This is a genomic window from Nocardioides immobilis (assembly GCF_003515065.1).
Lineage (GTDB): Bacteria > Actinomycetota > Actinomycetes > Propionibacteriales > Nocardioidaceae > Nocardioides > Nocardioides immobilis.
The window spans coordinates 1-41,527 of the sequence record NZ_QXGH01000049.1 but is presented as its reverse complement, the minus strand read 5'-3'; the positions used below and the strand labels follow the sequence as shown (position 1 = coordinate 41,527).

At 69.7% G+C, this 41,527-nt stretch carries 30 protein-coding genes; 1 reads left to right on the top strand and 29 read right to left on the bottom strand.

Annotated features, from left to right (window positions below):
* Positions 1-1,152: 1,152 nt before the first annotated feature.
* The 28 genes from D0Z08_RS30220 to D0Z08_RS33270 all read right to left on the bottom strand — a co-directional run bounded on the left by D0Z08_RS30220 (position 1,153) and on the right by D0Z08_RS33270 (position 37,867).
* Positions 1,153-1,524, bottom strand: a complete 372-nt coding sequence (locus D0Z08_RS30220) for a hypothetical protein (RefSeq protein WP_118929002.1) — start codon at positions 1,522-1,524, stop codon at positions 1,153-1,155.
* Between the two features lie 348 nt (positions 1,525-1,872).
* Positions 1,873-2,124 carry a hypothetical protein gene (locus tag D0Z08_RS30215; RefSeq protein WP_118929001.1) on the bottom strand — a complete coding sequence of 84 codons (252 nt, stop codon included), beginning with the start codon at positions 2,122-2,124 and terminating at the stop codon, positions 1,873-1,875.
* On the bottom strand, positions 2,121-7,223 hold the full coding sequence (locus D0Z08_RS30210; protein ID WP_118929000.1) for a phage tail protein: 5,103 nt from the start codon (positions 7,221-7,223) through the stop codon (positions 2,121-2,123). The genes D0Z08_RS30215 and D0Z08_RS30210 overlap by 4 nt, the downstream gene beginning before the upstream one ends.
* On the bottom strand, positions 7,220-8,548 hold the full coding sequence (locus tag D0Z08_RS30205; RefSeq protein ID WP_118928999.1) for an ATP-binding protein: 1,329 nt from the start codon (positions 8,546-8,548) through the stop codon (positions 7,220-7,222). Before D0Z08_RS30205 ends, D0Z08_RS30210 begins: the two co-directional genes overlap by 4 nt.
* Entirely contained in the window at positions 8,545-9,804 is a 1,260-nt protein-coding gene (locus D0Z08_RS30200) for a contractile injection system tape measure protein (protein ID WP_118928998.1), read from the bottom strand. Before D0Z08_RS30200 ends, D0Z08_RS30205 begins: the two co-directional genes overlap by 4 nt.
* On the bottom strand, positions 9,801-11,765 hold the full coding sequence (locus tag D0Z08_RS30195) for a hypothetical protein (protein WP_118928997.1): 1,965 nt from the start codon (positions 11,763-11,765) through the stop codon (positions 9,801-9,803). The genes D0Z08_RS30200 and D0Z08_RS30195 overlap by 4 nt, the downstream gene beginning before the upstream one ends.
* A 28-nt stretch (positions 11,766-11,793) precedes the next feature.
* Complete coding sequence (locus D0Z08_RS30190) at positions 11,794-12,642, bottom strand: hypothetical protein (RefSeq protein WP_118928996.1); 849 nt, start codon at positions 12,640-12,642, stop codon at positions 11,794-11,796.
* The gene (locus tag D0Z08_RS30185; protein WP_118928995.1) at positions 12,635-14,296 is read right to left on the bottom strand and encodes a hypothetical protein; all 1,662 of its coding nucleotides are present in this window, start codon (positions 14,294-14,296) and stop codon (positions 12,635-12,637) included. Before D0Z08_RS30185 ends, D0Z08_RS30190 begins: the two co-directional genes overlap by 8 nt.
* Positions 14,293-16,980, bottom strand: coding sequence for a baseplate J/gp47 family protein (locus tag D0Z08_RS30180; RefSeq protein WP_118928994.1), 2,688 nt, complete (start codon positions 16,978-16,980; stop codon positions 14,293-14,295). The genes D0Z08_RS30185 and D0Z08_RS30180 overlap by 4 nt, the downstream gene beginning before the upstream one ends.
* Complete coding sequence (locus tag D0Z08_RS30175) at positions 16,977-17,387, bottom strand: GPW/gp25 family protein (protein WP_118928993.1); 411 nt, start codon at positions 17,385-17,387, stop codon at positions 16,977-16,979. The genes D0Z08_RS30180 and D0Z08_RS30175 overlap by 4 nt, the downstream gene beginning before the upstream one ends.
* Entirely contained in the window at positions 17,384-17,662 is a 279-nt protein-coding gene (locus tag D0Z08_RS30170; RefSeq protein WP_118928992.1) for a PAAR domain-containing protein, read from the bottom strand. Before D0Z08_RS30170 ends, D0Z08_RS30175 begins: the two co-directional genes overlap by 4 nt.
* A gap of 11 nt (positions 17,663-17,673) precedes the next feature.
* Positions 17,674-19,392, bottom strand: coding sequence for a phage baseplate assembly protein V (locus D0Z08_RS30165; protein WP_118928991.1), 1,719 nt, complete (start codon positions 19,390-19,392; stop codon positions 17,674-17,676).
* Positions 19,392-20,063: a CIS tube protein gene (locus D0Z08_RS30160; RefSeq protein WP_118928990.1), complete on the bottom strand. Its 672-nt coding sequence runs from the start codon at positions 20,061-20,063 to the stop codon at positions 19,392-19,394. Before D0Z08_RS30160 ends, D0Z08_RS30165 begins: the two co-directional genes overlap by 1 nt.
* Positions 20,060-20,218 carry a hypothetical protein gene (locus D0Z08_RS32490; RefSeq protein ID WP_182481587.1) on the bottom strand — a complete coding sequence of 53 codons (159 nt, stop codon included), beginning with the start codon at positions 20,216-20,218 and terminating at the stop codon, positions 20,060-20,062. The genes D0Z08_RS30160 and D0Z08_RS32490 overlap by 4 nt, the downstream gene beginning before the upstream one ends.
* Before the next feature lies 1 nt (position 20,219).
* Entirely contained in the window at positions 20,220-20,684 is a 465-nt protein-coding gene (locus D0Z08_RS30155; protein ID WP_118928989.1) for a phage tail protein, read from the bottom strand.
* Positions 20,685-20,688: 4 nt separating this feature from the next.
* The gene (locus D0Z08_RS30150; protein ID WP_118928988.1) at positions 20,689-21,126 is read right to left on the bottom strand and encodes a phage tail protein; all 438 of its coding nucleotides are present in this window, start codon (positions 21,124-21,126) and stop codon (positions 20,689-20,691) included.
* 36 nt (positions 21,127-21,162) lie between these two features.
* Positions 21,163-23,742: a phage tail sheath family protein gene (locus tag D0Z08_RS30145; protein WP_118928987.1), complete on the bottom strand. Its 2,580-nt coding sequence runs from the start codon at positions 23,740-23,742 to the stop codon at positions 21,163-21,165.
* Between the two features lie 42 nt (positions 23,743-23,784).
* Entirely contained in the window at positions 23,785-24,372 is a 588-nt protein-coding gene (locus D0Z08_RS30140) for a hypothetical protein (RefSeq protein WP_118928986.1), read from the bottom strand.
* The gene (locus tag D0Z08_RS30135; protein WP_118928985.1) at positions 24,369-24,926 is read right to left on the bottom strand and encodes a Pvc16 family protein; all 558 of its coding nucleotides are present in this window, start codon (positions 24,924-24,926) and stop codon (positions 24,369-24,371) included. The genes D0Z08_RS30140 and D0Z08_RS30135 overlap by 4 nt, the downstream gene beginning before the upstream one ends.
* The gene (locus tag D0Z08_RS30130) at positions 24,908-25,123 is read right to left on the bottom strand and encodes a hypothetical protein (RefSeq protein WP_118928984.1); all 216 of its coding nucleotides are present in this window, start codon (positions 25,121-25,123) and stop codon (positions 24,908-24,910) included. The genes D0Z08_RS30135 and D0Z08_RS30130 overlap by 19 nt, the downstream gene beginning before the upstream one ends.
* Positions 25,124-25,234: 111 nt before the next feature.
* A complete protein-coding gene (locus D0Z08_RS30125) occupies positions 25,235-26,089 on the bottom strand; it encodes an AfsR/SARP family transcriptional regulator (protein WP_245994655.1) in 855 nt (284 codons plus the stop codon).
* A 1,398-nt stretch (positions 26,090-27,487) separates the two neighbouring features.
* Positions 27,488-27,679, bottom strand: coding sequence for a hypothetical protein (locus tag D0Z08_RS32485; protein ID WP_182481586.1), 192 nt, complete (start codon positions 27,677-27,679; stop codon positions 27,488-27,490).
* Positions 27,680-28,026: 347 nt separating this feature from the next.
* On the bottom strand, positions 28,027-28,272 hold the full coding sequence (locus tag D0Z08_RS30115) for a hypothetical protein (RefSeq protein ID WP_118928983.1): 246 nt from the start codon (positions 28,270-28,272) through the stop codon (positions 28,027-28,029).
* A gap of 1,216 nt (positions 28,273-29,488) precedes the next feature.
* On the bottom strand, positions 29,489-30,595 hold the full coding sequence (locus tag D0Z08_RS30110; protein WP_147381592.1) for an esterase/lipase family protein: 1,107 nt from the start codon (positions 30,593-30,595) through the stop codon (positions 29,489-29,491).
* A 395-nt stretch (positions 30,596-30,990) separates the two neighbouring features.
* Positions 30,991-33,780: a CHAT domain-containing protein gene (locus tag D0Z08_RS30105; protein ID WP_118928981.1), complete on the bottom strand. Its 2,790-nt coding sequence runs from the start codon at positions 33,778-33,780 to the stop codon at positions 30,991-30,993.
* A 77-nt stretch (positions 33,781-33,857) separates the two neighbouring features.
* Positions 33,858-35,264, bottom strand: coding sequence for an ATP-binding protein (locus D0Z08_RS30100; RefSeq protein WP_147381591.1), 1,407 nt, complete (start codon positions 35,262-35,264; stop codon positions 33,858-33,860).
* An 83-nt stretch (positions 35,265-35,347) separates the two neighbouring features.
* Positions 35,348-37,444 carry a CHAT domain-containing protein gene (locus D0Z08_RS30095; RefSeq protein WP_245994654.1) on the bottom strand — a complete coding sequence of 699 codons (2,097 nt, stop codon included), beginning with the start codon at positions 37,442-37,444 and terminating at the stop codon, positions 35,348-35,350.
* A 171-nt stretch (positions 37,445-37,615) separates the two neighbouring features.
* Complete coding sequence (locus D0Z08_RS33270) at positions 37,616-37,867, bottom strand: recombinase family protein (RefSeq protein ID WP_245994653.1); 252 nt, start codon at positions 37,865-37,867, stop codon at positions 37,616-37,618.
* A 250-nt stretch (positions 37,868-38,117) separates the two neighbouring features.
* Between D0Z08_RS33270 and D0Z08_RS31790 the strand changes: the two genes are divergently transcribed.
* Positions 38,118-40,022, top strand: coding sequence for a hypothetical protein (locus tag D0Z08_RS31790; RefSeq protein WP_147381589.1), 1,905 nt, complete (start codon positions 38,118-38,120; stop codon positions 40,020-40,022).
* 272 nt (positions 40,023-40,294) lie between these two features.
* On the opposite strand, the gene D0Z08_RS30080 is transcribed toward D0Z08_RS31790, so the two are convergent.
* Complete coding sequence (locus tag D0Z08_RS30080; protein WP_147381588.1) at positions 40,295-41,251, bottom strand: hypothetical protein; 957 nt, start codon at positions 41,249-41,251, stop codon at positions 40,295-40,297.
* Between the last annotated feature and the right edge of the window lie 276 nt (positions 41,252-41,527).

Here is a 41,527-nt window from a genome sequence, read left to right as displayed (position 1 = left end):
CCGCCACCGTCACCACGCAGGGCCCTCCGTCGGTTACGACACGACGCGAAGGGTGGGGACTTCTATCTGGCCACCAGTGGGGACCTCGACTTGGCCACCAGTGGGGACTTTTTCATGGCCACGGACAAGGCCCGATCACGAGGGTCCAGCCCGCTGACCCCACTTTCGCTCAGAATCACTCTGAGAGAACTCCACGCGCCTGCCGCGCGAAAACAACGCCCGAATCGGGTCCGAAGTGGCGTCAGGAAGCCTTCTGAGTGCCTCTTACGACGACTCGGCCCGATCCGAGGCCTACCGGGCCGAGCTTCGGCGACCTGCCGGGTTGTCGAGATGCAAGGAAGATTGACGACGCGCCCGCGGGACAGTTTGGCGAGATCGGTCGATCAGTGGCTCGTCGTCACGGTAGGCGATGGGCCCCGCCTCGCGGCCACGGCGGCCCGTCCGAATAGGGCCCCTTCACCGGAACACATCACCGGACGGGCTAAACGGACACCGGCCAGAGGCGCAGGCACGCTGGCCTGCGTCGTTCCCGTGGGAGGTTCCCTGACCGGAACTGCTGCGCCCATTCCAGCCCAGAATGATGCGCCGCCGCCGAGCGGAACTGCCGACCCGACACTACTGTTCGCCCGTGAGCCGACGGCGGCCGGCCCGGGCCGTACGTCTAGCGCCGCTCGACCATGACGAGTACTTGGAGGTTGGGTCAGATTGTGTGTGCCGGTCTGGTGCTGGTCCCTGGCCGTGATGGACGACTGACCCTCGAGCCGGCCTCGTCGACCCCGCGGCGGTAGCAGCGCGTGGAGCGACCCGCGCCAGAACTATGAGCAGCCTCACCCCTTCGCGGTGGCGACGCTCGCCCCTAGACACGCGGTCCGCTCCTGCCGAACGCACCGTCCTGTGGTACCCAACCCGCGCATATCAGTCTGACCGCACGTCGCCAACGACACGCTGACCACCGACCAGGTCGACAAGGCCAGAGGCGCCCGCCCCGGGGGAAGAGCAATCCCCCGGACGGGCGCCTCACCCTGCCCTTGACAAGGGGTCACTCCATATCAGTTCTCCAGACCGACTGCAGCAGCGACCAGGACCACGCCGTGGGCCAAGAGAAAGGCGCTGGATAACGCGAAGAAGACCTTGAGGATCGGTGCCAGTGCCTTACCCGGCAAGCGTGGCGGCGACCAGGCAAATGGCTCTCTTGTTCAGGAAGCCGGTGATCTGCGGGTCGGGATAGTCCGGGAGGAGGTCGCGCCACCGGTTGTTTTCCGCGATCGAGTCCGCGCGGTGCCAGTTCTGGTTTGCATAGCCGGCGTAGAGCAACGCTACGTATCCCGCGGTCGCTGAGACGACCATGCCCACCGAGGCGGTGACCAGGGCACGCTCCGGCTCGTCCAGGCGCACACCGCGGTCGCCGATCGACCGCGAGATCACGTACCAGAGCAGTGCGGAGGAAAGGCCGAGGAGCCATGAGGTCACGGTTACCATGCGGTTCTTGCCCTCCCCGCCGAACGCCGCGAAGTGACGCCACAACTCCAAGTCCTAGTTGGAGGTCCGACCGAACGGCGAGGCGTGCCGCACGGCGCGGACGGCACGTTTAGGTCCCTGGACGGACTGGTCACGGTCTTCGTCCACCTGCCCACTGTATGCCGGCGGCGTAGGACATCCCCTCAGCCCCAACCAGGATTCGCTGGTCGCCTGCCTGCACCGTGGCGCGAGATAGCTCTGGCGAGCCAACGGACCAAGTACCTACGTCGCCGGGAGCGAAGCGGTGGGTCGAGCGGGCCGACGGTGGTTTGAGCGACGACGTCGTGGTTTGTGGATTCGGGTATGCACTCTCCCCCCGGGGCGCTCGCCATAAAGTGGGGGTGAAGGTCCCGGTCAATCGGGCGGGCGGCGGAGCCGCTCTGCCTGGCCTCGCAGTGCTCGGGCCACCGTCGCCTCGAACCGCTGAGCCGGGGTGGGTTCCTCCGACAGCCGCGACCGCAGCTCGGCGGCGGCGTCCGGGTCCTGAGCCGCCTCGGCGAGGGCGCGCGCGAGGAGACCCGGGTTGGCGACGAGCTCGTGCGGCGGTACGCCGGCCCGCTCAGCCAGCCACCGGGTCGCGGGTCCGGCGTCGTCGTGAGTGGTCATTGGGGCAGTCCGTTCTTTGCCTGGTTGAATTCCCTCTGGATCTCGACCCAGCGGGCACGCGCGAACTCGATGAACTCACCGACGGTCATTTTGGCTTCCCGCGCTCCGCTCGGGAGGGTGACGTACAGGCCGAGAGGCGTCTCCAAGGCCGCCTGGTCGAGCTCCGGCGCCTCGCCGATGTACATGATGTCGGGCAGGTAGGCGAGCAACGCGTCGACCCACGCAGCCGGCGTCATCGACGGTGCGTTGTCGCGCCAGAAGGCCCGCAAGTTTTCGTGGAAGTCACCGGTCCCGACGGTCAGTCCGCCACCGCGAAGCGACTGGGGCCGGCCCTTCCGGCTCCGGCTCGCCGAGGCGATGGGCTGGATCCGGTCGCCCGCCTTGTCGTACGAGAGGTCGCTCGCATGCGCCTCGACGTGGGGGATGACGCGAGTCTCCACCTTGCCCGGGCCACGAATCGTGGTCACCTCGGTGAACCTGAGGGTGAAGATCACCGCGTTCGTCGGGCTCCGCAAGCTGCCCAGCAGGCGCACCCAGCCGACTGCCTGGGCCGTCTCTTTACGGCTGTGCAGCTCTGCCGCGAGCTCGAGGACCTTCATCAGCATGCTGCGCGGGATCCACTCGTGCTGCCCCAGGTGCACCTGTCGCAATTTCTCCTTCAACCACTTCTTGGTGGACTTGTTCGCGGCAGTGGCTGCGGCGACCTCCTCCAGGGAGACTCCGGCAAGAGGGCCCTGGATGATCTGTTCGAGCTGGGCCATGAAGTCGGCGCTGGAGAAGACTCCCTTGACCAGCACCTCGACCGGCTGCTTGAACGGGGAGTCGAAGGAGCCCAGGTCCACGCCCGCGGTGTAGGAGAGTGCGCGGATCCGAGCCAGGGTTTCGTCGGAGGCAGTGCTGCCCAGTGCGGCGATCGCGTCTCCGCGCATCTTGGCTGCCACCCGCGTGCCGAGGCTCCGCAGGAACGCCGCCCGGACCTGGTGACCCGGGGCGGTGTCCTCCAGGGCGTACGCCCTGAACCCTGGGGACGGCACCGGTGGGTGCTGGGGTCGCTCGTAGAAGGGCAGCAACGCCATCTGGTGGGCGTTGGACGCCAGCACCTCGGTGGGCACCATCCCGGTGAACGACGCGACGTCCCACACCGGGGCCTCGGCCCCGTTGAGGGGTTTGGCCCGCGCTACCCCGATCACGTCCTGCTTCCAGCGTTCCAGCACGGCTGCGGCGCGCTCGGCGCCTGCGGCCGGGAAGGCTGCCCGGATCTCCTGGAGGTGCTTCTTGGCGTCGTCCTCGCCGAACAGCGTGAACAGGCGGTCGAGCTTGGACGCGATCGAGTGCTCGGCCGACTCGACGCCGGAGTCGTCGGGGGGTGCCTTGTAGTTCGGGTCCGTGGCCGGGACCCGCTCCGCGGCCTCGAACCCGGCCACGAGCGCGGTGGCTGCGGCGTTCGCAGCCGCGGCCTCGGAGTCGACCTGGGCCAACAAAGTCTCGGCTTCGGCGCGCTCCGGCGTACCCTCTGCCGGCTTGCCGGCCTTGAGCGCCCCCTGCCACCGGAAGATCCAGCCGGGGATCGTGGTCGGTGTCGAGGCGACCATCAGCTCGGCCTGCGAGCCCTCTCGCTGAACGAACAGGCGGTGGGTTTCGCCCGCGGCGCTGAACCGGACATCGGTCCCGAGCTCGTCGTCCCCCTTGCCCTTCTCCTTGTCGTCGCCGCCGAGGCCCATCTTCTTCAGCAGCGCCTTGCCCCGCTCGGCGAGGAAGCCGATCACCCGGTCCAGGACCTTGAGCACCGTGGCCTGGAGCTTGGTGATGACCTCGGCGATCTCGTTGGGCAGCTCGCCCAGGTGCAGCAGGCCGGCCAGGAAGTCGATGACCGGCGGGATGAGCATCGCCAGGCCCTGCTCGACCTTCTTCGCGAGCCCGCCGACGTTGCCGGCGACCACGTCGGCTAGCCCGTTGACCACGGCCTCGATGAACCGGAAGATCCGGGCCGCGTTGTTGAAGATCCACTTGCACACCTGGTAGATCAGGTCGATCGCCTGCGCGATGGCGCCGACCGGGTTCAGCATCCCGATGACCCGGACGATGACCTGCTTGATCAGCGTCTCGACGAGGTACTGCACCGCGGCCTCGAGGATGGTCTGCACGATGTTCTCGGGGGTGAGCTGCTCCTTGACCAGCTCGACCAGCCCCTCGGGACCGCGCTCGATCAGCACCGAGATCAGCTGCCAGGCCGCCTCGATCACCTCGACGGCGGTCGGCCCGATGTGCTTGACCAGGATCTCCCGGACCTTCGGCCAGGTGATCCCCATCAGCTGGAGCGCGAAGGAGAACAGCGAGGACGCCGACATGTCCTTGGGCATCGGGATCGGCGTCTCGAGCCCCGAGAACAGCCAGTCCCAGAACCCCTTGAGGACGTGCTGGCCGAAGTTGTCGAAGAACGCCTGGAAGCCCTGCTTGAGGCCCTCGACGAGGTTGTTGACGAAGCTCTCGGGGTCGTCGGCGATGTCCGAGATGACCTGGCCGATCTTCTCGATGAGCGCCCAGAACGCCGAGGGTGGGATCCCCACCAGCCGGAGCAGGCCGTTGATGATCGCCCGCACCGGGTCGTCGATGAACTCCTCGATGGCCGCCACGACCCGGCCGATGAGACCGCCGGCCTCCTGGCGCTTGGCCTCAACCTCGGCGTGCGCCTCGTTGACCGCGGTGACCGCGCGGTTCGAGATGTCCTTGACGAAGCTGGTCTGGGCCTGCGTCACCTTGGCGCCGAGGCCGTCGAGCAGGCCGCTGAAGCGCGCCTTCTCCTGGACCGCCCACTCCGGGAAATCCGCCGCCATCTCCGTGAAGGCCGCGTCGATGTCCCGGCGCGCTCCCTCCACCATGGCCTGCGCGGCTGCGATGACCCCGTTGACGTCGCTGGAGATGGAAAGCAGCAGCTCACCGACGCCGTCGCCGAACTCGCGCTCGGCCCGGTTGTACTCGTCGGTGACCCAGTCCGGCAGCCCGCCGATGTAGTCGCCGATCGCGAGAATGGTGCCGCCGACCCCCTCGTGGCGCTCGTCGATCCACTTCTTGACCCGGTCCAGGGAGTCGTGGAAGGACTGCGACAGCTTGGTGAGCCCCGCCTCCCAGCGCGCGATCGCCGTCTTGGGCAACGGCTGCAACAACTGGTCGACGGCCTTCTGCGCGGTGTCGAAGATGCCCTGCGCCCGTTTCGACACCGACTCGCGAGTGTTCTGCTCGTGGTCGACCATGCCGGTCTGCTTCTCGCCGACCTTCCCGACCGTGTCCGCCCGGGAGGCCTGGAGGGCCGCGACCGCCTGCAGCTGTAGCTGGGCCATGTCGGCCTGGGCGCTGTCGATGGCCTGCTGCTGCTGGGTTGCGAGCTCGGCCGGCGTCTGCTGCGCGACCTCGCCGAGCTCACCGCGCGCCGCCCGGGCCTCGGCGAACGGACCGTCGGGTATCTCCTTGGTGACCCGGGTGTCGATGCCGGACTCGGCGATCCGCTGGTCCGTGGCGGCGACATCGGCGTCCAGGGAGAGGTTCTCCGGCGGGATGGGGTCCGGCGCTGCCTGCGCCGCCGGTGCGGTCATGCCCGGGGAGGACGGGCTCGGCGGGACCACCGGGGTGGGGGTGAGCGCCGGCGACCCGCTCGGGGGGGAGTTCATGGCCTGGTAGGAGCCGGCCACCTGGTCGGCCTGGCCCTGCACCGACCCGGTGACGGTGGCCCCGGCCTGCTGGGCCTCCTGCGTCGGGTCGGTCTCGAGAAGCTTGTCCTCGTCCTCGGGGCGGTTTTCGCGGATCGCGGTCCGGATCCGGTCGACCAGCGCGACGATCTCCGGGCTCGGCGGGGTCCGTTCCCCGAGCTGCGTGGCCAGGGCGTGCTGCGCGCGGGCAGCAGTCTCGGCCGCGGGCTCGGCCACCGCACCACGGGCCTCGCCGACGTTCTCGTCGGCGGTCGGAAGGTCGCGGGCAGCCTGCGCCGCGCCACGCGCACTGCGCGCGACCCCACCGCCCCGTGCCTCCGCAGCGGGTGTCAGCTGGGTGGGCGCCTCAGGCATCAGCACCTCGACCGGTGGGGGTGCCTCACCTTCGGCCTCACCCTCGGCCTCACCTTCGGTCCCGCCGTCGGGCGCGCCCTCGACTGCGACAGCGTCTGCCGGTGCTTCGGTCGCGGCGGGCGGGGCCGCCGCCGGTCCGCCCTCCGGTGTCCCGGGCACGGGCGGGGCCGGTGTCGGGGGCATCGGGCCAGCAGGGGTGGCCGGTACGTCTGTTGTCTCGGCCTTCGGGCCCGCCTCGCCGGCAGGCGGGACGCTCGGAGGAGGCGGCTCGACCGTGCCCACCGACCCGACCAGCCCGGCCAGCGCGGCCCGGATCGCCTGGTCGAGCAAACCGAGCGCCGCGGGGTCGTCGGTGCCGTAGATCCTCGGGGCGAAGAACAGGTCCCGGTTGGACACGAACGCCGGTGCGCCACCGAGCTCGGCGTTCGGATGGACGACGAGGCCGGTGAGGTCGACGCCGAGCAGCCCGCGGAACGCCTCCCGCAGGCGCGGGCTCAGGGGCTGGCCGGGCGGCAGCGCATCGCCAGGGAGGGTGACGGTCACGATTGCGCCGTCCGAGCGGGCGGCCAACCCTTCCACCGGCGCACACGCCGCGCCGTCCGGGAGCCCCGCCAGGTCCACCGAGACCGTGGAACCGCGCAGCTCCACGTGGGGAACGGGGATCGCCTGCTCGGGACGCCACCCCGAGACCTGCCACGCGCAGTCGGCCACGCGCAGGCCGAGCACCGCGGCCCGCGCGGTCAGGTCGACCGCCCCGTCGAGAGACCCGTCCTCGCGGAACCCCGCCCTCCCCGTGACGTCGAGGAACGGCGCCCGCCCACTGAGCAGGACGGTGCCGCCCGCGGCATCCCACTCGGCCTGGACGGCCGCCAGCCCGCCGTACACCTCACCGGACAGCGCCGCCACGACCTCCCCGGCTGGCGGCTTGGGGGCGTGCGTGAGTACGGGTGGTGCCTCGGCTACGTCGGCCGGGGAGCGGGGGGTCGGGGTCACCGCGTTGCGTCGCTCCGCGGTGGGCTCGGCGACCGGCGTCGCGGTCACGCCGGGACCGTCTTCCCCGCCTTGTCGTACTGCCGCCGGACGCCCGCCACCAGCTCCTCCGCCCGCACGACCCGATCGCCCGCGGCCGCGAGGTAGGCGGCCTCGAGGACAGCGTCGCGGATCTGCGCGCCACTCAACGAGTAGCGCTCGGCCAGGTCGACCAGGTCGACGCCCTCGGCCAGCGGGAGCTCGGGGGGCAGTGCCCCGAGCCAGAGGCGCTCGCGCTCGGCCGGGCCCGGCATCGGGAACTCGACGACGACGTGGATGCGGCGGCGGAACGCCGCATCGATGTTGCCGAGCAGGTTGGTGGTGAGGATGACCATCCCTGGGTGCTCCTCGATCCGGGACAGCAGGTAGGAGACCTCCTGGTTCGCATAGCGGTCGTGTGCGTCGGAGACTTCGGTCCGGGTCCCGAAGACGGCATCCGCCTCGTCGAAGACCAGGATGCTGCGCTCGCGGGCCGCGCGGTCGAAGATGCGGGCCAGGGACTTCTCGGTCTCGCCGATGTATTTGGAGACCAGCGCGGACAGGTCTACGACGTACGCCGGCCGCCCGGTCGCGGCGGCGATCACGGCCGCCGTCATCGTCTTGCCGGTGCCCGGAGGGCCGTGGAAAAGCGCCACCAGCCCGGCGGTGTTGTCGTGGTGCCGACCGAAACCCCACTCCTCGACCACGAGGTCGCGGTGTGCGATCCGGGCCCTGAGGTCGGCCACCCGCGCGCGGGCCCGGGCGGGGAGGACGACGTCGTCCAGGGTGTGCACGGTGCGCAGCGGCGTGGCCGGGAAGTCGGCCGAGACCGCCGGCTCGGCCGGCGGCAGGCCAAGGAGCCAGGCGGCCAGCCCCGGCTCGACGCGAAGCACGGACGTCGGATCGTCACCGGGCGGGTCGAGCACCAGCAGCCCGGCAGCTCGGAGGGTCCCGTGTGCCGACAAGGTGAGGTTCGCGTCGAGCCGGCCGCCGAGTGAGCGGGCCACCAGGGTCCGCGCCACCTCGCAAGTAAGCCCGGTGACCCCCGGACGGTCGGTGAGCGCGGTGTAGCGGGCGGCGAACCGCTCGTCGACCTCTGGGGCGAGCGCGGCGACGAGCACCAGCGCCTCCGCGGCGGTCAGGCCGGCGGCGGCGATGGTGGCGGCCAGCGGGCCGAGGCCGTCGTACCGGTCCAGGTCGGGTAGCTGCTCCCCGAAGCCCTCGACGGTCAACCGGTGGCCGCCCGGGCTGGCACAGCGCTCCTCGGCGCGCAGGCACAGCATCGCGTCGAGGGTCTCGAGCGCGGCCCGGAGCTCGTCGACCGGGGTGCGGGTGGGGGCCTCGGTGGTCGCGGTCACGGCCGGAACCTCACGCTGACCGGCGGCGACCACGGCAGCTTGAAGAGGGCCACCGGATAGGGCAGCTTCGGCAGGAGGACGTCGAGCGGGTGGGTGGCGGCGGCCAGCCGGGCCGGTGTCGTGGTGGCGTCGAGGAGCCCGAGCCGGCGCACCCACTGGTCGCGCACGAAGCGTGGGCTCGAGCTCGCGAACCCGGGCAGCAGCCCCGCGAACGCCGCCAGTGCCCGCTCGGCGCACTCGTCCACCGTGGGCAGACATGGGTCCAGTGCCGGCACCGTGACCTGGTCGCCGTCCGGTACGCCGGCCAGTAGACGTACCAGGGGATCCTCGAGCAGGCCGCCGTCCTCGGGATCGGCGAGCCGGGCCAGGATGTGCGCGCGCAGCCGGTGGGGCTCCCCGGCCGGCGCCGACCGGAGGGCCTCACGACAGACGTCGGCCAGCCACGGCCACAGCAGCGCCAGGCCCGCCGCCCGGGTCACCGTGGTCAGGTCGACCTGGCCGGCGTTCTCGTCCACCAAGTCGCCGAGCGTGTCGAGGTGTCCGCGGAGGCCGGCGAGGTCCGGGGCAGGCGCGCCGCCGGGCGCGCTCGGCTCGGCCGCCGGGTCGAAGGTCGGCACCGGTGGCAGCGCCGGATCGGACGGACCCCGCGGAGTCGGAAGCTCGCCGCGCGCGTCTTCGCTCGACGTCGGCGGCCTGCGGGTGGACTCGACGGATCCGTCGACAGGCGTGCCGGCCGGGGGTGCCGACCGGGCCGGGGCCGAGAGCGTGGCGCGCAAGCGTGTCACCAGCCGCGACCAGCTGGCGTCACCCAGGAGGAGTGCGACGGCCGCGACGTCTGGCCGGGCCAGCAACAGAAGCGCCCGGGGGACGAGGTGCTCGACGGCTCGGGGCCGGGCCAGCCAGTCGGCCGCCGCCGCCGCGACGTCCTCGGGCGACCCAGTGGGTGACGGGAACCACGAGGTGGGGCCAGCCGGGGTCCGGGCGCCCGGCGTCCCGCCGGCGGGTGAGCCCGAAGTCCGGCCGGCAGCACCAAGGACCTGCACGCGGATCGCGTCCGCCCACAGGACCGCGAGCGTTGCGTCGTCGTACTCATCGGGGTCGAGGTCGAGCCGGACGGTGATCGTCTCGAGCCGGAGGTCGGCCACGTCGCCGAGGGCGCGTTCGAGCGCAGCCGGGAGCTCCCGGCCAGCCACCGCGGCCAGCCGTCGCGCACCGGGGCCACGGATGCGGAGCCGATCGACGGCCACGTCGGTCACCGGACCATGCCCCGCAACCCGCGCAGCTTGGCGTCGAGGGCCCGGCCGGTCGAGGGGTCAACTCCGGCGGCCTTGACCATCGTGCGCATGGTGTCGAGGACCTCGAGCGTCGCCACGGTCAGTGCGGCCGGTTCTCCGGTGGCCACGGACAGGTCGAGCTCCGCCTGCGCGTGCGCGGCCGCTGCGGTGTAGCGCTCGAAGTTGCGGTTGCCGACCTGGCCCAGCGAGCGCATCGCCTCCACCGTGGTGCCGGCGAACTCCGCGATCCCCCGCGCGAAGTCGACATCGAAGCCCGCTGTCAGCCCGGGCTCACGAGTCCGGGTGATCACCTGAAAGCCGCCCTCGAGCTTGATGACCCGCTCGTTCAGCGTGGTGATGCCCTTGAACTGCTCGTCCAGCGACTTCACGTCCCCGCTGAGGGTCTTCATCTGGTTGTCGAACTCGCCGACCTGTGCCTCGAACCCCTTGACCGTCTGGGCGATGCCAGCGGCTGCCGTCGTTGCCGTGTCCGCGGCCTCGACGGCCCGGGGCAGCGCTGCGCCCATCTCCCGAGTGGTGTGCAGGGCGGAGATCCGGCCGGTGCCGATCACGTGCCCGGCACCGTCGACGGTGAGCACCATGACGTCCGACGGGCTGAACCCGGTCGAGGGCAGGTACCCGTCGAGCTTGCTCAGCTCGGCGTCCTTGACCACCTTGATGGTCGCCTTTCCGCCGAGCTCCTTGACGGAATCGGTCAGGACCTTGGAGACCTCGTCGGCCGGGTGACCGAGCAGGTCACCCCCATGGAGGAACCCGTCCTCGAGGGTGTCGATGGGGTCGATCTCGTAGATGACCTGTGGGTCGTACTTGATCGGTGGATTCCAGATCGGCCCGCGCGGGTCGAAGTCCTTGGGCCTGACCCAGTACTTCTTCCAGTCCGGGTCGATCTTCTTCGGGGGGAAGGTGACGACGAGGCAGTCCTTCCAGAGCAGCTTGTGGTGCTTGCAGTAGTGCGGCGGATGGACCGTGCCCCCGCCACCGGCCGGCGGCGGGTCCGGTGGCGCATAGGAACCGAGCAGTCCCTCGACCTCCTCGCGATACAGCGCGCACGGGTCGGAGCAGGTCCCGCCCAGGAACGCCTCGGTGAAACCGCGCGGGGGTTCCCAGTGGTGGCGGTAGGAGCAGTCGAACACCCAGCCCGCCGTCTCCTGGTGCAGCCACCCCAGAACGACGCCGTTCCGCTTGGTCGTCTTGTCGTCGAGCAGCGCGCACAGCGCCTCGCAGCGGAGCAGGTCGAGGGTCGCGAACAGCACCATGTTGAGCCAGCCGCACTTGTAGCCCTTGACTCCGGGGAGGTCACCGGCGGCCATGTCCGTGGCCTGAAGCTTGGCGATCAGAGTGGCGCTGACAAGCGGGTCGCCGCCGTTGGTGAGCCGCTGGACGATCGCGTCGCGCAGCTTGGCGTAGGTCCACCCGGTGGGGTTCGCGCTCGCGTCGACGAGGATCGGCCGGACTCCGAGCAGCTCCTCCTGCTCGAACTTCATCCAGCTGCCAGTCAGTCGGCCCCGGACGACTCGGACGTCGACCACCGGAGTGTGCAGCTCCGGGTGACCGCCGCAGCCGGCCTCCCCACACGCGGGAGGAGGGGCGATGTCGTCCCGAGCCTCGATCACGATGCTGAACCCGGTGGCGTTGGAGTTGATGAAGTCGTACGACGGCGTCACCGGCGTCGGCGGCAGGGTGATGTCGTGGGCCGCGATCAGGGCCAGCGGCGTGCCGGCCTGGTCGACGGCCCGGCCGGGCGCAATCGTCAGCTTGTTGCCGGCGACTGTCCCGCCCAGCCCAGCGTTGATGCCGAACCCGACCAGCTTGCCCAGCAGCCGGTCGCGCGCCAAGAGGAACGCGGTCGTCGTGTTGAGCTGGTCGGCCGTCAGGGTCTGACCCGGTTCGTAGATCGGGTATTCGGTTTCCTTGATCGCCATGGTCAGCCTTTCGTCGGTGCGAGCTGGGTCAGTGGCCGTCGTGCGGGAGCAGCCCCGCGTCCAGCCGATCGAGGCCGCGGCCCTCGTCGATGCACTTGTAGATGTGCACGCCGTTCGCGTGGCTCACCACCGAGACCACGGAGCAGAGCAGGGCGTTGAGGTCCTTCTGGTGGGTCGCGACCGCCTCGGCGTACGCCTTGAGGTCCTGTTCGGTCGGCTTCTGCGAGAGGACCGGAGGGGAGGCAAGGATACCGATCTCCTCGAACAGCTTGGGCGAGACGAAGCAGACCCGGATCCAGACATGGGCGGGCGCGTACCAGTTGACGAACTCGACGGCCTCGCGCCGGCGTCGAAACTCCTCGAAGTCCGCGGTGCTCGGCACGAACAGGGTCGCCGTGTAGGGCTCGGCGACCAGCTGGGCGCCGGGCGCCTTGAAGTGCTCCACCAGCAGGGGGCGAGCAGCCGCCGGCATGTCGAAGTACCGGCAGAACCAGTCGAGGAAACCCCGAGGGGTCCCGCGGCGACGCCAGAGCCGGGTCATCGCGGCCAGCACGGTGCGCCGCTTGGCCAGTCCCGGCTCGGTTGCCGTCCATCCGGGCGGGAAAGCGAAGCCCAGCCACTCGGCCACCACGTCGTAGGCCTCGGCGTACGACGCCAGGACGGCGTCCTTGCCGGCGTCGAGCGGGAGCTCGGCCGGCCACCGGAGCATGGCGTCAGGACCGGCGGTCAGGGCCAGGTCCTCCAGCCGCTCGAGGTACGCGTGGTCGAGCTCGTCGGCCAGGCCAAGGAACGCGTCGACCTGGGCGAAGGACGTGGCGTCCTCCTGGTAGAGCGCCGGCAGCTGCTGCGCGAGGCGGGTGTAGTCCGGGCTACGCATCGGAGCACTCCCCCGTGAGAGCGAAGCTGACGGTGAGGCAGTCGAAGCTCGCGATCCGCGGCACGGCATTGGCCGGGATCGGCAGCGCGCCGTCGGCGAGGCGGAGGAAGTCGGCATCGCCGAGGACCTGCATCGCCAGGTCCTCGACCCCGAGCACCGTCGGGTCGGCAACGATCGCCTCGATCACCTCGGTGAAGCGGATCGGGTCGCCGGGCAGCCAGCCTCCCGGTGGCTGCTCGTGCAGCGGCCACGGACCGGACACGTCCGGGGGTCGCGGCGGCGCAACCGGTCCTCGACCGCTGAGGAAGAACGCGTCTATCCGGTCCCGAACCCCCTGCAGGGTGACCGCGGGGTCGACACCGACGCCGGTGACGACCGTGCCCTGGACGACGATCTGTGCGGTCCGTAGCAGACCGGCGCCCACCTCGTCGCAGATGACCCGGCGCGGGTCGTTGGGGTTCAACGTGTCCAGCCAGGACGGGTACGGCGCGTCGCACTCCGTGCCGATGGCCTGCCTCAGGACCGCCCGCAGGAACAGCTGCTCCTCGGCGGGAGTGAGCTCCGTGTGGTCCTCGGGATCACGCTCCACGACGAGCGTGAGGGCCGCGGCCGCCGGGTCGACGCCGATGTCGGGCAGGGACCCCGTCGGCAGGCCGTTCCAGGCGACACCGTCGAGTCGTCCGGGCACCGCCCAGGCCCGATTGACCCGACTGTCCGCGCGGGCGCGGCGCGCGTAGTCCTCGGCGGTCACCGGCTCGCAGGTCAGGGCCTGGATCGGGTGCGGCGGCCAGATCCGGGTGGCGCCGTCGGCGGACTCGAGCTGCTCGGGCAGCACGCCGACAGGCATACGGGCCGCAGCCAGGGCGATGTCGGCCTCACTGGTCGTGAGGTCTTCGCGGAGGAGTGCGGTCCGGTTCGCCGCCACCGCGGCCGTCGACGTGGCGGCGCGGACGTCGGCGAGGCGGGCGACGAGCGCCTCCTGCCCGAGCCGACGTCGTTCACGTCGAACCAGGGCCGCGAGCTCGGTCGGCCACAGCGGCAGGTGCGGCGCCAGGCGGAGGGCCGCGCGCGCGTCCGTGTCGTCCAGGGCGTCGTCTGACTTGCGTTCGGCCTCGACTGTGGACGCGACCAGGTCGGCGTACTCGTGGGCGGCGGCCCGCACCAGCCGGGTGCGGAGCAGGGCGATGACGTGCGGACGCTGGCCGGGGGTCCACACGACGTCCCACGGTGGTCGGCCGAGCAGCTCGACCGCGTCGGACGGCTGGTCGCACGCCCGCACGAGGGGCTCCAGGACGGCGGCGTTGGTGGGCTGGCCGGCCGCGGGCCTGGCCGCCAGATTGGTCGCGATCGCGCCCACCTGGCCCGCGGGCAGAGTGGCGTGCCAGTGCCGACCCGCGGGCGGGTCGTAGGCCCGGACCTCCAGCGGCCAGCTGTCGAAGCTGCGCTCCTCAGTCCGGTAGTGCAGGTCGGCCAGACCGAACGCCGCTACCTCGGCCAGGGTCACCCCGGGGTCGGCCAGGTTGTGGTCGGACCAGGAGGTGGGGGCAGCGTCGGTGAGCGCGCGCATCAGCCGGTTCAGGATGGTGGCCCAGTCGGCGTCCGGCGCGGAGGGCGGAGCGGGCAGCTCGAGGGTCGGGGGTTGCTGGCTGGTCACAGCTGCTCCTCGACGGTGAGCGTGTGGGCGCCAGAGGAGCAGTAGAGGCCGCGGCAGGGGTCCACCTCGACGACCTCGACCGCGTCGCCGGCCTCGTTGCGCAGCTCGAAGCTGGTCACCACCTCGACGACCTCCATTCGCTCCATGGCGGCGACCAGGGACGACGCGTAGAGGGTGACCCCCCATCGGGCCGGACCCGGTGTGACCGGGTGCAGGAGGGCGTCGAGGCGGGTGGTGATGGTCTCCAGTCCGATGAGGGCGGCGACCCCGCGATTGAGGGTGATGGTGGCGACGACGCTGACCGGCGCGTACAGCGGGCAGACCACCGCGACGTCAGCGCCCACCGGCATCAACGGCCGCAGCAGGTCGGTGATCCGACCGGTCAGGCTGACCGAGGGTCGGGGGGTCGGCTCGTCGGGCCGGTCCGGCAGCACCAGGACCCCGACGCTGCCGGCCCGGCGGGTGCCGTCGGACCGGGTGTGCGGCAGACACCGGACCGCAGCGATCTCCGGGAAGCCCAGGGCCACGTGCTGCTCGTAGTCCCAGGCCGCCACCGCCCGGCCGCGGTGCCGAGCGAGGGCCGAAGCGCGCCGGCGGTAGCCCCGGTCGTCCTCGGGCCCGCGGCCGCGCACGGACGACAGGTTGGTCACCTTCTTGACGCCGGGGACCGGTGAGACGGTGCCCTTGATGGTCCCGGGCGGGAGCAGGGCGTCGTGGCTCGGGTCAGTCTCGGGGTCGGCCTCGGCGGAAACGAACGACGCCACGACGGCGTCCGTGGTGACCCCGCGGATCACGCCGAGCATCCCCGGCGCCTCGGTGACCAGGCGGATCCAGCGCCCGCTCACGGCGTCCACGCCGGCGCAGCCGCTCGGCCACCCTTGCGGCGCGACGAACCTGACCAGGCCACTCTCGCGCAGGCCGCGGCTCCCGTCGGCGACGGGGAGGGGCTGCCACGCCGTACCGGTCCACGACTCCCAGCGGGCCGGGACATCGTCGGCGACCCCGCAGGGTGACGCCGAGTCGATGTCGAACCACACCGAGACCGTCGACCCCAGCGCCCGGTCCGGGAGCTCCAGACCGAGGGCGACCATCCCGGTCGCGCCACTGTCGTCGACAGCGCGCCGGAACGGGTGGAACGATCCGGTCGGCGGCTGCTCCGCGCGGCGCCAGCCGCTCACGGACTCCACGCGGGTCGCGGCCACCGGCAGTGTCGTGTAGCGGACGGTGATGGCCGAAGCGATCGGCGGGACCGGCGGGACCGGCATCGTCGGTTTCGGGGTGGTCCCGGCGACCGCCTTGGTGGCGAACGCGGCGACCTTCTCCTGGTAGTCGGTCCATCCGAAGTCGCCCTTGGACAGGAAGGCCCGCAGGTAGTGGCCCGGCTGGCCACTGATGCTCACCGGCTCCGACGCGATGTCGTCCGCGATCGTGGCCTGGACGCCGGTGAAGGCGGAGGACGGGTCCCCCACGCCCTGCCATCCGCCTTTCACCCGGCGCTGCCACACGACCTGGGCATCGCCGCGATCGCCCAGGTAGCCGTCGATGAGGTCGAGCTTGTCCAGGACGTTCTGTGAGGAGAGGCCGAGCAGCTTCTTGAGCTGGACGATCTGTTGGGACACCTCGTTGTACACGTAGGTCGGGACGCCGCTGCCGCCGACGGACAGGAACAGCGGCGCTCCCTCCTCGGCCATCACGGACACGGTCACCGTCACCTCGTCGACGGCCTTGCCGAACGCCTCGTCGCAGCGGAGGTAGAACGCGTCGCCGCGCTTGGCCACCGCTCCGAAGGGCTGGAACTCCTTGCTGACGTCGACCGCGCCGTCGTTGTAGAACCCCGCTTGCGGCACCACCTCGGAGCGGGAGGTGACGGCGATGTCGACGCCGGTGAAGCTGAGGGTCTCGGGGACGTCGACGTGCGCAGGCACGACCGCCTCGATCCAGGCGACCTCGCCGTCTGGGGCTCCACACTTTTCCTTCAGGGCCAGGGACACCGTGTCGCCGGACACGATGCCGACGGTGGGGTCGCCGGGCGACCCGTCCGGGAGCGAGCAGCGCCACATCACGCCGGTCAGCGCGGCCACGCCGGACGCGTCCTTGAACGAGATGTCCACCCCCATCGTCCCGCCGGAGAACACCAGCGCCGGAGACCAGATCCGGAGGGTGTGCGGCGCGTTGGGCCCTAGCCTCGGCTCGAGCGGGAACTCCGGCGCGGACGCCGCGGCTCCGGGCCGCCCGGCGGGGTTGCCGCCGGGGACCAGGCTGCGGAGCCCGGCCAGGGCGGCGCCGTGGGCAGTGAGCACGTCGAGGGTCGCGTAGCGACGCTCCCGCTTGGCGAGGTCCTTGCCGCCGCGCAGCAGGGTGCCGACCGGGAGCACGGCCGGGGCAACCTTGGGGTCGATGGTGGCGTGCGCGACGACCCGGTCCGGCACCACGGGCAGCCGGGGGATCCCGAGGATCCGCTCGAGCCAGTCCTGGTGGGCGCGGTCGACGACCGTCGCGGCGTGCTCGTCGAGCTGGGCGTACTCCTCGGCGAGGGCAGCCAGCAGCACCCGGTCCGGCTCGTCCGGCAGCCGCAGCGCCTCGCCGTCGAAGAGCGCGTCCTGCCACGTGCTCGTCTCGTCGAACGGCGCCAGCCCGGCCACCGCGGCGAGGGCGCCGACCACCTCTTCGGGAGTGCGGGTCACGGCTCACCACCGACGGTGAAGGGCACCACCAGGCTGTTGGGCCGCCGGTGCCGGTCGATGCGGTACTCGATCGTCACGTCGATCCGGTCCTCCGCCGTGCCGGCCGGTACGGCGGTCACCGAGTCCACGGTCACCCGCGGCTCGCCGAGCACCAGCGCCCGGCGTACGTCGTCGGCGAGCCGGTGGCAGACGTCCCCGGTGCGGGCCTCGAAGACGTACCGGTCGACCCCGGCCCCGAGGCTCGGCCTCATCACCCTGCTTCCCAGCCCGGTCCGCAGCAGGATCACCATGGCCTCGCCGACGTGGTCGATGCCGTCGTTCATCGCCACCCGCACGGCGTCGGTGCGGGCCCAGCGCGGGGGGAATGCCCAGCCGCGCCCGACCTGGGGGTAGTCCTGGTCGGTCATGCGATCACCACCGTGGGGGCGCCGACGGCGACCGAGGCGCCACAGACGCACGAGTCACCCGCACGAAGTGCCGGGCGGCCCTGGATGAGCACGGTCGCCGAGCCGGCCACGAACGGCGTCGACGGCGGGTGGGGTGGGGGAGACGGGATGACGCACGCGTGCATGTCGCCCAGCACCGCGGCCGGCATGCCGCCGATCAGCACCGTGGAGACGCCCGGCCCGACGACGGTGCCGCCGTGCACCGTCGTGTCGCCCACCCGAGCCGCCGCTGGCATCGCCTGCTCCTCTAGTTGATCTTCACCAGGGCCCCCTTGAGCCCGAGCGGGCCGGAGGCGGTGAGGTCGAAGGTGGCCGAGCTCTCGAGCTTGGACGGGCCGCTGGCCTTGCCCTCGATCGACGTGGCGTCGAGCTTGACCGCGCCCGAGGCGGCCTTGAGGACGATGTCGCCCTTGGCGGCGTTGAGCTCGATGCCGTCGTCGGACAGCGTGACCGCGTTGGCCGAGGAGTGGGTCAGCACGATCTTGGAGTCGTCGTCGTTGATCACCACGCTGTTGCCCTTGCTGGTCTCGAGCGTGATCTTGGGGCTGTCGTCGTCCAGGGTGATCGTGTGCCCGCCCGGCGTGACGATCGCGCGGATGGCGTTCTTGTCCGGGTCGATCGTGACCGGCGGCGCCTGCGTGCCGTTGTGCAGCGAGCCGAGGACGACCGGGTGGTCAGTGGCGCCGTCGACGAACCCGACGAGCACCTCCTGGCCGGTGTTCGGCACGAAGACGGTGCCGAAGCCGTCCCCGGCATCGAGGGTGGCCACGCGGGCCCAGACGCCCTCGCCGTCGTCCTTGCGCCACGGCAGCCGGACCCGGACCCGGTTGGCCGAGTCGGGGTCGTCGAGCGACTCCACGGTGGCCAGGACCAGAGGACCACCCCGGACGCCGGACTCCGCGGCGGGCGCCAGCCTCGGGGGAATGCCGACCTGGAACTCGGTGCGGTAGCCCGCGCTGGACAACCGGTGCCGCGCGGCGCTCACATAGTGCGGGCCCGAGAGCCGGGTGCCGACCCCGGTGACAGTGAGCCACTGGTCGCAGCGGATGGCGGCGTTCCCATGGGTGACCCCGGTGCCCGAGTAGTGCGCGAGCGCGGCGCGGCGCTGCCGACCGATCGCGATCGCGTCCGCGGCGTCGCTGGCCGGTACGGCGGGCGATTCGGCCCGCTCGGTACGCAACGGCCAGCCGGCATCGCCCACGGCGGTGTCGTGCGCCACCCGGTCGCCGAGCTTGACGTCCGCGGCGGACGCGCCCTCCTCGGACTCCGTCGCCTCGAGGGCGACGGTGTCCCAGGCGGTGCCGACCACCGAGTCGACCGCGCGAGTGATGTCCTGGGTCAGGTGCAGCTCCACGAGGGACTTCGTGTAGACGAGCTCCAGCTCCGGCTCGGCGGTGCTCGGCGGCCGCAGCACCAGCGAGTCGCCGCGGACATAGGTCACCCAGCCGAGCTCGCGGGCCCGGGCCTTGAGCAGCTCCCAGTCGCTGACCCGGTCGCCCACGACCGCGGGACGGGTCACTCCGTCGGCGGCATCGGCGGTCAGCGAGTAGTCGGCCGCGACCGCGTTGGCGAGGTCGGCGTCGGAGCTCTCGGTCAGCTGGCGCGACCGCGGCGGGTGCTCCATCAGGATCGACTTTGACCGGGCCTCGACGCGGAGCGCGGGCGTCCCGTTGTGCGGGAACTGTGCGGTCAGCGAGCAGATCACGCCCTCGAACACGCTGGCCAGGTCGGAGTGGTAGCCGAGGGCCACCGCGATGTCGGCACCGGGAGCGAAGGGTCCGTCGTCGCTGTACCGGACCTTCTGCTGGTCCGGGTCCCAGTTGTGGACGAGCAGGGTCAGCCGGCCGTGCCGGTTGACCTCCTCGTGCACGTCCAGCTCGATCACGTCGGCGGCGACGAGTGGCTCGAGCTTCGTCCCGCCCACGGTCACCTCGAAGGCGGGCAGGTCGGTCGCGGCCTCGGCCATCAGCGCGCCGCCACCGGTGGGAGCACCAGCACCTGGCCGGTGACCAGACCGCGGGGGTTGGCCAGCCGGTTGGCCCGCGCCAGCGGTCGCCAGTACGCCGCGTCGCCGTACACCTGGGCCGCGATCGCGTCGAGCCGCTCACCGTCCCGCACCAGCCAGGTCTGGAACAGGTCGGGCGAGGACCGCTTCTCGATGGCCGCGATCTCCTCGCGGGAGAGGACCTCCTTGAGGCTCAGCTTGACCGTGGCCCGGAGGGGCTCCCCTCCCCGGTCGAAGAGCTTGTAGGTCACGTCCGCGGAGGTGATGACGCCACGGAAGGTGAACGGGCCCCAGTGGGCGTGGACGTAGTAGGGCTGGTGCTCCTCGCCGTGGTAGCTCGCGAACTTGAGCAGCCCGTCGAGCCGTCCCTTGATGCTGCCCGGCTCGTCGACCACCCCGGTGCCATCGAGCAGGAGCTCGAGGCTCGCCTCGTCCGGCTCGCCGCCGGTGTAGGCCGACTCGGGCTTGTCGGCGCCCGCCGCCTTCGTCTCCGGGTAGGTGTTCTTGCGGGAGAAGGTGAGCTCGGTCGGGTTGAGCTGCGTGGCCCAGACCAGGCCGACGGGCTTGGTCTGCTGGACGTCCTCGTAGGCCTCGAGGGTCAGCTTCGTGAGCTGGCTGGTGAGCAGGTTCATTGGTCCCACTCCCGGCGCAGCACCTCGAGGACCCGTTCGACCGCGCGGCGTACGACGAGGTCGAGGTCGGGCACCGACGAGATGGTCGCAGAGGCGCTGGGGTCGGTGGGGGCGACGGTGGTCTCGGTGATGATCTCGGAGATCACGACGGGCATCTCAGATCCCCAGCTTCTTGAGGGCCAGGCCGTGGTGGGCGATTTCGACCGATTCCACAGCGACCGCGCTCGCCTGGGCATCGAGGTCGGGCCCGGTGAGCTTGACCGGCCAGCCGCGGGTGAACGACCAGACCCGCACCGGCTCCATCACGCCCTCGACCGCGCTGGTCAGGGTGATCGTGCCGTTGCGGGGCGCGACGTGCCCGGAGACCTGGTACTCGCCGTACCAGTCCCAGAGCTCTTGCAGCGGGCCCGCCCCCTGGGTGAGCACGAGGTTGGGGAACGACGACCGGATCGGGAAGCGGTGGGTGTACCGGTTCTCCCCGCCCTCCTGGTAGTCCTCCGTGCTGACCTCGCTGGCCAGGCCGGTGCACTTGTTGAAGCTCACCGAGATCAGTCCGTCGATGGCCAGCACGAAGTGCGCCGTCGTGAACGGCACGAGGAGCGGGGCGGCGAGGGGGAGCATGAGGTCAGGCGACCTCGATCTCGATGCCCTCGCACGCGAATTCCACGGTCTCCAGAGAGACGTCGGTTCCGGTCGACTTCAGGCCCGGGCCCTCGACCTTGACCGGCCAGGCGTCGCGGATCTTCCACGTCATCACCGGCGCGCGCTCCTCGTTGAGGAGGCTCACCGTGACGTTGCGCCGTTGCACGCTGCCAGCGAGGATCGTGTTGTACCACTCGAAGAGGCCGTTGCCCGCGTCCGCCGGTGCGATGCCTCGCTTGAGCGTGACGTTGCCGAACTTCTTCAGCCCGGGCTGCTTCCGCGTCGACAGCTGCAGGTCGGCGCCGCCGCGGTACTCGACGATCTCGGCCTCCATGGTGAGGCCGCTGACCTCGGAGAAGCTGGAGGTGTTCTGCGAGTCCTGCCAGCTCACCGCGAAGTGCAGCGTGGTCAAGGGATACATGGGGTGCTCCTAGGTCTGGGCGCAGTGATGGGAGGGCTACTCGGACAGCCGCTTGTGGCTGAACCTGAACACGACAAATTCCGCCGGCTTGGCCGGGGCTATCGCCACCTCGGTGATGACCAAGCCGAGGTCGATATCTGTTTCCGACATGGTCTGGCCGAGGCCGACCCGCACCCGGTAGGCCTCCTCGGGCTTTGCGCCCGCGAGGGCGCCGGCCCGCCACTGCTGGTCGAGGAAGTTCTCCAGCGAGGCCTTGATCCGGATCCAGGTCTGGGCGGTGTTGGGCTCGAAGACGACCCACTGGGTCCCGTCCTCGACCGACTTCTCGATCATGTTGAAGAGGCGACGGACGTTGACGTAGCGCCAGACCGTGTCGTCGGTGGCGTTGCGCGCGCCCCAGATCCGGGATCCTCGACCGGGGAAGGCCCGGATCAGGTTGACCGAGCCGGGGTTGAGCAGGTCCTGGCGGCGCTGGGTGTAGGTCTGGCGCAGCCCGACGATGCCCTTGACCGCCTCGTTCGCCGGCGCCTTGAACACGCCTCGCTCCTGGTCGGTGCGGGCGAAGACCCCGGCGACGAACCCCGACGGTGGCACCGTGGTGAACCGGTCGATGGAGTCGGGGTCGATCGTGAGGATCTGCAGGTGCGGCGCGTACATCGCGGCGTACGTGCTGGCCAGGTTCGTGTTGCGCCAGGCGAGGAGGGCGACGTCGTCGTCCTCGTCCGGCCCGTCCACGACGGCGAACCGCCGGAAGTTCTCGCAGTGCGTGACCACCTGGCCGACCAGGTCGGCTTGCAGTAGGGGGTCGGCGAGCGTCACCGAGTCAGGACAGATCACCATCGCCGGTTCCGGCGTGGTCTCCAGGGTCGTGAGCCCCATGCGGAAGTCCGCGTTGGTGGCGGCCTTGTCCGCTCCGGCCGCAGCCGGTTGGGCGAACGCCGGCATGCTCGTCAGGCTGATTGCCGGTGCGCCCGCGGCCCGCGGCGCCAGCGTCACGTACGCCGAGACGCCGTTCACCACGTCGTCCTTGGCGTAGTACTGCGGATGTGCCGGATCGAGGGCGAGCCCCTTGAACGTCTCCACGAGGCTGCCCTGGTCGGTGACCGTGAGGGTGAACCGCTGGGGCACGAACTTCGTCGACGCCATGGTCCGCACCGCGAACCGGCCAGTGTCGGGGTTGGTCGAGCCGGAGATGTCGGCGGTGGCGTCGAAGTCCAGGACGTAGATGTTGCCGCCCGGGTTCTTGACGTCGGTGATGCGCAGCACGTTGGTGTTGCTGAACTGGATGTGGTCACCGACCGTCGGGGGCACCGCACACCGCACGACGACGCCGTTGCTCGCGTTCGCGGGGAGCACGAACTCCGCGCGGTCGAAGGTGTTGGTGAGCGGGTCCCCGGTGGCGGTCCCGTCGGCGTCGGTGGTCCCGGTCCCGGTGCGGGTGACGGTCGCGGTCTTGGCAGGCGTCGTGTTGGTCAGCTTGATCGCGGTGCCGACGGGCAGGTAGCCGAACGCGTTGAGCACCGCGCCGATGCTCCCCGGTGTCAGGTTGATGGCCTCGGTGAGGACCTGCACGCGGAGCTGCGCCTCGACCCTGATCCGGCCGGCCGCGGCGTCGGCGCCACCGGGCACCTCGAAGTTCGGGGTCGCGAACGTGGCCTCGGCGCCGTCGGCGAGGGTCGCCCGGGCGTTGGTCAGCTGGTTGTCCGTGGCGTGGGGGACCACGGCGTCGGGGAGGTCCCACGTGATGTCGGCCAGCGCGAAGGTGGGCGCACCCCCCGTGATCCGGCCGTTGAAGGTCGCGAACCGCGGGGCGAAGGTGACTCCGTCCACGTCGGGGGCGTTCGCCGCGAGCGTGAGCTCGAGGGCGGCACCGGCGGAGCGGACCGAGACGACGGTTGCGGCGGTGCGGGTGCCGTCGCCGGTCTGGATGACCAGCAGGTCTCCGGCCCGGATGCCGGTCCCCGCGGCCAGGGTGATCTTCGGCGACGCAGGGTCGGTGCGGACCGCGATGGCGTCGCCAGGGACGAGCTCGATGTCGTTGGCGGTGGTCTTGGTGACGTTGATGGTGCCGTCGCCGACGCTGTTCACCTTGGCCTGCTTGGTCTTGCTCGCGGAGACGAGGGTGACCAGCGCGCCCGTGGTGATGCCTCCGGTGCCCTCGACCGCGATGTCGATCGCGGCGTTCTTCACCACGACCGCGGTCTTGACCGTGGCGCGGGCCAGGCTGCCCGCTCCGCCCGTCGTGTCCGGCGCGATGCCCAGGGTGACCCCGCTGGTCCACTCACCTGGCGACGTGGCATTCGCGACGAAGGAGAGCGCCGGCGTCGAGTCCTGGATGTTCCAGCTTGCGGCGGTCGACGGGTCGACCCGCACCACCCAGGCCGCGGGACCGCCGTTCTCGAAGAAGCCGAACACGGACTCGGCCACGAAGCCCCGGCCGTGGGCCGCCCCGAAGAGGCGCACGAAGTCCGACCAGCCGGTCACTCGCGTGGGCGTGAGCAGCGGGCCCTTGCGGGTGGTGCCGAGGACGGCCATCACGCTGGTCGATGCGGCGGCGATCGGCTGCGGTCCCGACGGGACCTCCTCGACGTACACGCCCGGGGATTGATAGGTCACGACGACCTCCTTGCTGGATGGACTTCTGGGTGGCTGGTCAGGTCAGGTGGGGTCGATCACGTGGACACGGGTGTCGGTGCGGCGTACGTCGACGCCGACCTTGCGCACCGATGTGGTCCCGACGCGCAGGTCGCCGGGCGTGTGCTTCCGGTCCCAGACGATCGCGGCGCTGCGGTACGTGCCGGGCTCGACGGTCTCGGGCAGGGGGATGGCCGGCCCCGGGGTCCCGCGTACGGTGACCATCCGGCCCGTGCTCGGGTCCCCGGTGCCGGCGGCGGTGAGGACGACGGTCAAGGTCATCTTGACCGGCGGGACTGGGACCTCGATCTCGGCGGCGGTGAGCGGGACCCGGACCGAACGCGGCTCCTGGTCGGGATCGAGTGGCGGGAGGTCGAGCAGGTCGGCGAGCACGCCGTCGGCCACGACCATCTGCAGCCGGGGCGCGGGGGTCACCGCCGGCTGACCGGTCGGGACGACCACCACGGCCTCGTCCCCGGCGACGCGGACCCGCCAGCCGAAGGGGGTGGACAGCAGCGCCGGCGCCGTGATCGGGATCCGCTGGCCGGTGGCGGTGTGCACCAGCCGGACCTGGTGGGCGAGGGTCGTCTCGATCGAGGCGATGACGGTCACGGAGCGGCCCCCACGAAGTCGACGCGGTGGGTCCGGACCCGGCCGGCGCCCTCACGCTCGAGGACCGGCACGGGGGCGACGTCCACCTCGTAGAACAAGGCGACGCGGCCCGGCCGACCGAGCAACCCCCAGATGTTGTTGCGCTCGTCGGCGCTGGGGCTGCACAGGCGCACGGTGATCGACTCGACGGTGTCCGACAGCGGGGGCTGCAGCGTGGGGCGCCGAAGGATCGGCGTGGTGTGGAAGGCCTGGACGATCCGGTCGAGCCTGACCTGGGTCTCGTCGTGGTCGCCGTAGTAGGTGACCAGGTAGTGCAGCTTGAGGGCGAGCGGCGCGCGTACCAGGCCGGCGATGCCCTCGACCATCGGCTCGTTGACCGTGTGCGGGTGGGGCTCCAGGGCGATCAGCGCCAAGGCCGCCTTGGAGTCGGTGGGGGCACCGTCGACGGAGGACAGCGAGTGCAGCTCGACCCAGTCGTCGAGGTCGGGCGTAGCCTGGTGGATCACGTCGCGGAGCGCGGTGGAGACCTCGACGATCACGGCTGGTTCTCCCACCGGCGCGGCACCAGCCCGGCGTCGTCAAGCCGCTCGTTGATGATCTCCTCGATCTCGGACACCGAGCCCGCGTACCTCTCTTTGCCGTGCTCCACGTCGCGCATCCGAGCCCGCACCTGCAGTGGGAGACCGGGGATCTCGCGGTGTTCGACCCACACCTCCAGCAGGAAGCGGTACGTCTTGAGGGGGTTGTCCACGCTCGATCGGCGACCTTTCTATTCGCACTCGAGCCTGTCCGCAGCACGTCACCGAGGTCTCACGGCACGGTCACCGGGCGATCACGGGCCGGCACTGCCCCTGGGTGGTGGTCAGTGCAGCCGCAGGACCGCGTCGAGAGCGCGCTCGACGATCGTTGCGAGCTCGCGGACCTCGCGGCGGGCGCGCTCCAGGTCTGCGACGAGCGACGCGAGGTCCCCCGCCGTCGCCGAGCCGTCACCGATCATGATCCGGGTGTGCAGGGCGATTGTCTCGGGCATCGGATCGGCTCCCAGCTCACGGAGCAGGGCAAGCCGGCACAGCTCGAACTGCCGTGAGGCCAGGTCCGCTCGGCCAGCGCGGTGGTAGGCCACCATCACGTGCCGGTGCAGGTCCTCGCGCAGCGGCTCCAGTTCGACCGCCTTCTCCGCGTACGTCGCCACCTTCGCGGCATCGTGGCGCTGCCCGTGGTACTGCACAAGGTGGTCGACGACAGCCAGGTAGAGGTTGGCGAGGCTGTCTCGCTCGAAGACCACCCAATCGTCGTAGTTCGTCTCCAGCAGCGAGCCCGTGTACGACTCTGCGGCGGACTCGAGGACTGCGGCCATGTCCGGGGTCATCGCGTCCGCGGGTTGGCGCAGCACCGGCGTGACCCGATCCCGGAACTCCCGGGCGTCGACGCGCACGTCGACGTCCGGCAGCAGGGCGACCCGGGACGGGCTGGCGGAGTCCACTACGTCGCGGCCGACGGTGTCACGGAGCTCCGTCCGCAGCCGCCACAGCGCCGTGGAGAGCCGGCGCCGGGCCACGGGCTCCGGGCAGTCGGCGAACATCTGAGTCGCCATCCGGGTCCGGCTGACGCCGTCGTCGGGCGCCATCGCCAGGAGCGCCAGCGTGGTGGCGGCGGACGGCGAGAGGCGAAGCCGGGCGCCACCGGCGCCGACCCAGGGGGTACCGAGAAGATGCACTTGGAGCTCTAGACGACGCTGATCTGCGGGCGCAGTCATCGGTAGGGGCATCGCGACTCCGTGGGTCGGTGGCATGCGTTCCTCAGCGCCTCATGTCCTAGTTGCCACGCTCCTCGGGGCTTAGGCCACTGCTTGTGGTCTTGAGTGTCCAGTCACCGATTGCTACATCGAAAGAGGTCGCTCCGCCCAGCCCGGCAATAGGCGTGATCAGACCAACGATGGCCAAGAAGGTGAAGGTGATTGATCGGCGTGACTCTGTCATGTCCATCGCCCGTCGCCTATCGCGGAAATCGAGCCGAGCGATGTGAGTGAGCGCTAGGAGCGCACCTCAACGACGCCCAAGTCTCTGGGCGTGGCCGCCGCCCGAGAATCCAGCCTTGATCGTGCTCTCACTCTCCCGGTCACTGTCCAGATCCCGCAATCGCTCGCATTGACTATGTCGCCTGACCCAAAGGGGCCACTTGACGTTTGCCGCCGCGGCTGGTAGCTGTCACTCGGAGTGGTGGTGCTGGCTGCCGCCTCGGCCGACATCTTTGTCGATGCGCTCGTCGCAGAACTTGGGGAGGATGACCGGTCGAGCAGCATGCGGTATCGCCGCCGCGTGGTGGGGCGCGCAGTTCGCGGCCCTTCGTCTTCCGGGTGTCGAGCTAGACGTCGGCGTACGCCCGGTGGAGATCAGTACCGACGCCCGGAAGCGTCCGGTGCCCCGCCGGTGATCATCCACCGGCTGGTGGGCGCGCTTCACGGCGGACGAGCTCCACGGGGCCTACCGACAGTCGGGTCAGCCGTCGAGGACTCGTAGAGCCTCCCTGACAACGCAGAACACTGCGAGACTGGCAAGCAACCTACAAAGTGTCCGGCTCTGGCTACGACACCCAGCAGGTCCGGGCCTCTGACGAGAGCGACTGGCGGAGCGGCGCCAGCGCCGACAAGAACAGAGGCGCGCCTGCAGGGTTACGCTGCGCCAGAGAGGACTGCCCATGACGGCAACCGTGCAACACAAGCCCAAGACCAGCAAGCGGTTCAGCTGGTCCGCGGTGAGTCCCGCAGTGACCCGTTCCCTTCTGATCGCGCTGTACGAGAGGAATGGGCGTGAGCAAGACGTCGTCGCGATCAGAAGGCTCGAGGACGTGGCCGTTGCTAAGCAGGCCGGCCATACATTCGGCAGACCGCCGAAACAACTGCAGCTGGACAAGGTGGCGGACGTGCTGCGAGACCGTTGGCTCCCCACCCTCAACCGCGCCCAACTGGATTATCTCGCGTGGGACGCGCAGGCCACCTTGAGCGGCCCGGAAAAGAGTGCAACCTTCGCCAGCAAGGCTGCCCTACTGGAGTTCTTCCAACGTCGCGCTCTGACGCGAACTTCAAGACGAACCTACGCAGCGCTTTCGTCCGCGCTCACAAGATCGAATCAGCCATCACTACGACGAGGCCATCGGGCGCAGCGCGGCGCAACAGCGCGATAACTCTGACGGGAGAGTCGGCGGTTGACCACCCGGCCAGCGCCTTGGTCTGGGTCAAATGGCCGGCCGCAGCGGCGAGGAAGAGCGCGCCGAACAGGATCCGGCCTATCAGCAAGACAACGTCCATCGAGGCCTCCTGTGCCGAAGCGAACGCTCGGTGGCGGCACACCGGGCAGCCTTCAGTTTACGGCTCAACCAACGCGCTGGGTCGTTGTCGGCGACGTTTGCGCTCGGCGGGCCCTGCCGCTGGTGCGTGGCTCGTCGCGGTGTTCTGGCCTCTGCCTCGCGGATCTCCCAGGACCGTGCGGTTGTCACGCCAAGCCGCCCGGCACAACCTGGAACCCAGACCCGATGGAACCCACCCGCGATCTCGCCGTCGGCCTGCACAAGCTCCCGACCGCGCCCACGAACCTAACCGCTCACGTGATCAGCCACGGCACCCCTGAAAATGGGGAGGCGTCACCTCGGTGGAACTCAGAGGCGCACAGCTGTCGCTGCTGCCTCCCGACTCGTTCGATCGGTACCGGGATGCTCGGGAGTCACGCCTAGATCGGCGAAGAACTCCTCGACCTCGCGCAGCTCGGCACGACGTTGGGCGAGAGCGGTGGAGGCGATCATGGCGTTGCGCCGCGAGCCGAGCTGCGACGCTACGGCGAGGGCCTCGACGACACGGCGTGGTTGTTCGCTGATGACACGAAACGGGGAGGGGAAGAGAATCATCGGCTCGCTCCGTTGGGGGATCTCGGATCGAAGGTTCGAACCTAGTGGCTGATTCATCGCGGTGCAACGAAGCCCAACCACGACCAACCGCAGCACCGTGATCCTCGGCCGCCCGCGTCGATCCGTATGCCGCGGCTGGAACAGCCTGCGGACCGGGCACCCCGTCCGCGTGGCCCACTCGCGGGCTCAGGGAAGTCGGGCCGCCGGCGGATCGGCAACGGCCGTTATCGGGGTTGCTCCCCGGGTCTGCTAAGCGGCGTGCTTGCAGGTGGCGCAGGTGCAGTCCTGACATGTGCAGCTGTCGAGCCTCCCCCGGCCGCACCTTCCCCTGCGGCTGTCGTGCGCCTTCGGTTGCCGCGTCTCGTCGAAAGGGAGACACCGGTTCAGTGGTACATGACCAGGATTCCACGGAGCGTTGGGCTGGCGGGTGTCGGGTTCGTCGTCGCCTACGTGCCCGCCTTCGCGATGGCATTGAAGCGTTCACCGGCCAGCTACAGGTGATCGCGAAGGGCTCGGGGCGAGTGGACAACGTCAAGGTGACCGAGCACATCACCTTTGTGAACGGCAACGTCAAGGAGTTCGACTTCGGTACTTGCGTCGCGCCGTAGTCGTTGGCCGCTCGGCGGCGAGAGGAGGGCCGGAATCAGCGCTAAAGCCATCCCCCGGGCGTCGACGCATTCGCACCGTTTCCCCTGACGGTTTGGCGGTGTCCGGTCACGGATCGGTGGAAGGTGCTCGGGGTTTGCCGGCTCGGCGGCTCAGGTGGCGACGCTTAGCGGCGTGTCGAGGTGTGCCCCCCAGTCGAGAACCGGGCCGAGCAGGGGTGGGTCGGCCTGGGCTGGGCTGGCGATGAACTGCCGTTGTCCGCCGTCGTGGTGACCGGGGAAGACCAGCCTGTCACTGACCTTTGCGGGCGATGCCGGACCGTGGTCGCGTTTGTACGACGTACAGGCACAGGTCAAGGGCGGCGGCGCTACCCGCTGGGTCGAGGACGTCCCCGTCGTTCGACGTACAGCACTCCGGGGCGTACTTAGACGCGCGGGAAGTGGCGCTGCAGTTCCTCGGTCCACATCCAATGAGTCGTGGCGGCGCGTCCGTCATCGAGCCGCCGGGCCAGGTCGAGCACGACCAGGCTGACTAGACACGTCCACTGGGTCGCCACCACCGTCGTGGGCCGACATTCAGCTGGGCGCGATGACCCGACGTTGAATGCGCCTCACGGCTGGGTCAGCCAGGTCACCAGCCTGCTGCTCGCCTCGGCATTGCCGAAGAAGCCCGTATGGTCCACGGCGGCGGAGGTCTCGAACACGTGTCGGTCGGCCAAGTCCAGGGCCCGGCCTCCGCCGAGGTCCCAGCATGATGAGGTGGGGACGACGAGGTCGTTGGACGCGCTCCCGAAAACCCTGTCCATCAGCCCGTCCCGGGCGTAGGCGGCAAGCGCCCGGCGGCCTGCGCTTGCCGGTTCGTAGTCTGCGGCAAGGCCGAACGCCCTGGTCTCCGCAGCAAACGGGGTGTCGCGCAGCCCGGAGAGGATGTCCCCATCCCGGCGCATGGCCGACAGCCCCGGCATTGCGTCCAGCGCGCCGACGGCCAGATGCTTGATGACGTCGACGATCGTCGCCAGTACGTCGAGCACTGCCGTGTCCGGAAGCAGAGACAACAGGTTGGTGTAGCGGTCGACAAAGCTCCGCATGTGTTCGGCATCGGCCAGGGCAGTGCCACCGTTGGGGCACGCGACGAACACGACGTTGCGCAGTCGCACGCGCTTCGCACCGGCGGAGAGGTCGCCGTGGCGCGCTCCGAGCGAGCGTGCAACCAGGCCACCGCGACTGTGAGCCACGACGTCCAACTCGAGGTCGACCTCCGCAGGGACTCGAGCGAGGAACGCATCGACGTTGGCGTCAGGGGTCTCCGAGAGCGTGTAGTGGTCGAAGGCGAACACCCGACCCGCGTAGGCCTGGTGCATTTCTTGGAGTGCATCGGGCTGCAGGGCGGCAAAGCCGGAATGGGCCCGGCTGAACGTCCCGTGCAGCATCAACAGTGCGGGTCCGGAGCCCAGGCGGTCCCAGGCGGCAGCGTCGATCGGCGTCGTTTCCTCGAGTTGGAAAGAGTCCGGCTCGAAGCCCCTGAGTCGGTAGGGTCGCTTCTCCTCCTCCCACCGGCCGCTCGCCCAGCGCGCAACCCGCCCACCGACCTCTTCCACAGCCCTGAACACCAGCACCTGCAACACCTTGCGGCCCAGGGCGCCGACGATCCCGCGCGTGGCCGGCTGCTCGGCAGGTTCCGCAGGGGGCACGGTGCGTCGCAGCACGAACGTCTGCATGCCGCCGCCTCTAGACGCCGAAGCCCCCCGGGTTGGCCCGGGCGGCCTCTCTGCGAGATGCCACGAGACGACTCCGGCCTCGTCGGATGCGAGGATCACCTGGGACCAGCCCTCGGCAGGTGCCGGCAGCTCCACGGCCAGCCCTGGCTCGCCCGTCGATGCCCGGGACGGCGCGGACCCGAGGCGGACCTCGCGGGTGCGCGAGATCGTATAGCTCTCACGTGCCTCGACGTCCTCGCGAGCGAGCACCGTGCGCAGCTGCTCGCTGAAGGTGGCACTGCCCCTGAAGCCGTCGGCATCATGGGGACGTGACACCGCGACGTCCCCATCGAGGCCAGGCGCCCGGAAAACCGCACGACCGACGAGCACCGGTCGGCCGCGGACGTCGAGTCGAGTCATCTGGTTCCTCCTGTCGTCGGCCCCTTGTCGAGCCGTATCAGTGGATGCCCGAAGAACTGGTAGGCGAGGGCGGTCGGCACCGTCACACCCGTGCCGGAGCCTGCTCCGGACGGCGGGTCGAGCCGTCCTCGCAGGTCGCGGACCACATCCGCTGGGCGCTCGTCGTTGACCAGCACCCGTCGGTAGTACTCGAGCACGAGCACCTTGGCCGTCGCGTCGTCCACGTCCCACAACGGAGCCACCACTACCGCGGCCCCGGCGTTGAGGAACGCCGCGGCCATGCCGGTGTAGTGCCCGAGCGCATCCTGACCTCCGCCCACCTCGCAGGCGTTGAGGAAGACGTGAGGAGTCCCGGCGATGAGCGGGACGTCGACGGGCGCCAGTGTCGACTCGTCTTGGAGCAGAAGGCCGTTCTCCAGACCAGTGTCGTCCACGACACCGTGACCGGCGAAGTGCAGCAGCTGGGGTGCCGGGTCGTTCTGAAGGCAGTCCAGAACGCGGTCCAGGGTGGCTGAGACGTCGGCCGCGCCGTACGTGCTCGTCAGTTCGCCGGCCTCTTCCTCGGCGTGTTCGAGCCGTCTGCGGCTGGTGCCGGCGTATCGGCCGCAGATGACAGACATGTCATCCGCCGGGGTCCGGAGGGGCGGCTTCTCGGGGGGTCGCCCGTGTCGCCCGACAACCCAGCGCCCGACGGTGGCCTGGCAGCCGAGATGTAGTGGCCGGTCAGGGTAGAGCGCGGGCCCGGTCCAAGCCAGCTCCCAGGGGACATAGGGGTCCTCGGACTGCAGCAGCACCGTCGGCGGAGTGGGCGCCACCGCGTCTGCCACCTCGCGGAGCAGCCTCCAGAAAGTCTCGGGAACCTTGGCCGCGATGTCGGCTGCCCGGTTGGCGAGGTAGGTTTGCATGGTCCGCTTGCCCTCTCGCTGTTGCACTTCGAGGATCAGCTGTCGCGCGAAGCCGCGCGGGTCCAGCCCCACGTTCGTGGAGTCGGCCGTGTCCGGTACGTCGACGTGGGGGCTCTCGAAGGTCCACAGGAGCCGTCCCGGCTCGTCGCCGAGCAAGATGTTGACGGTGAGCCCCACAGTCTCCTGTGGCGAGGCCAGCTCCAGCCTGGTTTCCGAGCTCTCGCGCGTCACCCCGGATCGCCCCACCAGCGCGTCGCGGTCCACGACCGCGATCGCCCGGACGGCCCAGCCGAGGGTAGCCCCGCCGCTGGCGTAGGTGACCTGCAGCGCGGTCGCACGAATAGGCCGATCCTGGAACTTTGCGGTCAGGTGCACGGTGACCGTGGCGTGCCGCTCGACCGCGGAGACCAGAAGGTCGTTGCGCCACGACTCATCTGCGCGCAGCGTGAATCCCTCGGCCACCAGCTGGACGGTCAGCGTAAAGACCTCCTGGGAGGGCAGCCGGAACGCGCCGCCGGCGACGCCGGCAACCTGCATCGGCGATATCCCCACGGTGACCTCGAACTCGGTCCCCACGAGCACGTCGTCGGGTGCGACGATGAGCGGGAACGCGGTGCGCACGATGTCAACCGGCTCGCCGTCAACGTCGGGATCGCCCGCGTGAGGACTCTCTGGCAGCTGGCCGCTGCCGGTCTGCACCCACCCGTCGAGCGGGCCGGTCCCGTAGCTGAGAAGCTCATCGTCTGGGTCGAAACCCAGGTGCGCCTCGTCAGATCTGAGCCACGCACCGCCAGGTGCGCCGACGGACACCGGGTCCAGCCGCACGCCCAAACCCGGTATCGCTTCCGTGAGCGCGATCGCCGACTCGAGCGCTGCGCGCGTCGCTCCACCGGTGCGGCCGAGCTGCGCGGCCACGACGCCGGCCGCAATCGCGGAGGCCACCGACGTCCCGGACATGACGGCCACGCCCGCGAAGGTAGTCGTTGGCGCAGTCGGGTCCGCGGGGACCTGCTCGCCGGAGTCGAGCGTACTCGCAACGTCCGTGCCGACGGCCCACATGTCCACGCTTGTCCCGTAGTTGGACCAAGGCGCCGGGTGGCGCCCATCCACGTCCAGGGCACCCACCGACACGGAGTCGGACGCTGCGCCCGGCCATAGCGGCCGATCGGTTGCATCGTTCCCGGCGGCGCACACAGTGAGCGGGTCCGCGGCCCGGCCGCCGACCGTCTCCCCTGCTGTCGAGGTCAGGGGAAGGCGGTCTCCCCGGGTGTAAAAGCCACCGGGGACGACGACGACAGCGTCCGTCCGCGCCTGGGCCTCCAGCAGATCGCGGGCCAAGGTGACCTCGTCGACCACCGCACCCTCGAAGGTGTCGGTCACGTGGAGGGCGCCGGGTCCGGCGACCGAGCGCACGACGCCCGCCACGAATGTCCCGTGCCCCCGGAAGGGGCCGCGGGGAGAGTCCGGGTCGCCGGTGACGCCCTCGAGCAGCGGGCACTCGGCCGCTTCCTGCACGAGTCCGGTGTCCAGGATCACTACCCCGGCAGCTCTCGTCACCCGACCGATGACCGGCGGACGACGCCAGTCGGGTGCCGGTCGTGGCCGCGCCGCGGGGCCGAGCATGACGAACCCTGTGAGGCACGCGACGTGGCAGGGGGAGACGTCATTCGGTGAGACGTGGTGCTCGAGCCGACCGAGGAGCTCGGGGACGTCGGCGTCCACAGCCAAGGTCACGATGCCGTCGAGCGGGCGACCCAGGAGGTCGAGCTGGACACCTGCGTCCCTGCAGGCATGCGAGACGACCTCGAGTGCGTGATCGCGGACGAGCAGCCTCCCCCGCACGTACAGATAGGCCAGTGCGCCACCGCCCTCGTCGTCCACGGCACCAAGGGAGAACGGCGCCCGATGGCGAGCCGCTGCGCCTTCGTGGAGCAGTCGAAGTCTGTCGCTGAGTTCGCTCACAACGCCACCAGCGCCAAAATGACGACCGCTTCCGCCATGATGATGACCCACAGCACCGCGTAGCGCGCCGCGTAGTGCTGGGCGCGCGCCATCGCGTACGCCATCTTCTGCTCGTGCTCGGATTCCTTCCGGGACTTCTCGAGGAAGGCCACCTCGGTCTCGGTCAGCCCGTCTGTCGCGTCCCGCCCGAGCTGCCTCAGGTCGGCACTTTTCAGCAGCAGCACGTCGCTCCCGGTCATCCGCCACAGGTGCGCGGCAACCTTCCACCACGGCAGGTTGCTCACCCGCCAGGCGTGGTTTCCCTCAAGCACCGGCTCGATGAGCCGGTCGTGGGAAAGCTCGTACCAGGTCGCCTGGGCGCGGGTGTCGCCGCGGATGAGATACGCGTCCTCGAGCTCGCGTAGGATTCTCGTCGGCTCGGGGTCCTCCCGGCTCGGGGGTTCCGTCGTCTGGCCGCGCAACCGCTGGCCCACGATGAGCTTGGTCTCGACCCAATCGCGGAGCAGGCGTTCGTCGATCCCGGTCTTCCTGGCGACCTTGCCCATTGTGCGGTCGTAGTAGCTCCGCAGCGCACCCTCGACGTCGACGTGCCGGTCGACGTCGCTGCGCTCGATCGTGGGGAAGAAGTCGCCCTTCTCGGTGCGCACCGTCTGCCAAAGCTGGCGGCAGACGACCTGCAGCTGGACTGGCTCAACGTACGGCGCCCGGTGGTCGTCAGTGGAGAGACCTGCCTGCTGCAGCACGTCGTCGGCCAGCTTGGAGACGATTGCATTGGCGGCGTCGTCGGTAACCTCGACCGCTTGACGTGCCGCCGGCTCCTGGATCGCTCGGGCCGCGGCGTCGCGAGTCAGGAAGTCGAGGCGGTACCGGGCACGAAGTTGGCCGGGAAGCAGCCGGTTGTAGCGGTGCAGCCCGCCCATGTAGTCCTCGCGCATCGACAACAGCACCCAGACCTGCGTCTCGTCGAGCATGTGGCCGAGCTGGACGAAGAACTCCTCCTGACCGGACCAGTCGGCCGGATCGAGGGTGAGGACCTCCTCGAACTGGTCGAGCACCAGGACCGGACGCGTCCCCGTCGGTGCTGTCAGGGCCTGGTGGACGGTCTCGGTGAGCGATAGCGTCCCGAGGTCGGTGGGTGTCATCAGGTCGGGCCGCTGGCCGAAGAGCCTGGAGGCGACGCTGTAGACGTAGCGGTTGACGACATGACCGCCGCGTGGCGGTGGGACGTTGACCCGCACTGGGCCCGTCGACACGAAGCCGCGCCGAGCTAGCAACGGTGGCAGCCCGGCTTGGACGAGGGACGTCTTGCCTGCGCCCGAGGGAGCGTGGAGGAGCACGACCCGCTCGGTGGCCAGCAGTTGGGCAAGCGCCCGGGACTCGGCGCTGCGAGCAGGTAAATGCATGCCCGCAGGGAACGCCTTCGGTCCAATGTACGGGTTCTGAGGACGCCCTACTGGTGACGTGCCTGCCTCTTCTTTGGGGATGTTCATGTGTCCAACCGAGCCTTGTGCCGCAACTCGTCGAGGAAATCCCGTGTGTTTCCCCAGTAGATGCTGATCTGGTCGCGACCGAAGGTGGACTCCAGGTACTCCTGAGCAGCCTCGGGCTCGATCGACTGGTTCTCGGGACTCAGCTGCACACCCGCGTGCCGGTTCCGTTGCAGGTTGAGCTCACTGCCCTCGAAGGACTTGATGCTCTGGAAGACGACACGGAAGTCCCAGTCGTCGAGGCGGAAGCCCAAGAAGAGCAACGACTGCAGGTTCAGGGCCTCGCCGATGTCCGAGGGAATGTCGTCGCGCCGGGCGATCCACGCCTTGAGCCAGGCGAAGTAGTCATCCTCAGTGAGGACCAGTGACCGGCGATCCTGGAACCGACCGAAGAGGTGGTAGACCAGGGGCCGTTCCACACTCGGCTCCTCGGTGAGCTCGGCTTGCCGTTTGCCTGATTGGCTGTTCCAGGGAAAGGTCATCGTGACCGGTTTCCGCGGCGGGTCGCACTCGCGAAGGGCGTCCTGGAGGAGGTCGGTCCACCCTGTAGTCACGTAGATCGGCGCCGGGATGGCAGCCAGCACCCGGTACGGCTCACCGGGATCCGCCTTGCGCTGGCGGCGCCCTATCTCCTCCAAGGCGGCGAGGGGACTCTGCGCCTGCAGGATGGCGTCGGGCAGGTCGAAGGCGTCTCCTGCCTGGGCACTCTCTCGGCGCTCGTGGATCTCGGTGCGAAGATGGTCCAGAAGTGCCGCGCGCACCGTGTCTGGAGCCATCCGGACGCGGAGGTACTGCGCCACCTGGGCGAGGTCGCTTTGCACATGCGCAGCGATCGGCAGCTGCCACCGGCGCACCCAACGGCGCGCGATGTCCTGACGCGACCCGAGGATCCCGTCCGCGAGACCTGGCCCCAGGACGGGGGTGAGACCCTGCTCTTGGATCATCAGTCGCAGGTTCTCCCAGGTGTCGTCCGCGCTTTCGGTGAACGCCGGACGATAGTACGTACGGCCCGACCGGAGCCGGGAGAAGAGCACCGGCGCCCACCAGTCGTCTCGCTCGGCGGACCTGAGTGCGCGGCGTGCCACCGCCATCGCATGGTCGACGACCCCGTTCCGCTGGGCGAACGCTCCGAAGAACTCGGCCGAGAAGATCGACGCTGACCGCATGGTGATGTTGCCCTGCATGGCCACCACGGCGGCGACTCCTACTGCGGCGAGACGTGGCCCCAGCGCCGCCAGAACTCCCTCGTCCTGGGTGGACACCTCACCGGATGCGCTCGCGGACTGGCAGGAGCCGAGGACTGCCAGCGCTGGACGCTTCTCGAGCTCGGACAGGCGCTCGACCAGGGCACGCCCATCGACCGGAGCTGCCGAGCGGTCCTCGTGCTCGAGCAGCAGCAGCGGGACGTCGTGCTTAAGCAGGCCGTGGCAGACCAAGTAGAGGACATCCACCTCCTCCTCCAGCGTGGCCAGCAGATTGGCCAGCGTGACCGGCTGGTCTCTTCCGAGCACAGTCAGCCGGTAGCCAACAAGGGCCTCACTGGCCCGGGCGATCTCTTCGTTGACCTCGACGTCAGCCAGCGGCTGCCCGTCCGGTGAGGATCGGTAGCGGCCGATGTCGGTGGGCCCGGCCACGGCGACGACGGCGTGCTTGACCCCCGCCGGTCGGGTGGCGACAAGCCCCCAGTCGGTGCTGCTCAGATAGCGGGAGAACAGCACGTCGTCGCGTGTGGCGATCGGCGTGCCAGTATCGGGGTCCCGCAGGCACTCCCAGCGCACGGAGTGCAGCGCCGCCGGTGCGTCGATGTGGAGGCGCAGGTGCAACGTGGCCGCGTTCCCCTCCGTCCATGCCCGCGCCCGTCTGTAGAAGCCGCGGACGTCCTCGTGACTCATGACCGTGTCGGTCAGAGCGGTGGCATACGCCGGCTCGTCCGTGCGCAGTTCCGCGAGTTGCCCGAGATCGAGGGGCAGTGGCGTGGCAGAGGGCTTCCACTCGTCGGTGGCGGTCCCTGGCACATCGAAGCGCAGGCTCACGGCGAGCACGTTCTCTTTGCGTCGCCAAGCCAGCCCGATCTCGAGGTCAGCGTCGTTAGGCACTTCTGCCAAAGATGCTGCATCGGTACGCTGTCGTCAACGATCTCGGTGAGCCCCCGCCCGCTGCGAGGACGGGGTGGTCCTCGCAGGACGTTGAACAGCAGCCGACCGACCGCGTCGGTCGGGTCGTAGACCGAGCCGCGGAGACTCAGACTGATCTGCCGCGCGGTCAGCTCATCGGCGATCGCGCGCATCGGGCAGGGACCTGGCCAGGCGGTCCAGTTTGGTGACCACCAGCGTGTCTCCGGCTCGGCAGGCGGCGAGTGCCTCGCGCAAGCCGGGACGCTCACGGTTGGTGCCAGTCAGGCCGTGGTCAACGTAGATCCGATCGGCCTGGGCACCGAGGCCAAGCAGGGCTTCGCGTTGCGCGGTCAGGTCTTGCTGATCGGTGGAGCATCGGGCGTACCCGACAAGCAGTGCGCTCATGGCGCACCTCCAAGAGGGTGGCCGGCCGGCCGTACCCGCGGAGCGCGGGCGGCTCGGGCATCGGGCACTGCCCGACTTCCTAAGCACGCCTTCTACGCCGCGAGCGCAACAGGGCCGCTGGCCATAACGGGATCCCATGCGGTACGCCGCCGCCTGAGTCTCTGAACCGGGCAGGCGTCGCCGTGGCGGGTCCCGGGCAGCGAGAGTCTCTTGCAGCCCATCCCGGGCCCGGGACCCCTACGCTCTTGCTGTGGCGCGGAACGATGTGGCCGGCGCGAGCAGGCCGAGATCGCGTAGGTGGACTGTCGTCCTGTTGGCCGCCGCGCTCTGGGCGTTGGCCACAATCGGTCTGGCGATATTGATCCACTCGTACGCCAAAGATCTTTGGCCTGGCATCACGAATCGGTTCGTTGCCCCCAGTGAGAATCAACTTGGGACGATCGTGGAGGTGGTCCCTGCGGTCGTGGTCGCCATCTTCGTGTTTGCCGCCGGTACCTCCTTCGTTGTCGCGCAGGTGGTTCCCCCCGCTCGCGGGACCCGTGCCGTCGAGTTACTCCGAGCCCGACACGTTGAGTGGACGATTGCACCAGCGCTGGCGCTGATGCCGCTCTCGGCGCTGGTCGTCGTGATTGAAGGTGCGTTGGCGGTGCCGCTCGCGTCTGCCCTGCTCGTCGGGTCGGTGGTGTACCTCCTCGTCGCGACCTGGTGCCTTCTCGGCATCCTCGGCGAGGCAACCGATCCGCACCATTACGCGAAGCTCGTGCTTCGTAAGCACAACTCCGCAATGCGCAAGCTCCGCGTTTCACCAGTTCGGGCCTCGGGCGACTCGGAGACCAACTCATCGGTGACCGCCGACCCGTCTGGTGCGACACGAGAATCGGTGACGCCTCAATCGAAGCGGGCCGTGAACGCGCAGTACGAGACGATCCGAGCCTTGCGGGGATGGACTCGTACGGCTGCCACAAGCGGAGACAGTCGAGAACTCCACGTCTCGCTAGAGGCGACCCTTCAGGTCGTCGCGGACTACGCCAGCTTGGACCCGAAAGAACATCGCAAGCGCGTGCCCACCAACTACGAACACAACGCGCAGCACTACACAACCAACCCTCTGGACGCGGAGCGCAGGCCGAGTGCTCGGGAGCAGACAGAAGGCGACGAGACCTTAGCAACCTGGGTCGATTGGGTCCCACGTTCGCTGCGCAGCGGGAACGGAGCCATCAATCGTCAAGATCCGGCCTACGGGAAGCTCGCGCGGACTTGGGTTGCGAACGAGGTCGGCCGCTCGCTGGTCCGGGCTGTGGAGTTCGCTGCCACATCGAAGACCCTCTTGGAACGTGATCGCGGGCGCCTCCTGAACAGCTTGGAGAAGGCTGCACGGCGATTCTGCGAGCGCGACGACGGCGACAGTGCCGGCGTGCTGGTGGCGTACCTGATCGAACTCGGTCTCGGCGCCCGTCGGTGCCCTCCGGAGGAGATCCTGTGGCACTTCGAGCCGCTTATCGCACTCGCCCATCTGCACAGCTGCCTACTTGAGCCGCCCGACCCAAAGGAGAAGTCTGATCTCAAGGAATCAAACCGAAGGAACCTTCAAGTGGGCACTGCGGCCGGGGTACTCAAGGTCGCCGAAGCCATCACGGCTGCCCGAATCCGGCAGCACTACGAGCAGAATGGTCCACGGGACTGGCCGGGAACCTTCGGCAACGGGGACGTCAGCGCCTGCGCACGGACTGTCCAGGAACTGAGGCAGGTACCGGGCATCGGCGCGGAGTGGCGTCTGTTCCGTCAACGGCGAAAAGGCATCGAAGACCACTCGGCAACCGACTCGCAGCGGAAAGCTGCAGAACCGGGGTCAAGCCACGAGCCAGGCCCGACACCTAGCAGTGCCGAAGAGACCCTTAGGTTGGCCAAGTCAGACGTTCTGGAGCCACGCGACCAGCCCCTCGTGTACCCGACAGACGGGGACCTCATCGCTGCCCTCGGAGAGAGGCTGCTTGAGGACGCCAGCACGACTCTTCAGCCAGGGCCGGACCCGGCTGCGGCAATCCCTGCACGCGTCCGCACGACCTTCGAAAGCATGTCTGTACGGCTTAAGTGGATCCACAACCTGATATGTGGCACAAGTCAACGAGCGGGCGGTCGCGACAGGGTCGGGTGACCAGCGGGCTGATGAGAATGATGGGCCATTGGGCTTGCAGCGACACCCTCACAGCCAGGCAGATCCAGGCACAACCCCCGATTCAGCGTCCACGCTCATGGGGAAAGTCAGATCGACCAACTCCAGCGAAGTACCAGGTAGGAAACGCGGCGCTCGGCCGTATGCAGCGCTCTCGCCATCCGGACCTGCTGCGCCAGCGCGCCGAGTACAGCGTCTTACCGCCAGTACCCGTCAACCGATCGCTGACTGATCTGTTCCCGTTGGGCGTTGGCTCATCGGGGCGCTGGGAACCCAGCGCCTACATGCGTGAGGGCCTCACCAGGGTGGATCCCGGCGGGGTCCGGACCGGGAACGAAGGAGGGAAACCGCGCGAAGACCTTCCTTACCGCGAGAGAAACAGGCTTCCCTGCGCCGGCAAACTGGCTGTTCGCGAGTGCGCCGCCGCCGCCGGCGATGAGTCGCGAGACCCATTGACGCTTCGTCTTCCCCGCGTGGTCGCGTGCCGCCGCGGTGTAGTCGTCGAGTAGCCGGCCAAGCGCTCGAACGATGTCCGCGTCTGTTCGGTCCTCCATGACTAGCCGGTCTTCGTAGTCGTACAGTGCACGGCGAGCTGATGCGAACTCTGGTTCCCTTGCCGTGCGGACGGCCCTGAGGAAGACGTCCTCATCGTCCTCGCCCCTGGGTACCTCGATCGGCTGAGTAAGCAAAATGCCGGACCTACGACCGGCTGGGGGACTTCCCTTCACGGGGGCCGCGACGGGCTCGAAGTCAGCGGCGGCCTCCTCCTGGGAAAGGTAGGCCGCGACGATGCGGGGAGGCACGGGGGGTAGGGCGTCGCGGGGTTGGTGCGCCGCGACATCATCCCAAATGAACCCCACCATCGTCGTTGGCGTGGCGCCATAGGCTGCTCCATCGGAGGTCACACCGGCGGCTGCCAGGAGACTCATGTGGTCTTTCCAGGCCGATCGCATTTCCTGGCTCCAAGGAACCAGGTGCGCAAGGTCGCCCAGGTGCTTGGCAACGTAGTCGAGCTGGTTGGTGTCCCACCCTTGGCCGTCCCACCGATCGGCCTCGTCGAGGTCTTCGGGGACTGGCAGGACTAGCCGGTCATACAAGAGAATCTCGCGCGCCAGTGACCGCATGTCCATATGCGCCCTCACTGAGTACACGCCCCACCACTGGCGGCGCGGTTCGAGATTGAAATTCGACGGGCCAACGGAGTCGTTCACCGTGCACCTCCTGATCAGGCGAGCGTGCGTTCTCAGGGTGGCACTCCGGGACCCTAAGCGCGAGCATCGTCGATCTCCCATCGCCGTGATGCTTGCCGTGGACGCCAGCCCCTTATGGTCACTCCGCCTGAAGGAGGGAGATCGCCGATAGGGGATCCCCATACGGCGGGGCGATGAGTTTTCGTCCCGCCGGTTGTCCATCCCTGAGAACGCAGGACGGTCGTGAACGTTCTGCGCGACGAACCTCGTCGGGAATGCGCTGCTCGGCCGTCCTTC

Bases quoted from the DNA above. Each gene is read 5' to 3' on its own strand.
- D0Z08_RS32485 (WP_182481586.1), bottom strand. From the start codon at position 27,679: ATGGACGTTGTCTTGCTGATAGGCCGGATCCTGTTCGGCGCGCTCTTC.
- D0Z08_RS30190 (WP_118928996.1), bottom strand. From the start codon at position 12,642: ATGCGTAGCCCGGACTACACCCGCCTCGCGCAGCAGCTGCCGGCGCTC.
- D0Z08_RS30165 (WP_118928991.1), bottom strand. From the start codon at position 19,392: ATGGCCGAGGCCGCGACCGACCTGCCCGCCTTCGAGGTGACCGTGGGC.
- D0Z08_RS30150 (WP_118928988.1), bottom strand. From the start codon at position 21,126: ATGTATCCCTTGACCACGCTGCACTTCGCGGTGAGCTGGCAGGACTCG.
- D0Z08_RS30100 (WP_147381591.1), bottom strand. From the start codon at position 35,264: ATGCATTTACCTGCTCGCAGCGCCGAGTCCCGGGCGCTTGCCCAACTG.
- D0Z08_RS30215 (WP_118929001.1), bottom strand. From the start codon at position 2,124: ATGACCACTCACGACGACGCCGGACCCGCGACCCGGTGGCTGGCTGAG.
- D0Z08_RS33270 (WP_245994653.1), bottom strand. From the start codon at position 37,867: ATGAGCGCACTGCTTGTCGGGTACGCCCGATGCTCCACCGATCAGCAA.
- D0Z08_RS30110 (WP_147381592.1), bottom strand. From the start codon at position 30,595: ATGCAGACGTTCGTGCTGCGACGCACCGTGCCCCCTGCGGAACCTGCC.
- D0Z08_RS30115 (WP_118928983.1), bottom strand. From the start codon at position 28,272: ATGATTCTCTTCCCCTCCCCGTTTCGTGTCATCAGCGAACAACCACGC.
- D0Z08_RS30160 (WP_118928990.1), bottom strand. From the start codon at position 20,063: ATGAACCTGCTCACCAGCCAGCTCACGAAGCTGACCCTCGAGGCCTAC.
- D0Z08_RS32490 (WP_182481587.1), bottom strand. From the start codon at position 20,218: ATGCCCGTCGTGATCTCCGAGATCATCACCGAGACCACCGTCGCCCCC.
- D0Z08_RS30170 (WP_118928992.1), bottom strand. From the start codon at position 17,662: ATGCCAGCGGCGGCTCGGGTGGGCGACACGACGGTGCACGGCGGCACC.
- D0Z08_RS30195 (WP_118928997.1), bottom strand. From the start codon at position 11,765: ATGGCGATCAAGGAAACCGAATACCCGATCTACGAACCGGGTCAGACC.
- D0Z08_RS30175 (WP_118928993.1), bottom strand. From the start codon at position 17,387: ATGACCGACCAGGACTACCCCCAGGTCGGGCGCGGCTGGGCATTCCCC.
- D0Z08_RS30155 (WP_118928989.1), bottom strand. From the start codon at position 20,684: ATGCTCCCCCTCGCCGCCCCGCTCCTCGTGCCGTTCACGACGGCGCAC.